Origin of the sequence: Priestia sp. J2 (genome assembly GCF_020790095.1) — a bacterium.
Lineage (GTDB): Bacteria > Bacillota > Bacilli > Bacillales > Bacillaceae_H > Priestia > Priestia zanthoxyli.
In genome coordinates this window covers 1,315,975-1,373,645 of sequence record NZ_CP086208.1, presented here as the reverse complement: position 1 = coordinate 1,373,645, position 57,671 = coordinate 1,315,975, and the positions used below count along the sequence as shown (strand labels likewise).

Annotated in this window: 64 protein-coding genes and 1 riboswitch (1 of these 65 running past the window's edge); of the genes, 18 read left to right on the top strand and 46 right to left on the bottom strand. The window is 38.6% G+C overall.

The features are described 5' to 3' along the window. Window positions 1-125: 125 nt before the first annotated feature. From LJY09_RS07010 to LJY09_RS07000, 3 genes are all read right to left on the bottom strand, one after another. A complete protein-coding gene (locus LJY09_RS07010) occupies window positions 126-314 on the bottom strand; it encodes a hypothetical protein (protein ID WP_028414062.1) in 189 nt (62 codons plus the stop codon). 104 nt (window positions 315-418) lie between these two features. Beyond that, on the bottom strand, window positions 419-622 hold the full coding sequence (locus tag LJY09_RS07005; RefSeq protein WP_013056130.1) for a cold-shock protein: 204 nt from the start codon (window positions 620-622) through the stop codon (window positions 419-421). 279 nt (window positions 623-901) lie between these two features. Then, window positions 902-1,069: a hypothetical protein gene (locus LJY09_RS07000; RefSeq protein ID WP_165573336.1), complete on the bottom strand. Its 168-nt coding sequence runs from the start codon at window positions 1,067-1,069 to the stop codon at window positions 902-904. Window positions 1,070-1,180: 111 nt separating this feature from the next. Between LJY09_RS07000 and LJY09_RS06995 the strand changes: the two genes are divergently transcribed. The 4 genes from LJY09_RS06995 to LJY09_RS06980 all read left to right on the top strand — a co-directional run bounded on the left by LJY09_RS06995 (window position 1,181) and on the right by LJY09_RS06980 (window position 4,586). Continuing rightward, a complete protein-coding gene (locus tag LJY09_RS06995) occupies window positions 1,181-1,726 on the top strand; it encodes a YhcN/YlaJ family sporulation lipoprotein (RefSeq protein WP_033578433.1) in 546 nt (181 codons plus the stop codon). A gap of 292 nt (window positions 1,727-2,018) precedes the next feature. Next, window positions 2,019-3,497 carry a sodium/proline symporter PutP gene (putP, locus tag LJY09_RS06990; RefSeq protein ID WP_028414064.1) on the top strand — a complete coding sequence of 493 codons (1,479 nt, stop codon included), beginning with the start codon at window positions 2,019-2,021 and terminating at the stop codon, window positions 3,495-3,497. Between the two features lie 100 nt (window positions 3,498-3,597). Further along, entirely contained in the window at window positions 3,598-4,257 is a 660-nt protein-coding gene (locus LJY09_RS06985; RefSeq protein ID WP_099330771.1) for an SIMPL domain-containing protein, read from the top strand. Between the two features lie 62 nt (window positions 4,258-4,319). Then, a complete protein-coding gene (locus LJY09_RS06980; RefSeq protein WP_028414066.1) occupies window positions 4,320-4,586 on the top strand; it encodes a hypothetical protein in 267 nt (88 codons plus the stop codon). Window positions 4,587-4,620: 34 nt separating this feature from the next. Here LJY09_RS06980 and LJY09_RS06975 read toward each other — a convergent pair whose 3' ends face one another. The 5 genes from LJY09_RS06975 to LJY09_RS06955 all read right to left on the bottom strand — a co-directional run bounded on the left by LJY09_RS06975 (window position 4,621) and on the right by LJY09_RS06955 (window position 10,341). Further along, window positions 4,621-5,802, bottom strand: coding sequence for a trans-sulfuration enzyme family protein (locus tag LJY09_RS06975; RefSeq protein WP_048018481.1), 1,182 nt, complete (start codon window positions 5,800-5,802; stop codon window positions 4,621-4,623). After that, the gene (locus LJY09_RS06970; RefSeq protein WP_099330770.1) at window positions 5,786-6,931 is read right to left on the bottom strand and encodes a trans-sulfuration enzyme family protein; all 1,146 of its coding nucleotides are present in this window, start codon (window positions 6,929-6,931) and stop codon (window positions 5,786-5,788) included. Before LJY09_RS06970 ends, LJY09_RS06975 begins: the two co-directional genes overlap by 17 nt. A 71-nt stretch (window positions 6,932-7,002) precedes the next feature. After that, window positions 7,003-7,120: riboswitch (SAM riboswitch) on the bottom strand. A gap of 166 nt (window positions 7,121-7,286) precedes the next feature. Beyond that, window positions 7,287-7,949, bottom strand: coding sequence for a hypothetical protein (locus LJY09_RS06965; protein ID WP_028414069.1), 663 nt, complete (start codon window positions 7,947-7,949; stop codon window positions 7,287-7,289). A gap of 69 nt (window positions 7,950-8,018) precedes the next feature. Further along, complete coding sequence (locus LJY09_RS06960) at window positions 8,019-9,110, bottom strand: hypothetical protein (protein WP_028414070.1); 1,092 nt, start codon at window positions 9,108-9,110, stop codon at window positions 8,019-8,021. A gap of 142 nt (window positions 9,111-9,252) precedes the next feature. Then, on the bottom strand, window positions 9,253-10,341 hold the full coding sequence (locus LJY09_RS06955; protein WP_028414071.1) for a CotH kinase family protein: 1,089 nt from the start codon (window positions 10,339-10,341) through the stop codon (window positions 9,253-9,255). A gap of 168 nt (window positions 10,342-10,509) precedes the next feature. On the opposite strand from LJY09_RS06955, the gene LJY09_RS06950 reads away from it, so the two are divergent. Both LJY09_RS06950 and LJY09_RS06945 read left to right on the top strand, forming a co-directional pair. After that, a complete protein-coding gene (locus LJY09_RS06950) occupies window positions 10,510-10,902 on the top strand; it encodes a CotG/ExsB N-terminal domain-containing protein (RefSeq protein WP_099330769.1) in 393 nt (130 codons plus the stop codon). Between the two features lie 146 nt (window positions 10,903-11,048). Next, entirely contained in the window at window positions 11,049-11,195 is a 147-nt protein-coding gene (locus LJY09_RS06945) for a hypothetical protein (protein WP_165573333.1), read from the top strand. A 31-nt stretch (window positions 11,196-11,226) separates the two neighbouring features. Here the strand turns inward: LJY09_RS06945 and LJY09_RS06940 are convergent, their stop codons facing one another. Next, complete coding sequence (locus LJY09_RS06940) at window positions 11,227-11,640, bottom strand: YppG family protein (protein WP_028414073.1); 414 nt, start codon at window positions 11,638-11,640, stop codon at window positions 11,227-11,229. Between the two features lie 230 nt (window positions 11,641-11,870). Between LJY09_RS06940 and LJY09_RS06935 the strand changes: the two genes are divergently transcribed. After that, entirely contained in the window at window positions 11,871-12,065 is a 195-nt protein-coding gene (locus tag LJY09_RS06935; protein ID WP_013056115.1) for a YppF family protein, read from the top strand. A gap of 125 nt (window positions 12,066-12,190) precedes the next feature. Next, on the top strand, window positions 12,191-12,361 hold the full coding sequence (locus LJY09_RS06930; RefSeq protein WP_167387310.1) for a hypothetical protein: 171 nt from the start codon (window positions 12,191-12,193) through the stop codon (window positions 12,359-12,361). 93 nt (window positions 12,362-12,454) lie between these two features. On the opposite strand, the gene LJY09_RS06925 is transcribed toward LJY09_RS06930, so the two are convergent. Beyond that, the gene (locus LJY09_RS06925) at window positions 12,455-12,805 is read right to left on the bottom strand and encodes a YppE family protein (RefSeq protein ID WP_013056113.1); all 351 of its coding nucleotides are present in this window, start codon (window positions 12,803-12,805) and stop codon (window positions 12,455-12,457) included. A gap of 45 nt (window positions 12,806-12,850) precedes the next feature. Continuing rightward, window positions 12,851-13,105 (bottom strand): hypothetical protein, encoded by a 255-nt coding sequence (locus LJY09_RS06920; protein WP_029325131.1) that lies wholly within the window; start codon window positions 13,103-13,105, stop codon window positions 12,851-12,853. Between the two features lie 227 nt (window positions 13,106-13,332). Here LJY09_RS06920 and LJY09_RS27815 point away from each other — a divergent pair, with 227 nt between their 5' ends. After that, window positions 13,333-13,434 (top strand): hypothetical protein, encoded by a 102-nt coding sequence (locus LJY09_RS27815; RefSeq protein WP_016763465.1) that lies wholly within the window; start codon window positions 13,333-13,335, stop codon window positions 13,432-13,434. An 11-nt stretch (window positions 13,435-13,445) separates the two neighbouring features. Here LJY09_RS27815 and LJY09_RS06915 read toward each other — a convergent pair whose 3' ends face one another. Then, entirely contained in the window at window positions 13,446-14,438 is a 993-nt protein-coding gene (locus LJY09_RS06915) for a DUF2515 family protein (RefSeq protein ID WP_028414075.1), read from the bottom strand. Window positions 14,439-14,511: 73 nt separating this feature from the next. On the opposite strand from LJY09_RS06915, the gene recU reads away from it, so the two are divergent. After that, window positions 14,512-15,111 carry a Holliday junction resolvase RecU gene (recU, locus tag LJY09_RS06910; RefSeq protein ID WP_028414076.1) on the top strand — a complete coding sequence of 200 codons (600 nt, stop codon included), beginning with the start codon at window positions 14,512-14,514 and terminating at the stop codon, window positions 15,109-15,111. A gap of 63 nt (window positions 15,112-15,174) precedes the next feature. Then, window positions 15,175-18,000, top strand: a complete 2,826-nt coding sequence (locus LJY09_RS06905; RefSeq protein ID WP_028414077.1) for a transglycosylase domain-containing protein — start codon at window positions 15,175-15,177, stop codon at window positions 17,998-18,000. 35 nt (window positions 18,001-18,035) lie between these two features. On the opposite strand, the gene LJY09_RS06900 is transcribed toward LJY09_RS06905, so the two are convergent. From LJY09_RS06900 to LJY09_RS06810, 19 genes are all read right to left on the bottom strand, one after another. Beyond that, on the bottom strand, window positions 18,036-18,536 hold the full coding sequence (locus LJY09_RS06900) for a YpoC family protein (protein WP_028414078.1): 501 nt from the start codon (window positions 18,534-18,536) through the stop codon (window positions 18,036-18,038). Next, the gene (gene nth, locus LJY09_RS06895; RefSeq protein ID WP_028414079.1) at window positions 18,523-19,194 is read right to left on the bottom strand and encodes an endonuclease III; all 672 of its coding nucleotides are present in this window, start codon (window positions 19,192-19,194) and stop codon (window positions 18,523-18,525) included. Before nth ends, LJY09_RS06900 begins: the two co-directional genes overlap by 14 nt. Window positions 19,195-19,334: 140 nt before the next feature. After that, the gene (locus LJY09_RS06890; RefSeq protein WP_016763459.1) at window positions 19,335-20,042 is read right to left on the bottom strand and encodes a DnaD domain-containing protein; all 708 of its coding nucleotides are present in this window, start codon (window positions 20,040-20,042) and stop codon (window positions 19,335-19,337) included. A gap of 334 nt (window positions 20,043-20,376) precedes the next feature. After that, on the bottom strand, window positions 20,377-21,669 hold the full coding sequence (gene asnS / locus LJY09_RS06885) for an asparagine--tRNA ligase (RefSeq protein ID WP_045293839.1): 1,293 nt from the start codon (window positions 21,667-21,669) through the stop codon (window positions 20,377-20,379). Between the two features lie 155 nt (window positions 21,670-21,824). Continuing rightward, entirely contained in the window at window positions 21,825-23,009 is a 1,185-nt protein-coding gene (locus tag LJY09_RS06880) for a pyridoxal phosphate-dependent aminotransferase (protein ID WP_098112891.1), read from the bottom strand. A 133-nt stretch (window positions 23,010-23,142) separates the two neighbouring features. After that, the gene (locus LJY09_RS06875; RefSeq protein ID WP_013056103.1) at window positions 23,143-23,631 is read right to left on the bottom strand and encodes a cell wall elongation regulator TseB-like domain-containing protein; all 489 of its coding nucleotides are present in this window, start codon (window positions 23,629-23,631) and stop codon (window positions 23,143-23,145) included. 11 nt (window positions 23,632-23,642) lie between these two features. Next, window positions 23,643-23,813, bottom strand: coding sequence for a YpmA family protein (locus LJY09_RS06870; RefSeq protein ID WP_013056102.1), 171 nt, complete (start codon window positions 23,811-23,813; stop codon window positions 23,643-23,645). Window positions 23,814-24,001: 188 nt separating this feature from the next. Then, window positions 24,002-24,799 carry a ComEC/Rec2 family competence protein gene (locus tag LJY09_RS06865; protein ID WP_028414082.1) on the bottom strand — a complete coding sequence of 266 codons (798 nt, stop codon included), beginning with the start codon at window positions 24,797-24,799 and terminating at the stop codon, window positions 24,002-24,004. A gap of 87 nt (window positions 24,800-24,886) precedes the next feature. Then, window positions 24,887-27,688, bottom strand: a complete 2,802-nt coding sequence (gene dinG, locus LJY09_RS06860) for an ATP-dependent DNA helicase DinG (RefSeq protein WP_228307622.1) — start codon at window positions 27,686-27,688, stop codon at window positions 24,887-24,889. A gap of 202 nt (window positions 27,689-27,890) precedes the next feature. Further along, entirely contained in the window at window positions 27,891-28,274 is a 384-nt protein-coding gene (gene panD / locus LJY09_RS06855) for an aspartate 1-decarboxylase (RefSeq protein WP_028407965.1), read from the bottom strand. Beyond that, window positions 28,275-29,132 (bottom strand): pantoate--beta-alanine ligase, encoded by an 858-nt coding sequence (gene panC / locus LJY09_RS06850; RefSeq protein WP_228307621.1) that lies wholly within the window; start codon window positions 29,130-29,132, stop codon window positions 28,275-28,277. It lies immediately after the preceding gene. A gap of 1 nt (window position 29,133) precedes the next feature. Next, entirely contained in the window at window positions 29,134-29,967 is an 834-nt protein-coding gene (panB, locus tag LJY09_RS06845; RefSeq protein ID WP_028414085.1) for a 3-methyl-2-oxobutanoate hydroxymethyltransferase, read from the bottom strand. 273 nt (window positions 29,968-30,240) lie between these two features. Then, the gene (locus LJY09_RS06840) at window positions 30,241-31,230 is read right to left on the bottom strand and encodes a bifunctional biotin--[acetyl-CoA-carboxylase] synthetase/biotin operon repressor (RefSeq protein WP_013056096.1); all 990 of its coding nucleotides are present in this window, start codon (window positions 31,228-31,230) and stop codon (window positions 30,241-30,243) included. Then, entirely contained in the window at window positions 31,215-32,408 is a 1,194-nt protein-coding gene (locus tag LJY09_RS06835; RefSeq protein ID WP_028414086.1) for a CCA tRNA nucleotidyltransferase, read from the bottom strand. Before LJY09_RS06835 ends, LJY09_RS06840 begins: the two co-directional genes overlap by 16 nt. 15 nt (window positions 32,409-32,423) lie before the next feature. Then, window positions 32,424-33,551, bottom strand: a complete 1,128-nt coding sequence (gene bshA, locus LJY09_RS06830; protein ID WP_028414087.1) for an N-acetyl-alpha-D-glucosaminyl L-malate synthase BshA — start codon at window positions 33,549-33,551, stop codon at window positions 32,424-32,426. After that, window positions 33,552-34,262 carry a bacillithiol biosynthesis deacetylase BshB1 gene (gene bshB1 / locus LJY09_RS06825; protein WP_028414088.1) on the bottom strand — a complete coding sequence of 237 codons (711 nt, stop codon included), beginning with the start codon at window positions 34,260-34,262 and terminating at the stop codon, window positions 33,552-33,554. Window positions 34,263-34,272: 10 nt separating this feature from the next. After that, window positions 34,273-34,671, bottom strand: coding sequence for a methylglyoxal synthase (gene mgsA / locus LJY09_RS06820; protein WP_228307620.1), 399 nt, complete (start codon window positions 34,669-34,671; stop codon window positions 34,273-34,275). A gap of 12 nt (window positions 34,672-34,683) precedes the next feature. After that, entirely contained in the window at window positions 34,684-35,484 is an 801-nt protein-coding gene (dapB, locus tag LJY09_RS06815) for a 4-hydroxy-tetrahydrodipicolinate reductase (RefSeq protein WP_028414089.1), read from the bottom strand. Between the two features lie 13 nt (window positions 35,485-35,497). Continuing rightward, entirely contained in the window at window positions 35,498-35,827 is a 330-nt protein-coding gene (locus LJY09_RS06810) for a nucleotide pyrophosphohydrolase (protein WP_013056090.1), read from the bottom strand. A 312-nt stretch (window positions 35,828-36,139) separates the two neighbouring features. Here LJY09_RS06810 and LJY09_RS06805 point away from each other — a divergent pair, with 312 nt between their 5' ends. Continuing rightward, window positions 36,140-37,006, top strand: a complete 867-nt coding sequence (locus LJY09_RS06805; RefSeq protein WP_028414090.1) for a YitT family protein — start codon at window positions 36,140-36,142, stop codon at window positions 37,004-37,006. A gap of 29 nt (window positions 37,007-37,035) precedes the next feature. On the opposite strand, the gene LJY09_RS06800 is transcribed toward LJY09_RS06805, so the two are convergent. From LJY09_RS06800 to LJY09_RS06785, 4 genes are all read right to left on the bottom strand, one after another. Beyond that, entirely contained in the window at window positions 37,036-37,713 is a 678-nt protein-coding gene (locus LJY09_RS06800) for a zinc metallopeptidase (protein WP_013056088.1), read from the bottom strand. 64 nt (window positions 37,714-37,777) lie between these two features. Beyond that, a complete protein-coding gene (locus LJY09_RS06795) occupies window positions 37,778-38,554 on the bottom strand; it encodes a sporulation protein YpjB (RefSeq protein WP_028414091.1) in 777 nt (258 codons plus the stop codon). 84 nt (window positions 38,555-38,638) lie between these two features. Beyond that, complete coding sequence (locus tag LJY09_RS06790) at window positions 38,639-39,655, bottom strand: CAP domain-containing protein (RefSeq protein WP_228307619.1); 1,017 nt, start codon at window positions 39,653-39,655, stop codon at window positions 38,639-38,641. A gap of 190 nt (window positions 39,656-39,845) precedes the next feature. After that, complete coding sequence (locus LJY09_RS06785) at window positions 39,846-40,265, bottom strand: CBS domain-containing protein (RefSeq protein WP_028414093.1); 420 nt, start codon at window positions 40,263-40,265, stop codon at window positions 39,846-39,848. A gap of 185 nt (window positions 40,266-40,450) precedes the next feature. Here LJY09_RS06785 and LJY09_RS06780 point away from each other — a divergent pair, with 185 nt between their 5' ends. Then, window positions 40,451-40,810, top strand: coding sequence for a YugN family protein (locus LJY09_RS06780; protein ID WP_013056084.1), 360 nt, complete (start codon window positions 40,451-40,453; stop codon window positions 40,808-40,810). A gap of 36 nt (window positions 40,811-40,846) precedes the next feature. Here the strand turns inward: LJY09_RS06780 and ctaG are convergent, their stop codons facing one another. The 6 genes from ctaG to cyoE all read right to left on the bottom strand — a co-directional run bounded on the left by ctaG (window position 40,847) and on the right by cyoE (window position 46,831). Further along, complete coding sequence (gene ctaG / locus LJY09_RS06775; protein ID WP_028414094.1) at window positions 40,847-41,785, bottom strand: cytochrome c oxidase assembly factor CtaG; 939 nt, start codon at window positions 41,783-41,785, stop codon at window positions 40,847-40,849. A gap of 57 nt (window positions 41,786-41,842) precedes the next feature. After that, window positions 41,843-42,175: a cytochrome c oxidase subunit IVB gene (ctaF, locus tag LJY09_RS06770; protein WP_014460982.1), complete on the bottom strand. Its 333-nt coding sequence runs from the start codon at window positions 42,173-42,175 to the stop codon at window positions 41,843-41,845. 4 nt (window positions 42,176-42,179) lie between these two features. Further along, window positions 42,180-42,800, bottom strand: coding sequence for a cytochrome c oxidase subunit III (gene ctaE / locus LJY09_RS06765; protein WP_013056081.1), 621 nt, complete (start codon window positions 42,798-42,800; stop codon window positions 42,180-42,182). After that, window positions 42,800-44,665 (bottom strand): cytochrome c oxidase subunit I, encoded by a 1,866-nt coding sequence (gene ctaD / locus LJY09_RS06760; protein WP_033578414.1) that lies wholly within the window; start codon window positions 44,663-44,665, stop codon window positions 42,800-42,802. Before ctaD ends, ctaE begins: the two co-directional genes overlap by 1 nt. 34 nt (window positions 44,666-44,699) lie before the next feature. Then, the gene (gene coxB / locus LJY09_RS06755; RefSeq protein ID WP_228307618.1) at window positions 44,700-45,755 is read right to left on the bottom strand and encodes a cytochrome c oxidase subunit II; all 1,056 of its coding nucleotides are present in this window, start codon (window positions 45,753-45,755) and stop codon (window positions 44,700-44,702) included. 137 nt (window positions 45,756-45,892) lie between these two features. Beyond that, on the bottom strand, window positions 45,893-46,831 hold the full coding sequence (gene cyoE / locus LJY09_RS06750) for a heme o synthase (protein ID WP_028414097.1): 939 nt from the start codon (window positions 46,829-46,831) through the stop codon (window positions 45,893-45,895). A gap of 504 nt (window positions 46,832-47,335) precedes the next feature. Between cyoE and LJY09_RS06745 the strand changes: the two genes are divergently transcribed. After that, window positions 47,336-48,238, top strand: coding sequence for a COX15/CtaA family protein (locus LJY09_RS06745; protein ID WP_028414098.1), 903 nt, complete (start codon window positions 47,336-47,338; stop codon window positions 48,236-48,238). Window positions 48,239-48,277: 39 nt separating this feature from the next. Here the strand turns inward: LJY09_RS06745 and pyc are convergent, their stop codons facing one another. The 3 genes from pyc to LJY09_RS06730 form a co-directional block, all read right to left on the bottom strand. After that, entirely contained in the window at window positions 48,278-51,727 is a 3,450-nt protein-coding gene (pyc, locus tag LJY09_RS06740; RefSeq protein WP_028414099.1) for a pyruvate carboxylase, read from the bottom strand. A 133-nt stretch (window positions 51,728-51,860) separates the two neighbouring features. Beyond that, window positions 51,861-53,051: an FtsW/RodA/SpoVE family cell cycle protein gene (locus LJY09_RS06735; RefSeq protein WP_014460986.1), complete on the bottom strand. Its 1,191-nt coding sequence runs from the start codon at window positions 53,049-53,051 to the stop codon at window positions 51,861-51,863. 143 nt (window positions 53,052-53,194) lie between these two features. Next, window positions 53,195-53,461 carry an Fpa/YlaN family protein gene (locus LJY09_RS06730; RefSeq protein ID WP_370506486.1) on the bottom strand — a complete coding sequence of 89 codons (267 nt, stop codon included), beginning with the start codon at window positions 53,459-53,461 and terminating at the stop codon, window positions 53,195-53,197. A 281-nt stretch (window positions 53,462-53,742) separates the two neighbouring features. Between LJY09_RS06730 and LJY09_RS06725 the strand changes: the two genes are divergently transcribed. Then, complete coding sequence (locus LJY09_RS06725; RefSeq protein WP_014460988.1) at window positions 53,743-54,243, top strand: hypothetical protein; 501 nt, start codon at window positions 53,743-53,745, stop codon at window positions 54,241-54,243. Between the two features lie 37 nt (window positions 54,244-54,280). Here LJY09_RS06725 and LJY09_RS06720 read toward each other — a convergent pair whose 3' ends face one another. Next, window positions 54,281-55,609, bottom strand: coding sequence for a PhoH family protein (locus LJY09_RS06720; RefSeq protein ID WP_013056072.1), 1,329 nt, complete (start codon window positions 55,607-55,609; stop codon window positions 54,281-54,283). 216 nt (window positions 55,610-55,825) lie between these two features. Between LJY09_RS06720 and LJY09_RS06715 the strand changes: the two genes are divergently transcribed. Beyond that, a complete protein-coding gene (locus tag LJY09_RS06715; RefSeq protein WP_013056071.1) occupies window positions 55,826-56,425 on the top strand; it encodes a YhcN/YlaJ family sporulation lipoprotein in 600 nt (199 codons plus the stop codon). A 26-nt stretch (window positions 56,426-56,451) separates the two neighbouring features. Here the strand turns inward: LJY09_RS06715 and LJY09_RS06710 are convergent, their stop codons facing one another. Continuing rightward, on the bottom strand, window positions 56,452-56,907 hold the full coding sequence (locus tag LJY09_RS06710; protein ID WP_028414102.1) for a pyridoxamine 5'-phosphate oxidase family protein: 456 nt from the start codon (window positions 56,905-56,907) through the stop codon (window positions 56,452-56,454). Window positions 56,908-57,092: 185 nt separating this feature from the next. On the opposite strand from LJY09_RS06710, the gene LJY09_RS06705 reads away from it, so the two are divergent. Then, window positions 57,093-57,293, top strand: a complete 201-nt coding sequence (locus LJY09_RS06705; protein WP_013056069.1) for a YlaI family protein — start codon at window positions 57,093-57,095, stop codon at window positions 57,291-57,293. Between the two features lies 1 nt (window position 57,294). After that, a protein-coding gene (locus LJY09_RS06700) for a hypothetical protein (RefSeq protein ID WP_033578411.1) crosses the window boundary here: on the top strand, window positions 57,295-57,671 show its 5' portion. The gene runs 58 nt beyond the window's last position; only the first 377 of its 435 coding nucleotides appear in the window; its start codon is at window positions 57,295-57,297; its stop codon lies off the right edge, out of view.

Here is a 57,671-nt window from a genome sequence, read left to right as displayed (position 1 = left end):
GAGGGCAAGGCTCAGCGCCCGCCCGCGGAAAGCGCAGTCTTGCACGGAAACCAACAGCTATGTAACAAGCAATTCATACTAGAGAATCCATTCCATTTGTTCGTCTTTAGATGGGATCGATTTCGTTATGTATCAATATCTTTTTGATTTCGTTTTTCCATTAGCTTTTTAACTACTTCTTTTGGTTCCCAGCATGTAAACTGATAAGCAGGACGAGTTTCATAGCCTAGTCTCTTGCATTGATACTTCATTCCCTTATCCAATTTAATGCTTTGAAAATGTTGACATGTGGCACAGCAATGAAATGAACTCACGCCTTCCCTTCTCCCCTACTTTAATCTATTTTCTTAATCATACAAATAAAACAAATTCGCACAAAAAAAGCTGCCGATCGGCAGCTTTCATATGTAGCGTTGAATTATAATTTTACAACATTCTCCGCTTGAGGTCCACGTTGGCCTTCAACGATTTCAAATTCAACTTTTTGGCCTTCTTCTAATGTTTTGAAGCCTTCAGATTGGATAGCTGAAAAATGAACAAATACATCATTTTCGCCTGGTACTTCGATAAAACCGAAGCCTTTTTCACTGTTAAACCATTTTACTGTACCTGTAGTAGCCATGTAAAAAAACCTCCAAAAAATGTAAAAATTTTAATATGTTACTCTATATTTACATTTATACCGTAAATAAAAAATTCACATATTATAAAAGAGACCTACGCGAAGTAGATCTCTTTTATAACAAGTGAATTTTCACTAAATCTAATTCGAGTATATGGTCAAAACATAGTATTAATTATATTTGGTTGCGTTTACATTATACTATACCTATATGTAGAATGCAAATATTTGGCCACCTTTAACATATGGCTCATCTGTTTTACAAGATATTTACCTTCCTTACGTCAACATGTTATCAATATGGGCGTCGATAATTTCTTTTCGTTTATTTTGCAGAGTTTCAAATAATAGCTTAGCTTCTTCTGAAGTTAACGCAAACGTTGTTGTTTCTTCATGGTTTTCTTCTTTTGTATGAAGCACAAATATGCTTTGTCGGATTTCACTCATACATATTCCTCCTTTTTCGATAGTATAGGCTTTTTTATATTTTTCATGTATGCTTCACACGTTTTTAACAAATTATAAGAAAGGTTAAAACTTATAAGGAGTGATACTATCATGAAGAAATCGTTTTTGTTTGTTGTAGGCTGCATGACGACCCTTTCTTTATTCGGCTGCAGCACAGCAGATCAAGGTAAAGATGGCGTCATTGACGATAATACAGTCCGCAACGTCACATATGAAAATGGAAACAATAAAACGAAAATGAATGACGTAAATAATACGCAAGACGTACAGCGTAATGAGAAAGAACAGTACAATCAGTCCGGCGGAATGAGAGTAGCCGATGTGGCAGCTGATCGTATCGTAGCGTTAAAAAATGTAAAAGATGCTAACGTAATCGTAACCGACCATACAGCTTATGTAGCAGCTGTATTAGACGATAACAAAGAAGGCAATCTCACAAAAGATATGGAGCATAAAATCGCACACGAAGTACGAAAAGCCGACGGCAGTGTTCATCGAGTGTTTGTATCAACAAACCCCGACTTTGTAAACCGTATGAATGGATATGTAGACAAGCTTCAAACGGGTAAACCAGTCTCTGGACTGTTTGACGAGTTTTCAGAAGTTGTTCGCCGCGTGTTTCCAAATTCACGCTAATATACATGAATGTCAAAAGAGCATTTTATAAAATGCTCTTTTTATTTTACCCATTGCATAAAATATTGCATAAAAAATGCACTTATAAGTTTCTGAATATTTTTATTTTATTTTATTTTGAAAACGTTTTCATTTCTTTATTATAGAGGGATAGGGGATTTTCGCCTCATGTATTTTACGGTTTTGTGGGTTGATAGTAAGGGAAAAGTTTGTTAGTTTTAGAAACCATAAGATGTTTGCATGGCGAGCAGTGCTCGTTTCATGCATAAAAAATGCATAAAGGGGAGATTTGGTGGATATTGGTGTTTATATTTCACTGGGCATTTATTTTGTAGGAATGCTCGGAATAGGATGGTATGCCTACACAAAAACAACTCAAGACGTATCGGGTTACATGCTAGGCGGACGCGGACTAGGTCCGGCTGTTACTGCGCTTTCAGCAGGTGCTTCAGATATGAGCGGATGGATGTTAATGGGCCTTCCTGGATCCATGTACGTGACAGGTCTTTCAAGTTTATGGCTTGCAGTAGGTTTATCTATTGGTGCTTATTTAAATTATTTAATCCTCGCTCCGCGTCTTCGCACTTATACGGAAGTAGCGAATGACTCCATTACAATTCCGGACTTTTTTGAAAATCGCTTTGGGGACCATGCCAAGGTTCTTCGAACAGTATCAGCGATTGTTATCTTTATTTTCTTCACTCTTTACACTTCAGCTGGTATGGTATCAGGCGGAAGATTGTTCGAATCGGCATTTGGTTTAAATTACCAAATAGGACTATTTGTAACGGCTGCTGTCGTTATTGCCTATACTCTGTTCGGCGGTTTCTTAGCCGTTAGTTTAACAGATTTTGTGCAAGGCGTTATTATGTTCATTGCCCTTGTTTTAGTGCCTATTGTAGCCTTTACTGACTTAGGCGGCGTTGGAACAACAATGGATATTGTAAAAAATATCGATCCAACTTACCTTGATTTATTTAAAGGTACAACCGTAGTAGGGATTATTTCTTTTTTAGCCTGGGGACTTGGCTATTTTGGTCAACCTCATATTATCGTTCGCTTTATGGCAATCTCTTCTATTAAAGAATTAAAGCCTGCCCGTCGTATCGGTATGAGCTGGATGATCCTATCAATCATTGGCGCTATGTTAACGGGTCTTGTTGGAATTGCTTATGTGGATCAAACTGGGATGAAACTTGGGGATCCTGAAACAATCTTTATTAAATTTGCTGATGTTTTATTTAATCCATTAATTACTGGATTTTTATATGCAGCTTTATTGGCAGCGATTATGAGTACTATTTCTTCTCAGCTGCTTGTAACGGCAAGCTCTGTTACAGAAGATTTTTATAAAACATTTTTCCGACGTAAAGCCTCTGACAAAGAGCTTGTAACAGTCGGAAGAGCTGCGGTTTTAGGTGTTGCAATTATTGGTATTTTGCTTTCTTTAAAGCCTAGTGATACGATTTTAGGACTTGTCGGATACGCATGGGCTGGATTTGGTTCTGCATTTGGCCCGGCCATTTTACTAAGTCTTTACTGGAAGCGTATGACTAGATGGGGAGCCCTTGCAGGAATGATTGTAGGTGCAGCTACAGTATTAATTTGGGTAAATACTCCATTGAAAGATGCCCTTTACGAAATGATTCCTGGATTTTTCTTAAGCTTGCTGGCTGTTATTGTAGTAAGTCTGTTAACAAAAAAGCCTTCAGAAGCTGTAGAAGATCAATTTAGAAACATGGAAAGCGTATTAGAACAGCATACAAAATAGTAAAAAAAGTACACAAGTTACGACTTGTGTACTTTTTGCTTTTAATGCAAGCCCTGCAGTCATATATATGTACTAAAGACGGATTAAGGAGGGTTTTTACATGCAACATTCTTATTTCCCTTATGAACCTACACAGCCACTGCGCGCAGATACACAAAATAGAGAAATTAAAGTAACTGGTGAAGGAAGTGCTTCAGCCATTCCAAATGAAATTTCCATGACGATTGGAACGCGCACGGAAAACCGAGACGTTCAAGAAGCCTTAAAAGAAAATTCAGCTGTTTCAAATACTCTGCTGCAAGAGATACAAAAACTTGGAATCAATGACCAGCAAATTGAAACAGCTTCATTCACTATAAATCCTAAATATGATTACAGCGATGGAAAATCGACTCTTACAGGATACGAAGTACAGCATTTGTTTAGAGTAAGAGTACAAGATGTAAAACAAGCTGGCGATGTTTATAACGCTACGTTTTCAAGCGGAGCCAACGTAGCGCAAGATCTTCAATTTCACGTTACAAATGATGATAAATATGAACAAGAAGCGATAAGTAAAGCTTTGCTTAACGCTAAAGAAAAGGCCTTTACCATTGCCAACACGCTGCAGCTCCCTATTAACCAAATCCCCATTTTAATCGAAGAAGGCCCCGTCTATCAGTCATCTGGCTCCTCGCCTAAGTTATTAGCAGCCTCTCCCCCTATCCAAGCTCAGTCCTTGACTGTATCCGCTTCTGTAAAAGTTACGTACACGTATTAATACTTATGATAAACTATAGATTATTATAATGAAGAAACTAATCTAAAGGAGCTCTTTGCACAATGACTTCTGAACATTTACTAGCAGCTTATCAGACCCTATGGTTGAACCGTTCTTTCGCTTCTAAACAAGCCCTGACAAGTGAAGATCAGCTTCACGAAGCCATTCTGAAAGATTTAAAAGATGAAATGACTCATCCACGCGTTCGGCAAACACCGTATGTAAAATATCATCTTGGCATAAAAAGAATTCTAAACAGCAGTCTTTCCTCTGATGAAAAAGTTGCGCTTACGTCCCTATACACAAACCTTTTAGATAGCTGTATATAACAAAAAAAGGACTTCCTTAATGGAAGTCCTTTTTTTATTTAATTAACGCTTTTTCTTCTAAGCTTTGAAAAACAGCGTTAAAGTCTTGCTTCAAATCCTCGAATTCCTCTAGCCCTACTGAAAGGCGAAGAAGTGAATCAGTAATTCCTTTTTCTTCACGTACTTCTTTTGGGATACTTGCATGAGACATTGTTGCAGGATGCGTGAGAATGGATTCAACTGCACCTAGACTAACTCCAATTGAAGCTAATTTGACTCCTTGTAAAATATGTCGTGCTACTTCTTCATCCTGCACTTGGAAAGAAATCATAGCTCCGTATCCATTTGCTTGTTCTGAAATGAGTTTGTGGTCCGGATGACTTTTTAAGCCTGGGTAGTATACACGGCTCACTAGAGATTGTTCTTCAAGCCACTTTGCAAACTGCAGCGCTGTTTTTAACTGCTGATCTAAACGAACTTTTAATGTCTTAATGCCTCGAAGCAGTAAAAAACAATCCTGTGGCCCCAAGATAGCACCAAAAGCATTTTGTACAAACTTTACTTCTTCCGCTAGCTTTTCATCGCTTACTACAACTAAACCGCCAATGACGTCACTGTGGCCGCTGATATATTTTGTAGCACTATGAATGACAATATTTACACCAAGGTCAATCGGCTGCTGTAGATAAGGTGTTAAAAACGTGTTATCCACAATTGTAAGGAGATTGTGCTCCTTCGCCAAACTTGCTACTGCTTTAATATCCGTTACCTGTAAAAATGGATTTGAAGGGCTTTCGATATAAATAGCCTTCGTATCTTTTGTGATAGCTTCTTCTACTTTCTCAACCTTCGTTGTATCAACAAAAGTTGTTTTGATACCAAACTTTGAAAATAGTCGTGTTAATACACGATATGTCCCGCCGTACGTATCGTGTGAAACTAAAATTTCATCTCCTGATTCAAAAATAGATAACACCGATGAAATAGCAGCCATACCTGATGAAAAAGCAAAACCAGCGTATCCATTTTCTAGCTGAGCAATAGTGTTTTCTAAAGCCTCACGCGTTGGGTTTCCTGAACGAGAATAGTCATAGCGGCCGTTGTTCGTCTCATCTTCTTGATTAAATGTAGATACCTGATAAATAGGTACGTTAACCGCTCCAAAATGACCGTCAATTCCTGTATTTGCATGAATTAAGTTCGTACCAAATCTATGTTTATTATTGTTGGTATGCATCAAATGCCTCCTTCAAATCTTTAATTAAATCATCTGCGTGCTCAATTCCAACTGATAATCGAAGTAAACAGTTTGTTACTCCGACACGATTTCGAATTTCCTCCGGAATATCAGCGTGTGTTTGACGAGCTGGGAATGTCATTAAACTTTCCACGCCTCCTAAGCTTTCTGCAAATGTAATAACTTTAACATTTTCTAAAAGTACTGACACGATGTTAGGGTGTGAGACAGCAAAAGAAATCATGCCTCCAAATCCAGTTGCTTGTTTCTTCATGATTTCATAGCCCGGATGTGTTTCAAGACCAGGGTAATACACTTTTTCCACGAGATCATGAGCAGTAAGCCAATTTGCAATTTTCAGTGCGTTTTCGTTATGTTTTTCCATACGAAGCGCTAGCGTCTTAATACCGCGCAATAACAGCCAGCTATCCTGTGGACCTAAGATTGCCCCAGCTGCATTTTGATAAAAACGAATTTTCTCTCCTAAGCTACTACATCGAGCGACTACAAGACCAGCAACTACATCATTATGACCCCCAATGTATTTGCTTGCACTATGTATCACAATATCTGCTCCGAGCTCTAAAGGACGCTGATAGTAAGGGGACATGAATGTATTGTCAACGATAGTAAGCAAATCATGCTGTTTAGCTAACGCAATTGCTTCTGGCAAATCAGTCACGTGCATCATTGGATTTGTAGGTGTTTCAATAAATAGAGCTTTCGTGTTGGGACGAAGCGCATCTTTTACTTGCTCGAGATGGGCTGTGTTGACGTACGAAACAGTAATTCCTTGCTCTGAAAAGATTTCATTTAGTACTCGGTACGTTCCTCCGTATAAATCCTCTGATACAATTAAATGATCTCCGTTTTTAAATAGTGCTAAAACTGCCATTACACCCGCCATTCCTGAAGCGAATGCTACTCCTACTTCGCCTTTTTCTAAAGCAGCAATTGCTTCTTCCAATGCTGTACGAGTAGGGTTTGCCGTACGTGCATAGTCAAATCCCGTACTTTGCCCTAAAGCAGGATGAGCAAATGTTGATGCTTGGTAAATGGGTGTTGTAATAGAACCTGTTGAAGGGTCACGACCTACTCCTGAACGAACTAATAAAGTTTCAATTTTCATCTATTTCTCTCCTTAACTCAAAATAAAAAACACTCTTCACAGATGGAAGAGTGTTCGTTTATACACGATTTCTCTCATCTGTTAGAACAATACTGATGTTCCACAGGAATTAGCACCGTTCAAATGAATGTTTCATTTGATGGTTGCCGGGCATCGCAGGGCCAGTCCCTCCGCCACTCTTGATAAGAGTTCTATATAATTGTTGGTGGTTAACGTTTGTTGTTACTAACTTTAATAAAGATTTTCTTTATTGTCAACATAATTTTCTAAAAAATTTAAATCATCTCATTTGTTTATTCAATATACTTGTCCTGATAAGCACATAAAAAAAGAGACGACACCAAGGTCTCTTTTTCTAAGGCAAGTGCACAGATTTTACGTGAGCTAACTTCCAGTACATACTTTCTCCATTTGCCGTAATTAGTTCAACAATATTATTAGAAACTTCTTTAAGTACGCCAATTTTTTCTGATTGATCCCCTAAATCTAATACGACCAGTTGATTTTCATATTTTTTAAGCTGCTCTTCAAAGTTTCTGACAAAAGGTGCAGAGGCAGGCCTTACTGGGAGCTCTTTGTCACTTAAAGAATAAGGGGTTAACTCATTACTATAAGGGGTAAGCCATTTCAAATGATGTAAAGAAACAAAGACATTTTTATATACTGGAGAATAAAACACAAGATAATCATTCAGCACGCTTGTAATATAGCCATGCAATGATTTTCCTCCTGTTACATAAATTTCAATAAATTTTCCTTTTGCCTGCTGTAAAATATTACGATAAGAAATCCGCTGACTTTCTTCTATTAAGTTCTCTTCTATGGTTCGTAAAGGTGTATAATCTTCTTCTGAAACCTCTCGCAAGCGATGTATGTGTAAAAGAGGAATATACAAATAATCATGTCCATTATATAAAACCATTACATCTAACCCGAGATCAACAAGTTTTCCTATAAACGTTGTTTTCCCTGATATATCGACTTCAACAATTTTATCAATATAATGATTCATACTCATTCTCATTCTCCTCCTTTTTCCTATATGATAGAAAAGGTGCTTTATAAGCACCTTTTACGTTCCAGTTCGTCATGCTTTCCAACGATAATTTTTCGTTTTAATAACTTTTTCACCTGGTGTTGAAGAGCGTGAACCCGTACGGCGTCCTCCCGAGCGATCGTCTGTGCGACCTCCTGTACGTCTTCCGGTACGTCTTCCGGTACGGTCTCCAGTACGGCCATCCGTGCGACCTCCGGTTCTATCTACTGTAGTTGACTCTTGCATAGAATCTTCTTCATTTGTATCTCCATTTTGCTCAGAATTTTCTTCATTTTGCTTGAAAGATCCTTTTGATCCTAAGGCAATGGTTTTTACGTGTCTTGGTTGTAAACGTAAAACTTGATTATTTTGTACAAGAGTAAAGTTTCCACTGCGGCTTTGAACTAATACACCTTCCACAGCCTCTGGGCCTCCACCGTTAATAGCTACCCATCTATGTGAAAACTCTTCAAACAGTTCATTAAAACTTTTCGCTTTGATATAATCAGGTGTTTCTTCAACTAATAATGGATTTTGCGGAACAACAGGTGTATTTTTGCTTACAACTTCACTTACACTCTTTATATGCTCTACATTGATATAAACGACGCCGTCATCTTCTGTTAATAATACGACATACGCAGATTCAAATGAGCCTAATACGTCAAGGATTTTACCCACTTTCTTCTCTGGACCACCTTGATTTATTTGCACCTGCTTATCTTTCATTAATAATAGAGTACCTGCAAATGTGTTAGCTCTGTGAAGTTCTACTTCACTATTAAATCCAGAAAATGTTTGTGCCGAATTAGACTTCGTATCCTCTGTAATGCTTTTAACATGGGCAAGCTGATAATAAATAAATGTATACTGCTGCTGTGGAATAAGCTGAGCCGGCTGATTATTTTGCTGGTTGTTATTTTGATTTGTTTCAAGAGCAAGTGTTAAATAATCTGATTGAACGTCAATTAAATATCCCGTTTTAGATTCAGGCCCCCCGCGATATACAGTCACTACTCTCCCTTTTAGTGGTTTAAAATGGGCAGAGTAGCCCGTGCTTTCAGCTTGTTGAACTTTGCGAGCGCGACTACGATTTGCATTTTGAGTTTGATCTTGATTTTGGTCGTAGTAATAGTTACTCATTGTTTTTCCTCCTTATTGATTATCCTTATTGGTCATTCATACTGTATATATACGTATCATGTACAGCTATTGATTTCCTGCATTTGCCTATTATTAACAAAATCCACTGTTGCCTATAAATTGCCTATAAATCTATCTCTTTTTAAAAAGTCAAAATGTTATTTTTAATATACGCTGTTCGTTCTTTTATAAAAGACAGCATAAATTCGGGTTCTTTATAAAATTGCTCCAAGTTATCTTTTACGTAAGGATCTTTTAATACATAAGGAGCAATATACTCATGCAGTTGATAAATGATTGGTTTCATGTATTCTATCGTAAATTGATTATTTAGAACATTGTTCATTTTTTGAATATATCGCTTTTTAATGCTGTTCACCGCCAGTAAGCGAGCTGTAAGCGTATTAAATCCTTGTGCGCGGACATAGTCTCCTTCCATTACTTTTCCATTTACATCTCTTCCCCAAGTTGCATCATAATCCCATGGAATCAGTTCAAAGCGCCCGCTTTCATGATTTAGATAGAAGGCATAGTTATGGACAAAACCGTCGTAATTCTGCATACAAATAATACCGACTAACCAAGATAAGTAGCGGTCGACGTTCAAGTACTTCTCAATATTCTGTTCGAATTCTGTATTTGTCCACGTATTAAGATTAAATATAAACTTTTCTAATTTTTCCGCATCCCCTTCTCTCACTGCTTTATTTTCATATCCAGATAACAAAGTTGTTTTCGGCCTTTTATCCAAATCGCTCATCAAAGAAAAATTAGCATCTCCGTCCACTGCATAAAATATGGATCCATCCGCTAAATTTCTTTTTTTCAAAAATAGTTCATCTACCGATTCGAGCTGAAGATATATTCCTTCATTTTTCCCATTAATTTTAAGAGTGACAAACTGAGAGTGAGGAGATAAAACGTCTAAAGAGGAGAAAAAATCGAGAGACAATTTGTTGCGCATAAGCGATGGATCTTTGTATTCGGCGTTTAGGTGTATTTCTTTGGCGCGCTGAAATATTTTTGGAGAATAAAATTCAATATAATATGACTTTTTCTTCATCTTCCGAATGTGGGAGCCTCTTAGCAGCAAATCAATATCGTAGCGTTTTTTGTTAAACTTCATCGTTGCCTGAACCGCTTCTTCTGACCAAATATCTTTTTGCATTTCCTTTAAATCTTTTACATTTACAAACAGAGCGTATTGAGGGATTTCTTTTTGATTCATGATTCGACCACCTTTCTTCAATTATTAAAGTATATGAAGGGTAAATTCTCCATGATACCCCGCAGCATCAACTATTTGCGCAAACTCCACTTTTGACTCATATCAAGGACAAGCATTAGCGCGTATTCTATTAATGCAAGACCTAGTCCAATTGACAAGGAGGTTTTTGTATTGCATATTACACCTGAAAAAATTAAAGAAGCTGCTGAAGCCCTAGAATGTACAGAACTGAAATCTTTTATGTTTCAAGAGCCAACTGCTGGTCCACTAACAAGAAAGCGTCGCTCTTCTCGTAGCACTGGCCGCAGTAGCCGCCGTTCTACTCGCGGTACTCGTCGCTCTTCTCGCGGCACTCGCCGTTCTACTCGTCGCTCTCGTCGTTCTACTCGTCGCTCTCGTCGTTCTACTCGCCGTTCTCGCCGTTCTACTCGCCGCTCTCGTCGTTCTACTCGCCGTTCTCGCCGTTCTACTCGCCGTTCTCGCCGTTCTACTCGCCGCTCTCGTCGTTCTACTCGCCGCTCTCGTCGTTCTACTCGCCGCTCTCGTCGTTCTCGCCGTTCTTAATTTCCCTAAACACTCATCTTTATTGAAAAAAAAACGCCGAAGAGCCATGAGTGTCTTCGGCGTTTTTTTCCACTTATAGAAGAGGAACATTTGGAAATATACTAAGATGAAGCGTTATTCATTTTACATAGAAAAGGAGAGGTTTTATGAAAAAAAACAAACATCAAATTTCAACTTCATCAACAACAGATGTCGAAGAGATCAAACGTTTAAATGCGCAGTCTGGACTAACCTACAATGAAGTATTTGCACTTCTTGGAGAAAACTATTTGAAAAATCAACAGAAAAAATAATAAGCTGGGACTAGAAAATAACTTCTAGTCCTTATACTTTGAAAATCCCGGAAAACCCTTTTACTAAGGATGTTAATTGGTTCATGGCTCCCATCATCTGTCCCGCAGTATTCATCATTTTGTTCATATCGTAATTGCCATCACTCGATTTAAACTGAGACATTAATGACTGAAATTGAGATGGCTGAGGCTTTTGCTGCTGACCTTTAGGATATGGATTAAAAGGCGCACCTGCATTGTTGTACATGGGCTGCTGGTACATTCCGTTCATATAGGGAATTTGCTGAGGGCCAAAAGGCATTTGTTGCTGAGCGTACGGATGTTGCGGCATATAAGCTTCCGTCCATGGCTGCTGGTGATACTGTGGAAATGGATGTACCTGACTTAAATCAAAACGTTCTGGTTGATGTTGCTCATAATACGGATAGTGCTTACTTGTATACATGCAAAATCAATACCTCCTTTTTAATATTACATAATATATAGTATGTATGCAGAAATAAGAGGTGACGTTCGTCTACTTGTACTTTTGGGGAACGCATTCAAAAATATGTAGGTTTCTGTCGAAAGTTTAAATTTTTCAAAAAAACGAGATTATTTAAATATATGGTACGATAAGAACAAGTGATACTACCTATACGTAGTGGCACAAATGGGGATTAGGAGGGAATTTACATGTATGTGAACGAACTTCAAGAAGCTTTTATTGCGGTGAAACAATATGAGCCGCAGTCAAGTAATGAATTACTCGATTTTGCTCAGCAGCAGTATTTAAAAGGTTTTTTAACTCCTATGAATTACAAAGCCGCTGTACGTGAACTCGAACAAATTGGAGCTACTAAGCCTGATTTTAGTGCACAAGATGATTAATTTTTTTACTACCACTGAGAAATCGGTGGTTTCTTTGTTTCCTATAAAGTGGACACATACTTCTTTTTTGACTTGTTTATACTATAAAGGCTTTAACGTAGTATTCAATAAAGGAGGTTTATTTCATGAGTCGTGGAAAACATTTTGATCATAAAAAACAAGGACAAGGTGCAGTAAATAAAACAAATAACGCCGTTGCTTCTAAACATACCGAAAAAGTTGATTATCATATCGATACAGTTGCTTCACAAGATCACCCAGCTGTTTCTATCCAATCACAAAAAGATTTTGATTAACTTTTTATTGATAATGATAAAATGCCTAAAGAGTTTTCTCTTTAGGCATACATAGAAAATCCCCACCTTATAAGTCTCAACGGAAGGCCGGGATTAATTATTCAATATCGACTCGAGCACATACTTATTTGAGTGATACATCTTTTTAAATCGCTTTTCTCGCGTCTCGGGATAAAATGACTGTAGTACAACGTTTTGTAAATTTTCTTTTAACGTCTCTACTTGATTAACATGAATATATTTTGGTCGCTCTTTCTTCAGCCATTCCGTTACGAGACTAGCCCATTCATCAAGTTCTTTGAAGAAAATATCTCCATAAGGTTTTACTTCTTCAAAAAATTTCACTTCATAATTTTCTTCCTGTTGAATAGACGCTAATCGTTCTACAGCTACTTCATTATATTGAAACATGATTTCCGTACTTTTTTTCACATCTTCATTCATCGTTATTCGTCACCTCTACGATGACTATTGTAACATAAACAATCTTTATACTGTATGAAGAACCATTTCTCTTCGGCTTCTACTCCATTCTGTTTCGGAAGGCATGCTTTCATACACAGCTACTTCAATTTCTTGCAGCGATTGGTCAATGCGATGAACTTGTTCCATATATGTTTCTTCACAATGTGTAAATGCTTCATTTATAGATGTAGACATCGTTTTATCCACTAGATCTACTTGCTCTAGTAAGCTATCTAATAAAGTCATCATTTCGCTTGTTTTAACCATACTTTGTTTCATCGCCATCCCTCCAAATTTTCCTTTGTATAACGTATTCTCTTTTTTATTCAATGTCCCTTCACACATGACAAAACTAGTTTCTATTCGTCAAAGAAAGATGTTTTCGACATTTTCATTTATGGTGAATCGAAAGAGAACATATTGAAAACACTAGTATAGACATTTCAGCTAAGGAGATACATTCTGCTGCTGAACGTTCATTACAACACGATAGGAGGTGCCTAGACATGGCCAACAAACAGCAAAAATCACAGCCTAAAAATAAGCCTGAAACAAAAACCTACGGTGATCCTAAAAAGTTAAACGGTCCTAACCAGCCTTCTACTTAAGAACAAAACGGTCACTTGTGACCGTTTTTATTTACATTAACTACTTGCGCTACTTTCATTAATATATGCAGCTGCTTTTGCTTTTGAAGATACCACTTTGTAAAATGAACTTTCTTTGGAAAATGCGGCTTTTTCATGAGCTTTTGTTCCTCTTTTTTTGTTAAAAACCACTTTTCTCTCTTTTTTTCATGATGTCTAATAACCGGATACACCTTTCGAAGTGCAGGTGTACAACTGGTTTCATCCACAAAATACTGCTCATAATCGTATCTCGACCCCGTATGCTTTGTTTTCAAAGAAAATTCATAAAACAAGGGATAATACTTTTCATGAAATAATAAAGCCGCTAATTTCTTCCCCAAACCAATCCGGTTATTTACTTTTGTAAAATCATGAACAGAACAACCGTATAGCTCCCCTTTTGTAGTAGGAAAAAGGACGGAGCTAAAGTGGAATATATCTTGAAAAAAAAACAACATACTTTTAAATACTTTATCTTGATAAAAAGGCTGTTCAATGACAGGCTTTTGAATAACGTGCTGCTCATTCACGATTAACGCATAAATAAGCTCCAGTTCACAAGGTTTCTGCATAAATTGCCTCCACTTTCCTTCGATAAAAGATGAAACATTTAAATAGGGAAGTAAATGAAGGTAAGAGACATGTTTTTTACGCGAAACAGCATACAATAGTAATTGCGGGAAGGCATCTTTGAAAATAAGCCAATTTGCTCTTTCATACGTCAAAAATAATAAATCGCGCGTTTGCTTTGATAACGCTTTTTTCATGATTTCCCCTTGCAAATCACACATATTCCACCCTGCGTTTCGGGATACCATACTTGCGAGAAATGCCCACTTTACTTCAGGATATCTATGATAAAAAGTTGCATAAGCTTGGGTTCTTGATATATTATCAATATTCAGCTTGTCTGTTGTTTTTTTAATCGCCGTCAACAGCGCTTGTTCCGAACTATTGAGTGACATCTCTTCATCTTCTTTCATCTATTTTTATTTGTAGGATTTGGTATAATAGAATTTGTTTGTTTAATAGATTTACACTAAAGGAGTGATGGTTATGATTCGCTATCCTAACGGAAAGGCCTATAAGCCATTGAATACCAGCAGTCCTTCCCCTAAAAAGCTAGAACCTAGCTATAGCAATCGTGGTATGACGCTGGAGGACGATTTAAACGAAACAAACGAATACTATGTTTCAAAAGGAATAGCCATTGTTCACAAAAAACCAACCCCTGTTCAAATTGTAAAAGTAGACTATCCGAAGAGAAGTGCCGCTGTTATCAAAGAAGCTTATTTTAAACAGGCTTCTACTACAGATTATAATGGCGTCTATAAAGGAAAACACCTTGACTTTGAAGCAAAAGAAACGAGAAATAAAACCTCATTTCCTCTGCGTAATTTTCATGAACATCAAATTGAACATATGAAGCAAATTGTGAAACAAAACGGGGTTTGTTTCGTTATATTAATGTTCTCTACTTTACAAGAAATATACTTGTTCGAAGCACAGTTCCTTTTTCCTTACTGGGATTCCATGAAAAAAGATGGACGAAAATCAATCCCTAAGGCAGATATTGAAAAAAAAGGACATTTCATCGAACTTGGTTACCATCCGAGAATCGATTACATAAAAACTATAGATAAATTATACTTTTAAGAGTATGATATATATGTTTACGGAAATCATTCTCTTACAATGCGTTGAAAGGTAGGAGTTTTTATGTCAGATAATTATCGCTCTCGTGAAGAACGACGAAGAGCTATGAATGACAACAAACCAGAAGGTAAATCTCAAGGAAAACCGAAAAAGAAGAAAAAAGGAGGCCTATTTCGTAAAATTGTTGCCGCAGTTTTACTGATAGGAATCATCGGGCTCATTGCCGGAGTGGGAACTTTTTTTGCTATGATAAGCGATGCTCCAAAAGTTGATGACTCGGTATTAAAAAACTCTTTTTCATCTAAAGTATATGCAAACGATGGAAAGACAGTTGTAAAAGAAATTGGAGCTCAAAAACGTACATATGTGCAATACGATGAAATCCCTCAAGTCGTCAAAAACGCATTTATCGCTACGGAAGACGTTCGTTTTTATAAACATCACGGCGTCGACTTTTACCGTATTGGTGGAGCATTAATGGCGAACTTTAAAGACGGCTTCGGTGCTGAGGGCGGTAGTACGATTACTCAGCAAGTGGTAAAGAATTCGTTCTTATCACCAAAGAAGACGGTTAAACGTAAAGTACAAGAAATGTGGTTAGCTTACCAGCTTGAGCGCAAATATTCGAAACAACAAATTCTTGAAATGTATTTAAACAAAATATATTTCGCATCAGGTGAAGTATACGGTATTGAACGAGCAGCTGAGAAATTTTACGGAGTTAAAAGCGTAAAAGATTTAACTCTTGATGAAGCTGCTATGTTGGCAGGCTTACCAAAAGCGCCAACTACTTATAACCCAGTTACAAACCCAGAGAATGCTACTAAACGCCGTAACACAGTATTAAACTTAATGGCTAAAAACGGCTTCATTACACAAGCCGAGGCCGACAAAGCAAAACAAGTAGATGTACAGGCTCACTTAGCTAAACAAACTGAATCAACATCTAAGTACGATGTATTTATTGATCAAGTAATCGAGGAAGTAAAAAAGAAAACAGACGCGGATCCATTTTCTGCGGGCTTAGAAATTTATACAACGCTTGACACGAATGCTCAGGACTATGTGGATGATGTGATGAATAACAAAGTAGTCAACTTCCCGAACGATAAATTCCAAGCAGGTCTTGTCGTTGTAGATAATGAAACAGGCGGTATTCAAGCAATTGGAGGCGGACGTAATCGTGTATCAGGCGGCTTAAACTTTGCAACAAATATGAGACGTCAGCCCGGCTCAACAATTAAGCCGATCTTAGATTACGGTCCAGCGATTGAGAACTTAAAGTGGTCTACTGGACAACCGCTAAAAGATGAAGAATATCATTATTCAAACGGCACGCCAATCCGAAATTTTGGACGCAACTATAAAGGTTGGGTTTCAGCGCGTGAAGCTTTAGGACGTTCACTGAACATCCCTGCTTTAAAAGCGTTCCAAGCAACCGGTGCGGACAAAGCAAAAGAGTTCGCTACAGGCCTTGGGCTAAAATTAGATGAAGAAGACGGCGAAGCTTATTCTGAATCTTATTCTATCGGAGGCTTCCGTACAGGTGTTACACCTCTACAAATGGCTGGAGCCTATAGTGCTTTTGCAAATGAAGGTATGTACAATGCACCGCATACGGTGACAAAGGTAAAATTCCCTGATGGAACAGAAATTGATTTAACGCCAAAACCAAAACGCGCAATGCAAGATTACACGGCATTTATGATGACGGACATGATGAAATCTGTTGTAAACGAATCATATGGTACAGCTCGTGCTGTTCGTACACCAGGATTAGAAATTGCGGGTAAAACGGGAACTTCGAACTTTAGTGCTGCAGAAAAGCAACGATACAATATTCCAGACGCTGGTGAAAAAGACGTTTGGTTTAATGGATTTACGCCAAACTATACGATTTCCGTATGGACAGGCTATGAAACTGCTAAAGACGGCTATATTTTAAGTCCTAATGAAACAGGCATGGCAAAAAATATCTTTAAGCATGTTATTACTCATATTTCTGAAGGCAAACCTAAAGGAAGTTTCAAGCAGCCGGACAGCGTAGTTGAACGTTCCGTGGAAAAACCAACGGGCAAAGACTTAAAACGCCCAAGCGGCTCTACTCCTTCGAGCCTAATTACGAAAGAATACTTTGTGCGCGGCACTGCACCGACAAAAGTATCTCAAACGTTTGTGAAGAAAGAAAAAGAAGAAAAGAAAGAAGATAAAAAAGAGGACAAAAAAGAGAAAAAAGACAATAAAGATGTGAAGCCCAAAATTACTGCTTCGTATAGCGGAGGAGCAATTTCAGTTAACTGGTCAGCGTCAAACGCAGCCAGTGATACGACCTTTACAGTCACAATGTCATCTCCTAACGGTTCTGAACAACTCGCATCTGGCGCAGGAGCCGGTGGAAAAACAATTTCCAATCCAGCAGCAGGCGCAACGTATAGTTTCACCGTAACAACAAATACGGGCGAAAGCGCTAGTTCTTCTGTAAAAGTCCCTGATTCATCAGATCAAGCTACCGAAGATAATTCTACTAAGCCTGAAGATGACGGAACAACGGACGATAATCAAAATGAAGACAATAGCAACACTGATCAAAACAACGGCTCTGATCAAGGTGACGATTCATCTACTAAGCCGGATGATAACCAAAACAGCAATAATGGCAGCAATAGTGACGGTAGCAATAGCGGTAATAACGGCAATACCGATAATAACAATAACGATAGCGGCAATACTAACGATGGTAATAACAACAATAATAACGGAGGCACAACTCCTCCTCCAGCAGACAACGGTGGAAGTGACTCAGGAAGTCAAACACCACAAACTCCTGCTACACCATCGACGCCGTCAACACCTGCTACACCGCAGCAAGAGCCAACAACTGAAAATTAACGTAGCAGTAAAAAGCCCCTACACGTGTAGGGGCTTTATTTCTTGTGAAGAATAAGCATTTTTGCATACTGCTTACGCAGCTCATTAAATAATTCTGTCAGCTGAATATACGCTTGATAAGAAGAAACTCGCTGCAGCAAAAACATAAGTCTCTCAGCACAGTTAATAGGCTTATAGGTTAGGTCCGCTATGTCTTCTTGCAGCCGATTTAAACGCCTAACGGGCTGTCCATTAATCCAAAACAGTAAACTAATATACATAGCAGCAGCTTGTTTCATACAAGGCGCTGCTTCTTTTGCTTTTCGCTGAGAAAAAAGCGTATGCAGTTCTTCCCTTTGAGTTTCCCACTTTTCAAAAAATGGCCGTATGTTCTTTTGAACATCCCTCCAAGGTGTTTTCGTTTCTTTATGTACATCGTATAAAATATCATAAGCAAAATAATTTCTTCCATTTTTTTTATCTACTTCAAGAACCCGATCTTCTTTTGAATAAAATGGTTCGCATATGAAATGTGACGGCACTTCAATCGGTAACATCTGTCTTCTTCTCTTTTCCTTTCATTCGTTTCTTTCCTTCTCGGCAAAGATCAAGAAGCGGGCAGACATGACATTGAGGAGACTGTGCTTTACAGTGATAGCGTCCAAAGAAGATAAGTCGATGATGCGTAACGGACCATTCATCTTTCGGAATTTTTCTCATCAGCGTTTTTTCTACTTCCAAAACGGAATCTTTCCACCTGCAAATCCCAAGGCGTTTACTTACACGTTCTACATGCGTGTCTACGGCTATTGACGGTACTCCAAAAGCTACGGATACAACAACATTAGCCGTCTTACGCCCTACTCCCGGAAGATTGGTCAGCTCATCACGATCTTTCGGAACTTCTCCTCCGTATTCATCAATGAGCATACGGCAGAGCTTTTGAATGTTTTTAGCTTTATTTCTATATAAGCCGATTGATCTAATATCTTGCTGCAGCTCTTCCAACGAAACGGCTAAATAGTCTTCAGGCGTTTGATATTTCTTGAATAAATCCGCTGTTACGCGGTTGACTAAAGCATCTGTGCACTGAGCAGATAGCGCCACAGCAATGACTAAATCAAAGGGATTCCGATGATTTAACTCACAGTGAGCGTCAGGAAACATTTCTGCCATAGCATCTAGGCACTGTCTGATTTGTTTTAACGTTAACATACTAGTTCTCCTTCTTCTTACAGGTAGTTCCCCCCTATTTTACAATAGGGTTCTTGTCAAATGCTACTTTTGTCCACATTCTTTTAAAAAAGCTGCTTCAAGATTCAATTACTTGGATCTTGAAGCAGCTTTTTATCCTGTCATTGCTCTAGCCAGTTAAAAAAAGGAATGGCTGATGTAGACTGAGAAGGGTTAACAGAAGATAGTTTTTTGGGCTGTTGATTTTGACGAAATTTTTGGCTATGCTTGCGGGCTTGATCAATGGTCTGAATGCCATTTTTCTTCCATTCGAATAAAATACGATCAATATACCGGAAGTTTAATTTTCCAGACATCACCGACTCTCTTAGTGCCGCTTTAATAATAATGGGGTCATGATGATCTTGATCAATCCACATCGCTAGCGTTTCGCATTCAAACGGAGACAATGCTCTGCCAAACTCTTTTTCAAACATTGTATATAAATTAAGCTCTTCTTGTTCTTCTTCGCTTTTTTCTACTTCTCTTGTTTCTTGCATCATATGATGAATAAGCTTTTCCCAAAGCGGTTTTAATGAATAACGTTCACAAATAAGGGCGTTTTGCTGTTGATCTTGCTCAATAGATAAAAAGCCGCGCTGAATTAATGCTCGCAGCGTATCCATACACACAGCACTTGAAATACTCATTTTTGCCGCCAATTCGTTAGGTGTCGGGAAACCTTCACCGCCTTCAATGGAAACATAAATATGCATTAACGTCATGAATTCCGTTTCGTTCATTCCCAAATCGCTATAGTGATTAAACAGCAGCTTCGGAATTGAAACTGTGCCTTGTTCAAACCATTCAATTAACGTTTCTTTTTTCATATCCGAACACCTCAGTAGTTAGTATATCATGAAGTTTATAGTCAAAGTAATAATTATTCGAAGCTAAAAAGCTTCTATGTAAAACTTTCCGCTGAAACCGTACCATTGCTCTGCACATATAAAATATATACGAACGATGACTTCCTTCCAAGAATATTACACTAACTTATTTTTTCGAGAATTGCAACTCCGTTTTAAGTTAGACTCTCTTCTATGTTTGCCGTTGTTTCCTTGTGATATAAGTAAAAACCTCGTTTTTCTTTTCTTTTTATGATTCATAAAAAAAGCTAAAAAAGTATCCTGACTACAGGAGTCAGAATACTTTTTCACTTCCTTACGGGTATAAACGGTTTAATAAGCGTGGGAATGGAATCGTTTCACGAACGTGTTCTACGCCGCTAATCCATGCTACTGTACGCTCAAGGCCTAAACCAAATCCTGAATGTGGAACTGAGCCATACTTACGAAGCTCTAAATACCACTTGTATGTTTCTGTATCTAATTTGTGCTCTTCTACACGCTGAGCTAAAAGCTCTTGATCATGAATACGTTCAGAGCCTCCAATGATTTCTCCGTAGCCTTCTGGTGCGATTAAGTCTGCACATAATACTACGTCTTCATTTGTTGGATCTGGCTGCATATAAAATGGTTTTAATGACGTTGGATAGTGTGTAATGAATACCGGCTTGTCATAGCTTTCTGCGATAGCCGTTTCATGCGGTGCTCCAAAGTCATCTCCCCACTGAATGTCTGTAAATCCTTTTTCATGTAAGAATTTAAGAGCCTCATCGTACGAAATACGAGGGAATGGCGCTTTAATTTGTTCTAACTTAGATGTATCACGGCCTAGTACATTTAACTCTAACTTACAGTTTGTTAAAACAGACTGTACGACATGAGACACATACTCTTCCTGTACTTTCAAGTTATCTTCGAATTGGTAGAAAGCCATCTCTGGTTCAATCATCCAAAACTCAATTAAATGACGGCGTGTTTTAGATTTTTCAGCGCGGAACGTTGGACCGAATGAAAATACTTTTCCAAGCGCCATTGCTGCTGCTTCCATATAAAGCTGTCCACTTTGAGAAAGATATGCATCTTCGTCAAAATATTTCGTGTGGAATAATTCTGTTGTTCCTTCAGGAGCACTTCCTGTTAGGATTGGAGGATCTACTTTTGTAAACCCGTTTTCGTTAAAGAATTCATACGTTGCACGAATGATTTCGTTACGAACCTTCATAACAGCATGTTGACGTTTAGAACGCAGCCATAAATGACGGTTATCCATTAAGAACTCTGTTCCATGTTCTTTCGGCGTAATTGGATAATCAACAGCTTCATGAATAACTTCAAGGCTTGTAACTGTTAACTCATAGCCAAACGGTGAGCGCTCATCTTCACGTACTACACCTGTTACATATAGTGATGATTCTTGCGTCATAGACTTAGCTAATTTAAAAGTTTCTTCTTCTACTTCAGCTTTTACAACTACCCCTTGCATGAATCCTGATCCATCGCGCAGCTGTAAAAAGGCAATTTTACCACTTGAACGTTTATTCGCTAACCAAGCACCAATTGTTACTTCTTTTCCTACATGCTTGCTTGCTTCTGAAATCGTAATTTTCACGATTAATATCCCTCCAAAAAACTTACATTTCGTAATTATGTATGCCATCCTATTATACATTTCGACAAACATAATAACAAGTAACAAACAAAAAGAGCCTTCTAACACGTGTGATTTGTGCTAAAAGGCTCTTTTATTTTTAAATATAATCTTTTTTATTTCATATGACGAGTCATGAATGATTGAATTCGTTCCAATGCCTTTTCTAGCAGATCTAGTGATGTAGCATAAGAAAGACGTACGTTTTCAGGTGAACCGAATCCTGATCCAGGAACTAGGGCTACCTTCTCTTCTTCTAAAATAGCTTCTACCCATGCATCAACTGTATCAAAACCAGTGAATTTTGCAGCTTCAATTGCATTAGGGAATAAGTAGAAAGCACCCTGCGGTTTTAAGCATGAGAACCCTGGAATGTTAATCAGCTTTTCATGAATCACGTTTAGACGCTCTTCAAAAGCTTGTCGCATCATTTCCACCGGCTCCTGAGTGCCGTTATAAGCAGCAATTGTTGCATATTGAGCAATAGATGTTGGATTTGACGTGCTGTGACTCGCTAGGTTTGTCATTGCTTTAATAACTGTAGCATCACCAGCTGCATATCCAATGCGCCAGCCCGTCATGGAATGTGACTTAGAAACACCGTTAATGATAATTGTTTTTTCTTTTAACGCTGGTGAAAGCTGTGCAATCGATACATGTTCATTTTGACCATACACAAGCTTTTCATAAATTTCATCTGATACGATAAAAATATCGTGCTTCAAGCAAACTTCTCCTAAAGCTTGAAGCTCTTCTCTTGTGTAAATCATACCCGTTGGGTTGCTTGGTGAATTGATAATAACAGCTTTGGTTTTAGCAGTAATAGCCGCTTCTAATTGTTCAGGTGTGATTTTAAATTCGTTATTTTCAGAACCTTCAACGAATACGGGTGTACCTTCTGCTAACTTTACTTGCTCAGGATAACTTACCCAGTAAGGAGTTGGGATAATTACTTCGTCACCTTCGTCTAACAGAACTTGAAATAACGTATACAGTGCGTGCTTAGCACCTGTACAAACAATAATTTCAGAAGGTGAATACGTCAGGCCTTGATCGCGTTTGAATTTTTCAATTACCGCTTCTTTTAATGGTGCAAGACCGCCTGCTGGCGTATATTTTGTCTGACCATCATTCATTGCCGTAACAGCCGCTTCTAAAATGTGCTGCGGCGTATTAAAATCAGGTTCCCCTGCTCCAAGTCCAATCACATCATGACCAGCCGCTTTTAATTCTTTCGCTTTTGCTGTAATCGCTAATGTTGATGATGGCGTTAATGCTGATACACGTTTTGCTAACTTCACTAAAATCTCCCCCTATGAACTAAAGCTATAATCAGCCCGCAGGCTGATTATAGCTAAAAAATTGGCTTCATTTTCATAAAGCGCTGAAATCTTATATTATGACACATATGGTATTTCATATGGTATAAACGATTTATGATTGAGATAAGCTGTATCGTTTTATAAATTCACCGCTAGAGAAATCAAGATAATAGTATGTTAAATGTTTCTTATCTTTATCCACATATGTTACTTCCCACAGCGGCTTTTTATTTTCAATGCCTAGGCGCACCGACTTAATTTCCTGCGGATTTTTATCATTTTTCACAATGGAAATGGCTTTCTCTTTTGTGATCCCGCTGCTTGCTTTCTTTAAAACAGCTGTTTGTTTTTTGCTTTTAGGCATCCAAGCAATTACCTTTTGATTGCTTCGGTTTGTACCTTCTACTACATAAAATGCATGATTGCCGAAATATGGCTGGGTGCTTGTGACAGATTTCAAATTAAATTCTTTTTTTGCTTGGGATGCTGCTTTTTCCTCAGCAGACTGAACATCCTTCACAGACGAGTGATAAATGCTAAAAGAAATGCCTCCGATAATTAAAAGCACAGCAGCGACCGCTACAATAATTAACTTTTTCATAAAATCCCTACTTATGTACGATAAATTGTAAATACAGCTTTGCTTTGATCTTCTTCATCTAACGCTAATCCGAACATCAAATCTTGCTTTTTCAACGTGCGATTCAAACTATCAACAATTTTATATAAATCCGAGGAATTTTCCACGCGGACAGTTGATAATACTTCAATCCTGCTTTCCATTGTAAACCTCCTAGCTCGTCTATCACGACGCAAAAATGACGATATCCGTATTATAACAGGTATCAAAAACCATCGTCATCTTTTTCACTCATCAATCCAGCCTGTACGTTTTACGTAAAAACCGAATAAATAAGTAAACATATATAATATTATAAGGAATTTACCTCTTTTTGCAAAAGGAAATTTGTTTATTTTGCAGAAAATTTCATCACATCATAGGATTTTAGCGCCATTTTAATAGAGTAAGCGCTCCCCTCTCTTACGTCATATAATTCAATCCATTCAGCTGTTAAATTTGAAAGCAGTCGAGGGGAATAGGAACGCCCTGGTTTCGTAAACGCAACGGCAAGCTGTATATCTAATTGCTTCAAAAATGTATTCGAAAAAAACGTTCCCTCTCCAAAATTAGGAATTTTCAATATATCTACATGAGTAAGGGGAATGCGTAAAAACTTTTCCTCTACTTCATCTGAGCCGCTCATGGCATATAGAACTCGGTGCTCTCCAATCGTGAATAATAGATCCATAGCCGCTGTTTTTTGCTTCGATGCATGCAAGACATCAACGTGTATATTATCCGTTAACTGAAATAAATCATTTTCTTTCCATTTCTCTGTTTGAAATTCCGCCTGGTACTGAGCCGGCACAATAATACGCTCTATATGATAATCCTTCACAGCTCGCTGAACATTTGAATCATAGTACTTTTGCTGTTTCGTAATTATTAATTGGTTGATTTTTTTTACTTTATATCGCTGCAGCCACTTGTTTAGCTCGGGATAGGAAGATGCACTCCCCGTATTTACTAAAATCGCCTCACCGCTTCCGTCTTGAATCAGACTTGCTTCTCCATCTGAAAGAGGCAGAAAAGTGATCACTACTTCATCAGCTTGCAAACCAAAATCTACGTTTTTAATGACGGCTGCTGAAACCGAACAGGTCATAAAACTAAAAAACAGTACAGCACTTAGCAATATTTTAATCATACACTGTCCTCATTTGCTTATCATAGTATATTACTATCGTCTCTCAAGTGAAGAAACAGTATGCATAAAAAAAGACTTAAGCTATGCTCAAGTCTTTTCATTCCACCATTCTTTGTAGTCCAGTAAGATATTTGAAAACGTTTTTTGAACAACCTGGACTTTTGGAAGCGAGTGAAGGAAATGGTATCCATATGCTGTTCGCGTAATACGATTATCAAAAATAAATATAGCTCCCCGGTCACTTTTTGAACGAATCAACCGTCCAAATCCTTGTTTAAAACGGATAACGGCTTGAGGAAGTGAATAATTCATAAAGGGACTTTTCCCTTCTTTTTTCATCTGCTCAAATTTAGCTGTCAACAGAGGTTGATTTGGAGATGAAAAAGGAAGTCTGACTATTACGAGACATGATAATAAATCTCCTGGCAAATCAATTCCTTCCCACAGACTGTTTGTACCCAAAAGAATGGAATGCTCAAATTGACTGAAGTCTTTTAACAGTCTATTACGATTTCTAGTTGTGACTCCTTGGCCGAGCAGTACAAACTCTTCAAGATCGTTTAACTCTTTTAAATAACCATACGTAGCTTTCAACATGTCATATGAAGTAAAAAGCACCAGCATACGACCATTTGTTACTTTAGCTACGTCAAGAATACTTTCTGCCATCATAGCGCTATACTCATATAATGATACTTCGTTAACAGCAGGCATATCTTGAGGAATATAGACTCTAGCTTGCTTCTCATAATCAAACTCGGAAGGGAGAATAAGTTGAGCAGGCTGAAAGTCATATAACCCTAGCTCTTGAATTAAATAATCAAATGTTCCATTCACCGTCAATGTAGCCGATGTTAAAATAACGCTTTGTTTCTTGGCGAAAAATTCATCAGCCAGCGTATCGGCAATGGAAGTAGGCTGACTATAGATATACGTAGCATTCGCTGCTCCTTTTGGTTCAATCTCAAACCACGTTACGTGATGACTCTGCTGTTTGAACAAAAGCTTTTCTATTTGCTGAGATATATGCTCAAATCCTTTAACAGCCGTTTGAAATTCATGAAGAGACGACTGTTCATTTTTTGTGACTTTGTCATATAAATCGTCAAAGGAATGTCTTGCCCCATCATTCCATATAAAAAGATCGTGAATTAAAAAACGAATACGCGACGCTGCTTCTTGAATAGCCGTCCAGTAATGCCCATGCTCTTTTTCCACTTTATATCGATAGCTGCTTCTTCCAATCTCGCCCTGCTGATTGCCGATTCTTTTTTGGACAAAAGAATGAATTAAACGAAATAAGTCATCGCACTCAGAATGAAGCTGTACAAACAGATTTTGAAGAAGTTCAGTGTTAAGATCGATGCTATATTTTACAAGCGTATGATGAACTTTTTTTAACAGCCCTTTGTCTTGAATGGTTCCGATTCGGTTTAATAGCGCATGAACCGCAAAATAATCTAAGCGCTCTCCCAGTTCTTCTCCGGCAATGTCTTCTAAGTGATGAGCCTCGTCAATAATAATTTGTTCATAATCAGGTAGCAGCTCATGATTACTCATCACATCCATCAACAGCAAGCGATGATTTGTCACTACTATATGGGCATTTTGCGCTCTGTTCTGCGCTCGTTCATAAAAAGAATAAAGCTTCCAAGGATGCTTAAAGTCACTTGGAGACGGATTGCTTTCATTTAGCTGTTCCCAAAAAAGTTTGCCCCCAGAAGGCAGGTTTATTTCATCGCTGTCGCCCGTTTCCGTTTCCGTCAGCCAAATAAGCAGCTTCGCTTTTGTGAGGATCGCATCGTAATTATTATTTCGCTCTTTTAAGAGCTGAATGAATTTTCTTATACTAATGTAATGTTCTCTTCCTTTTAAAACAGCTGCTGTGACAGGAAACGGCACAATCTTTTCTAAAATGGGCACATCTTTTTCGATGATTTGCTGCTGAAGCGTTACCGTGTTAGTTGAGATAATGACTGGGTGGTGATGAACAGAAGCATAAAACACGGCAGGAACTAAATAAGCGTAGGTTTTACCAATACCGGTCCCGGCTTCAATTAAAGCATGCTCGTTACCTGCAAAGCACTCTTGTACAAAGTTCATCATCTCCCACTGCCCTTTTCGTTCTTCAAACAATGGCAGAGCCTGATGGAACAGCTTTTGCTTTTCAGTTTCAAATATTTCGTAAGTATGAGAGTGCTGCTTTTCATTAGCTGAATGCGGCTGATATTTGTTTAGCGCAATGCCGTGTATAAATTCATAAGAATCATCCTCGGCATAACTTTTATCATCTATAACTTGTTGAATCAGTTCTCCAATTTCACTTTTAAAGTGTAAGCTTAGCGCGTATAGCTGCTTCAAGGTTGTTAAAGGGAGCTTCTTTAATTTTTCAATTAGTAAAAGTAAAATACGTGCCGTTACTTCTGCATCACTATCTGCTTGATGAGGGTTTTCATGTTCAATATGTAAATACTCAGCTAATTGACTAAGTTTGTACCCATCAACTGTAGGCAGCAGAATCCGGGCCAGTTCGACGGTATCCACGGTTGAATTATAAAGCGTCTCCATCCCGCACTGATAGAGTTCTTCTTGTAAAAAAGTTAAATCAAATGCCACATTATGTGCAACAAAATAAGCATCATCTAGCAATTCTATAATTTTAGGTGAAATTTCTTCAAATAAAGGCGCATCTTTCACCATATCATTTTGAATGTTAGTTAGTTGTGTAATAAAAGGCGGAATATCCATACCAGGATTTAAAAAACTAGAAAAACGTTCAACAATTTTGCCGTCTTCTACTATGACAGCAGCAAATTGAATCATTTTATCTCCTTGTTTTGGAGAATGTCCCGTCGTTTCAAGATCTACCACAACAAAGCGTTTATTCACGGTCAACACCTCGCAAGTCTGTCTTTTTATAGTATAAAGTGAAAGCCTGCTCTATATGCTTTAAAAGCGCAACTCCTTCTCGTGAAAAACAGAGAGGCTTTCATACATAGAAGTTTTACTTTAGTGTGTATAGAGGTTTATACCGTTCACTTACTAGCGTATGTATTCAAATAAAAATCCCCCTCATAAAGGGGGACTGTTCTTATAGAATTGTACCAGCTGGTTCTTGTTTAAGCAATTGTTGGATTTTATTCTGCTCATTCATAATCGCTACGGTTGGATGATGGTGAGCTACTTCTTCATTTGCTACGAGCGCATAAGAGATAATGATGACGATATCTCCAGGCTGCACGAGTCTTGCAGCAGCTCCATTTAAACAAACTACGCCGCTCCCTCGTTCGCCGGGAATCACGTACGTTTCCAAGCGAGCTCCGTTATTATTGTTTACAATTTGGACTTTTTCGTTTGCTGCAATTCCTACTGCGTCGATAATATCTTCATCAATGGTGATGCTGCCAACATAATTTAAGTTGGCTTCAGTTACATGAGCTCTGTGTATTTTAGCGTTCATCATCGTGCGAAACATTTAGTTATCCCCCTGTACGTCTACAATTACATTATCAATTAAACGAGCTTTAGAGAATTGAACAGCTAAAGCGATAATGATTTTTCCAGCGGCTTTCTTAATTGGTTTTAGCTCTGGATACATATAAACCTCGATATAATCCACTTTACCGCTCGTATGTTGCTCAATTTCTTTTCGAATGGTCCCTTTAATCATTTCTACTTGCTTCTCTCCGTCTTCAAGAAGCTGCAGAGCGCTTTGTAAACTCTTAAATAAAACAGGCGCCTCTTCTCTTTCTTTATCTGTTAAATATACGTTACGAGAACTTTTAGCTAATCCATCTGCTTCTCTCACCGTATCTACTGCTCTAAGCTCCACCGGGAAATTAAAATCTTCAATTAAACCATCTACTACAGCAACTTGCTGCGCATCTTTTTTACCAAAGTATGCACGATCTGGGGTTACAATGTGAAAAAGCTTTGTTAGTACCGTGGCTACTCCGTCAAAATGACCAGGGCGCTTCTGTCCACACAATACGTCTACACGATCTCTCACGGTTATAGCAACTGAACGGCTTGACTTATACATTTCCTCTACTGAAGGATAAAATAAATAGTCGACGTTAGCTTCTTTTGCCACGCGCTCATCGCGCTCAAAATCTCTTGGATACGTATCAAAATCTTCATTTGGTCCAAATTGAGTCGGGTTTACAAAAATACTTAGCGCCACTACTTCATTTTCTGTGCGAGCTGCTCCAAGCAGAGTAGCATGGCCTTCATGCAAATAGCCCATCGTCGGGACAAATCCAATTGAACGTCCAAGCTGCTTTTCTTTTTTCATCTCCTGCTGCATGTCTTTAATTGTTGTAATGACTTTCATCTTATTTCCCTCCGTACAGTGCCGTTAACTGCTCTTCTTTCATTGAAAAAGTATGTGCTTCTTTCGGAAACTCTCTTTTTTTCACTTCACTTACATACTGAGAAAGCCCTTGTGAAATAGGCTCATTTATTTTCGCAAATGACTGAACAAATTTGGGCACACGCTCTACGCCGTACGTTAATACATCGTGGTATACAAGTACTTGACCATCCGTCTCAGCTCCTGCTCCGATTCCGATTGTTGGAATGCTTAAGCGTTCAGCTACTTGTTTTGCTACTTGTTTAGGAACACACTCTAATACAACAGCAATAGCTCCCGCCTGCTCACACTTGATTGCGTCTTGGATTAGCTGTTTGGCTTCTTTCGCTTCTTTCCCTTGCACTTTATAACCGCCCAGAACACCGACAGACTGAGGTGTTAACCCGAGATGTGCAACAGCCGGAATACCAGCTTGCGTCAATTCTGAAATTGTATAGAGAACATCGTTTGCACCTTCTACTTTTAAAGCATGAGCTCCGCTTTCCTGCATAATGCGAGCAGCATTTTTCATCGTGTCTTCTTTCGACACGTGATAGGACATAAACGGCATGTCGGTGACGATAAATGTATCACTAGCCCCTCTTTTAACCGCTTTTGTATGATGAATCATATCATCTACCGTTACAGGAATCGTAGAGTCATATCCTAAAACGACCATTCCTAGAGAGTCGCCTACTAAAATCATGTCTACGCCTGCTTCTTCAGCGTACTTAGCTGACGGATAATCGTACGCAGTCAGCATCACAATTGGTTCATTGTTTTGTTTCATACGTAAAAAATCTAATTTTGTTTTCACTAACTTTCTCCTCCTTCTCAGAGGAGATGAGCGCACGTCTGCACACAAAAAAGCCCTTCTACCTATAAAAGGAAGAAGGACTTTGACAGACTTCATCTATAAAAAGCACACTTTACCTAATGTGCTTACCTACGCGTCATCCCTCTGTCCTAGTCCTTAATGGATCAAGGCAGATTTATTGTCGTATTAAAAATAAACAAACGAGTATCAAGTGAAGTTCTTTCGATACTACCTTGATACTCGTATTATAATAAAAATTTCTTTATTTTTCTACTATTTTTTAGCAGAGAGCTCAATATCTGCAGAATGAATTCGGTGTATAACACCTTCATCGTCTTCAATCAATAAAACGCCTTCATCTGTTATACCTTTTGCGAAGCCTTCAATGTTGGCTGTCATCGTCCGTGCTATAATTCGCTTTCCAATGCTGATTGCATACGTTTCCCAAAGAACTTTAATTAAACCAAAGCCATTTTTTAAGTATTCTTCATAAAGGGTTTCTAACTTTAAGAAAAACGCTTGCATCAAAGCGGCACGATTAATTTCTTCACCTTTTTCAATACGTAAAGATGTGGCAATGTGTTTGATTTGTTCATTAAAATCCGTTTCCTGCTGATTCACATTAATGCCGATTCCAATGATGACCGAATGAATCCGGTCAAAATCAGCCTGCATTTCCGTTAAAATCCCAACTAGCTTCTTCCCATTTAATAAAACATCATTCGGCCATTTAATGTCTGGAGAAAGGTTCGTCACTTCTTGAATGGCCTGTACAACAGCCACTGCTGATAGTAAAGTCAGCTGAGGAGCCTGCTGCGGAGGGATAGAAGGACGCAGTATAATGCTCATCCAGGCACCAGTATATTTTGGGGAGTACCACGCTCTATCAAGTCTTCCTCTTCCTGCCGTTTGCTCTTCAGCAACTACGACCGTTCCTTCTTTTGCTCCTTCTTGAGCAATTCGATGAGCAATTTTTTGAGTAGAATGCACGCTTTCCTCATAGTGAATATACTGGCCGATTTTTGTTGTTTGAAGCCCTAATAAAAGCTCGTTGCTGCTTACTTTGTTCGGCTTCCCAACAATGCGATAGCCTTTTTTACGAACAGCTTCAAGTTCATAGCCGTCTTTTCGCAGCTCTTCGATATGCTTCCATACAGCTGTTCTTGAACAGCCTAATAAATCGCTGATCTTTTGGCCGGACACATAGTCCCCATCTGCGTTCGTAAACATTTCAAGCAGCGTTCTTCTTATATCTGACTGCAAGACTGCACCCACTTTCTTATTGAAGATTTCGTGTTCATTAACTCATTGTATAGAACTTTCTCCTCAATTTCTTTTAATAGTTGAGACACCCATGGACCACCCTTTTTACCTGTCCATACTAAAAGATCTTGACCATTTATATCTAAATCTTTTAAAGAATGAATAGGCAGCTCGCTATAGATGTAAAGAAGCTCATGTTCATTCATATACTCATTGCTTCGAAGAAGTTGTAAAATACGATTCACGCTCACGCTGGCCTGCTCTCCAATTGTATACATGATACGTTTTGACCATCCATTTTCCAAAACGTCCCGAAGACCAATAGACTGAAGCTGAATATCTTTAATTTGCTTATTAGATAATTTCCAGCTTTTAAAAAATGCCTGCTTGTCTTGAATGTCGAGCAGATGTACAAGAAGTGTCCATGACTCCGATACTCGCTGAAGCATCATCCAATCGTGTGCACAAACAGATCGGAATTTTTGCGGATCTACATTCAATTCGGGTAAGTAGCGATACAGCTCCGTATCTGCTACAAGTGCTAATGCTAAAGACGGCCGCTTTCCGCTCAGCATTTTTTCGAATTCAACTGTAATGCGTTCAATAGAAACATGCCTCAGTAGTTCACCATATTGCTGAATGGCTCTTTTAGTTTGATCAGACAGCGAAAACGCCAGCTGACTGACAAAGCGAACGGCTCTCATCATACGAAGAGCATCTTCATGAAAGCGTTCTTTAGCATTTCCGACAGTACGAATTAACTGGTTTCGTAAATCTTCTCTTCCATTAAATGGATCAATAATTTCTCCTTTTGCATTCATAGCCATTGCATTAATTGTAAAATCGCGACGCTGCAAATCTTCTATCAGAGACGAAATAAACGTAACGGACGAGGGACGACGAAAATCATCATATTCTCCCTCAGAGCGAAAAGTGGTCACCTCATAGGTCTCGTTCTCATGGACAACGACAACCGTACCATGCTCGATTCCTACATGAATCGTCTTAGGAAAGAGTTCCATCACTTGTTCCGGCCTAGCTGACGTAGCGATATCAATATCTCCAATCGCCCGATTTAAAATGAGATCCCGGACCGCTCCTCCAACAAAATACGCTTCGTAACCGGCTGTCTCTAGTTTTTCAATAATATAAAGCGGATGAATGAACGGTTCTTTCATAACGTCCTCCATTCTTCAACCCTGTACCAATTTATAATAAAGTTTTTCATATTGACTCACAATCTCTGTTGAATGAAATTTATGATTAACTGCGCTTAGAGACGCTTCCCTCATTTGGTGATGCAGCTGTTCATTTTCAAGTAGCTGAATTGCTTTGCTCGCTGCCTCTTCGACGTCTCCAACTTCGCAAATATATCCTGTTTTTTCGTGTTCAATTACTTCGGGAATTCCGCCTATATTTGTTCCGATGCATGGAACACCACAAGCCATAGCTTCTAAAAGTACAAGCCCAAAGCTTTCTTTTTCAGATAATAACAGTTTTAAATCGCTAATCGAATATAATTCTGCTACATTTTCTTGTTTCCCAAGAAATAACACAGAATCTTGAAGATTTAGCTCTTTTACCAATTGAGACACAACCGTCATTTCAGGTCCGTCTCCTACAAGCAGCAGCTTAGACTGAAGCTTTTCATTAATAATAGCAAATGTTTTGACTATATCTGTAACTCGTTTGACTTGACGAAAGTTTGAAATATGAATAACGACTTTTTCATTTTCTAATATGCCATACTCCGCTTTTAAATACTGAACTTCTTTTTTATGATAAACTCGTTCATCAATAAAATTATACATCGTTTCAATTTCTTTATCTGGACTAATTAAATGGTGAGTTTGATCAACAAGTGACTGAGATACAGCCGTCACTGCATCTGATTTCTCAATTCCAAATTTAATTAAGTCTTTTAACGATGGATCCTCTCCTAGAACCGTAATATCTGTTCCATGAAGAGTCGTCACAATTTTCACTTCGTGCTCTACCATTTGTTTAGCTAAAATCCCGCAAACGGCATGGGGGATTGCATAGTGCGTATGAATAATATCAAGCTTTTCTCTTTTAGCCACTTCAGCCATTTTACTGGATAAAGCGAGATCATACGGAGGGTATTTAAAGACGGAGTATTGATTTACATCTACTTCGTGAAAATAAATATTTGGATATACTTTCGTCAATCTAAAAGGCATGCTAGAGGAAATAAAATGAATTTCGTGCCCCTTTTCAGCCAGCAGCTTCCCTAGCTCCGTTGCTACCACTCCTGAACCTCCAACGGAAGCATAACATGTAATACCAATTTTTAACTTCATTTATTTTCCACCTACTAAATCGTCGTACATCAAAATCGGTTTTTTAGATAAAAAACCTTCACCGTAAGCTATCCCGACTTCTTTGCCAAATAATCGCTCTCTGCTCTCTACCGTTTCAATATATCCGTTTACGAGCGGCGTATCAAACGTATCTGCTGTTTTTATAAATTGACTTTCATAAGCCTCTAGACTAGCTACTTTCTTTTGAAACGTGCTTGATACATCTACGATAAAATCTGGCTTATGAAATCCATTTATCATATAGAAATATAGAGACTCCGCACGATGAGCTTTTTGCTTCTTATCATCTATATAATTTTTAACGCCAGCGGAAAACATGGCCTCTTCTACAAGCTTTGCACAATTTCCATGATCAGGATGACGATCTTCAAAATAAGGAGCAAATATAATCCTTGGTTGATACGTGCGAATGACTGATGCAATTTCAGCTATATATTCTGGCTTTAAAAACAAACCTCTGTCTGGCAAATGCAGATGAATTCGCTCATGAACACCTAAGACTTCAGCTGCTTTAGACGCTTCTTGTTTTCGAATTTCAACCGTTCCATTTGAAGAAAGTTCAGCTTGCGTCAAATCGCAAATAACTACCTTCAAACCTTGTTCACTCATTCTTGCAATGGTTCCACCCATGCCGATTTCTACATCATCGGCATGAGCACCAAAGGCAAGGATATCTATTGTTTCTTTCATTATCTTCACCCTATTTTTTTATAATTGAACGCCAATTCAAATCGCCTCGTTCAAGTCCATGAATTAAAATCTCTGCTGTTCCCATATTCGTTGCAAGAGGAACCGCATAGACGTCACATAGACGCATCAGAGCTGAAATATCAGGTTCATGAGGCTGAGCTGTTAACGGATCGCGGAAAAAAATAACCATATCCATTTCATTTTGAGCAATTAAAGCTCCTATCTCCTGATCTCCTCCAAGCGGTCCTGATTGAAAGCGGTGAACCTTCAAACCTGTTGCTTCTGAAATACGCGTTCCTGTTGTTCCTGTTGCGAACAGCGAATGTTCCTGTAAAATCGCTTGATAGGCTGTTGTGAATTGTACCATATCATTTTTCTTTTTATCATGTGCAATTAAGGCGATTTTCATTTTTCTCGCTCCTTAGTCAATAATATTTTCTAACCCATATACAAGTGTGTCTACGTTCATAACTGTATCAACAGCTAGCTTCACACCTGACATAAAAGAAGCGCGGTTGTATGAATCATGACGAATTTTTAATGTTTGTCCAAATCCTCCGAACATCACTTCTTGGTGAGCAATCAGTCCTGGCAAACGTACGCTATGTAGGCGGATTCCTTCATAATCTGCACCTCGCGCGCCCTCTAGCAGTTCTTTTTCATCAGGATGACCCTGTTTTTTTGCTTCACGAACTTCACTGATCAGCTCCGCTGTTTTTAAGCCTGTTCCTGATGGTGCATCTAACTTTTGATCATGATGCATTTCAATGATTTCTACATCATCAAAGTATTTAGCTGCCATTTGTGAAAACTTCATCATTAAAATAGCGCCAATCGCAAAATTAGGTGCAATGATACAGCCAAGTTCCTTCTCTTCAGCAAGCTGCTTTAATTCTTTTAAATCTTCTTCTGAAAAGCCAGTTGTTCCTACAACAGGTCGTACTCCATATGTTAAAGCTGTTTTAGTATGAACGCGCCCAATTTCAGGTGTTGTCAAATCAACTAAAACATCTGCCTTAACGTCTTGGAAACATTTTTCAATATCCGTGTAGATCGGCGCTTGTACATTTGGCATTCCTTCAATATCACTTATGTATTTTCCTTCATTGATACGATCCACCGCTGCTACTAATTCAAAATGCTCTGTTTCTTCTATTAATAATACAGCTTCTTTTCCCATACGACCTCTTGGTCCTGCAAGTACAATTCGAATTTTGTCCATTCTTTTTCTCTCCTTAGTCTTCTTTTTTCGTCCAGCGATCTTTGTCACGCGTATTAAATTTATTCATAACGCGATCATGCGCTTCTTGTAAATCAATATTTAATGAATTTGCAAAGCAAATTAATACAAATAAAATGTCGCCCATTTCTTCTTCGACCGTACGTTCTGCTTCAGTCGTTTTCTTCGGCTTTTCACCATAATAGTGGTTAATTTCGCGCGATAATTCGCCCACTTCTTCCGACATTCTCGCAAGCATAGCAAGAGGACTAAAATATCCTTCTTTAAATTGGCTAATATATGCATCAACTTCTTGCTGCATTTGCTCCATCGTTTTTTTTGACATCTTTTTATTTCACCTCTTTTAGAAGTACACTCAGCTTACTATTATAACATCTTTACTTCAAATTATTTAGTGTAATTACTTCTTCTTACCACGCCTTTGTCAGATGCTCTTTCACAATATTCCTCACGTTTCCCTTAATTCTCAAAAATTTGTCTATATTTTACGAATTGAGGATACTACTAATACATAGCACTAGAAGAAACATCATCACTTTTTACTATTTTCAAAAATCTTTTCGATAGTTATTTACGAAATGAAATATATTCCTTTATGATAAGGTAGTGCAAAAACGGTCATAGGAGGTTTGTAAGTATGAAAGGTCTCAGATTAAAAAATATTATTTTTATACTGCTTGGTTCTGCTATATTTGCGTTTGGACTTGTTAATTTTAACATGCAAAACAATTTAGCTGAAGGTGGATTCACAGGCATTACCCTGCTTTTATTTTTCTTATTTAACATTGATCCCTCTTATTCTAACTTAGTGTTAAATATTCCTTTGTTTTTTGTAGGGTGGAAACTATTAGGGAGAACAGCATTTATTTATACCATGCTCGGAGTTGTTAGCTTATCGCTATTTTTATGGATATTCCAGCGCTTTCCGGTGAATATGCCCCTGCGCCATGATATGACTCTAGCAGCTCTTTTTGCCGGTGTTTTTATTGGAGTGGGTCTTGGCATTATTTTCAGGTTTGGAGGAACAACAGGAGGAGTCGATATCATTGCCCGTGTTGTTCAAAAATATATCGGGTGGAATATGGGGAAAACGATGTTTCTTTTTGACTTTATTGTAATTAGTGCGTCTCTCATTTATTTATCCTACCGAGAAGCTATGTACACACTTGTTGCAGTCTTTGTCGCTGCACGGGTTATTGACTTTATGCAAGACGGTGCGTATGCGGCCAAAGGCGCAACCATCATTTCGAATCATAACGAAGCCATATCGGATAAAATTATGAAAGAAATGGATCGAGGCGTGACGATTTTAAAAGGACAGGGTTCTTTTTCTAAGCAAGATACCAACGTGCTATACTGCGTTGTTAGTAAAAATGAAATTTTCCGTTTAAAGCAAGTTATTACTTCTGTAGATCCACACGCCTTCGTTGCAGTTACGGATGTTCATGATGTCTTAGGTGAAGGATTTACCCTTGATGAAAATAAAAAACCGCTTGAAAGATAAAAAAATACCGCTAATGCGGTATTTTTTTATTAGTCGTCGTTATTCATTCCTGTATAAATCATGATTAAACGAACCAACTCAAGAACTGCTACTGCTGCGGCTGCTACGTATGTTAAAGCCGCTGCGTTAAGCACTTTGCGCGTCTCGCGCTCTTCGTCATTTCGAATCGCTCCGACTGAGACGATTTGCGTCATCGCTCGGCTTGAAGCGTTAAATTCAACAGGCAGTGTTACAACTTGGAATACGACCGCTGCTGCCATGAAGATAATACCTAACAATAGCAACGGCTTAATCGACGCGATAATTCCAATCATAATTAAAATCCAAGAAGCGTTTGATCCAAGGCTTGCCACCGGCACAAGCGAGTGGCGAAGGCGTAAAAACGAATAGTTTTCTTTGTCTTGAATCGCGTGTCCCACTTCGTGAGCCGCAACGGCAGCGCCTGCGACAGACGTTCCGTAATAGTTGTCTTCTGACAAACGAATGACTTTTGAGCGAGGATCGTAGTGATCGGATAAAAATCCGCCTACAGGCTCTACGTGAACGTTGTACAATCCGTTTTCATCCAAAATTTTCCTTGCTACTTCTGCCCCTGTCATTCCTGATGAGTTGCTTACTTGTGAATATTTTTTGTAAGCACTTCTCACCTTAAACTGTGCCCAAATTGGCACAAGGATAATAATGAGAAAATAAATCAAAAAGCTCATTTACCCACACCTTTCATTATGTGTTTGACTACTCTTTTATTTTAGACAATTCTGCGCTTTTACGTCAATCATTACGCCCTCTGGCTGACTTTCTTTTCTGGTCAGCGAAATATTTTCGCGCTCCTACATAAAAAAGTGTAGCAATAATAATACTTCCGGTGGTAATTGTAACCCAAATAAAAGACGGGTCCGTACGATTTTCTTTTACTTGTTCAAAAAAATCTTTTAAATTTTGTTCCATTTGGTTGAACTGGTCATCGTTAATCTCACTTAGCGTTCCTTCACTTTGTAAAAAGTGAACGTCTGCGCTCACACGCTGTACGTAGGGAGACGACACGTCTACCTGCGCGCTCGGTAAGATCATATCATATTCCTTTAAAAATTGCTTAAGCTGCGCTTCATAAGCCGCCTGTTGTCCTTTTACTGCTTCATTTCGCATCTCTTTAAATGTTGCTAGCATACTGCCCTCGAGTTCAGTCCACATAGGCTGATGCTTGCTGTGCAGCGCATCGACTAATAATCGAAATTGAGTAGCTTTTTGAAGACGTTCTTCATCACTGGAATCAGAAGATAAAAGAGACCTTTCTACCTGTTCATAACAAAGAGTTAAAATACGTATATCTTCGGCCGATACGCCCAAAGAAGCTGTATTGAGACTGGTAAATTCATTCGAAAAATTTCTGAACAAATGTTGGGCTGCTTTATACTCCTTTTGCTCTACAAGCGATAGCGTTTGATCAGATAAGTTATCAAGCTTTTCCCACTGCCCTTCAGCTGCATGTACAGTAGTCGTATATGCAAAGAAAAGTACGAGCAATATTCCTACTATTCTTCCTTTCATTCTCGTCCCTCCTCTAACCTCTACTAAAACTTATGAGAAAGAGGACAAGAGTAGACCTATTTTCAAAAGGAAGTTTTAATCTTACTATTCATTCATCGGAGTGATAAAGTTTTGCGTATAATACTTCTCATATACACCTACACCAAGACGCGTAAACTCTTTATTGAGTAAAGCCTTACGATGTCCCTCACTATTAAGCCACCCTTCAACCGCAGCGATTCCATCCTGATAATTCGAGGCAATATTTTCGCCCGCGATACGGTATACTACATCACCTTTTTGCAGACGGTTGCCTAAATCACCTTGTGCTGGTGAAACGTGAGAGAAATAGTTTAAGTCACTCATTTCTTTGCTGTGTAAATAAGCTACTCCGGCAGTGGCTTCGTCCCAAGCTAAAGGTGACAGCTGAAAACGGTCTCGAATTACATTTGTAATATCGATAATTTGCTGCTCTTCTCCTTCTTGGACACTTTTCCACTCCTCTGCTGTCAATGACGGAGCTGTTGGAAGCTCGCCGCGATAAACAATTTCGTACGGACGCTGTTTTAATAGCGTGTCCATATCCATAATTCGAATACTTGAGATTGTATTAAGGAACTGATCAAAATATAGTTGGACGTATACATCTCCATATTTAATAATTGGACGCATTTTCATATCCTCTTCACTCAGACGAAATCGGTATTCATTTCCGTCTTTTTGAAGCGTGAGTTCGGATGAAAGTGAAACTCTTTTTTCCACTTCTTCTCGCTTCTCACCAATCTCAAAAGGATCTGTATTTGTTTTTGAACCAATGACATATACGGATACGACTTGATTATTTTCTACTCCTACCTGCGCATACGTTTGACGATTCTTTTTGTAAATCCACCAGTCATAGCCATATGCAGAAGAATCAATACGATTCGGCTCTCCAAGCATTCCAATTAACTGTTCTGAATGATCTCCAATGAGCCTCATCATATTTTCACTTTGTTTTTCATAAGAAGCCACTTCTTGGGTGGGCTGACTTTTGGAATCCGTTTGGTTTTGCTCAATATTTTGACCCGTTAGATATTTTTCTAGCTGAGGTAAATAATCCTCCGCGTATACAAATGCCACTATTAATACGAGAATAAAAATAACTTTTTTCAGCTTTTCTTCCTCTCCTTACACCTGTTTTCTTTACCTGTTTAACTTATTTTTATCTCTATTATACATGCATTCAAAAAAAAATAGCTATCGGTATGAAGGAAACAAAAGAAAAAGCCAACTATTTACGAATATCCTGCAAACAGTTGGCTTTCGCTTTTTAATGCGTATGTTCTGAAATGTCTGAGAGCGCTTCTCCTGCACGTTCATTTGCATAGCGAAACGTTGATAAATCACCTAGCGAAACAATCCCGACTAGCTTTTGATTTTCCACAACAGGAAGACGACGGATTTGATGTTGAGCCATAAGCTTAGAAGCTTCTTCTACAGAGGCTTCCGCTGTAATAGTTATAAGCTCTTCACTCATAACATCCGTTACTTTACTTGAATTTGGCTTCTTTTCTGCAATGCCTTTTATAACTAAGTCTCGATCTGTAATCATTCCTACTAACTGATCTCTATCGACAATTGGAATTGCGCCTACATTCCATTCCTTCATTTTCACTGCCACTTCATATACGTTATCGAGCGTGGTGCATGTTTCCGTATCAGCTGTCATTACCTCTTGTACAGTTTTCATTGTTTTATCCTCCTTTACATAGTGTGTTCGCTTTATAGTGTGACCAACTTTTTAGTAAACTTTCGCATTTAAAACGTTTAAATAAAAATAGATAACGTTTACATTTTTCCTTATTAGATATTGCAAGTTTTATCCATTCAGCTTATGATTTAGTTGGGGTATATCTGTTTTGGGAGGGAGTTCATATGAAATTTGAATATGCAAAGTTTGATTCATTAAAGGTAGATTTAGATTTATTAGATGAGATTATGCATCAATTTGGCCTGGTCCGCGCCGGACAATGGGATTATGAACGCGTCACGTACGATCGAAAATTCGAGTTTCAGCGAGATACCTTCTATTTGCGAGTCCAAGGACATGCTATTTCAGGCGATGTAGGGGGCAGGCATGCTGTTATTCACCTTATGACACCTCTATTAGGCAAACATTATTATCCTCACGGTGTAGAATATGGAGACGGAGAATATTTCCCGCCATCCCTTGTAGAACAGTGTGAAAAGATATTAACACAAATCAAATCACAGCTTGAAACCGTTCAGCTATAGAATTAGAAAAAGCGCAGTAATCAGACTGCGCTTTTTTTAATTCAAAGGAGGAGTAGACGGAAATTCCTTTGGTTTTATATCTTGAGGTTCAGTAAAATCAGGCATGTACGTATCTTTCTCTCGTTCTTTTCGAGCCCACTGAAAAAAAATAAAGCCTAAAACCGTTCCATACACAATTTCTTGAATGATCTTCATAATAACGCCGCCTAGCTGCTGGTCTTCCACGGGAGGCAGCGTATTAAACATCTCAGGAGCAAGCTGCCCTAAACTTGCAATCATAGAAGGCGGTACACAAAGGGAAAGAGCTTGTACCCAAGCGCTTGAGTCTGTATACGTCGCATACAAAGAATGGTTTGCAAAAATAATCAGCGCGCACGCTGGAGTAAGAAGTACGCCATCTGCAAAAATGTATCCAAGCTTTTTTAAAGAACTTAGCGTTTGTTCTTCTTCTAGCTGATTAATGAGTGGCCACCACATACAAAATGCAGCGATAAATAATACAACACTCACGATTCCGTGAAGCGTCATATCCGTTTTAATAACATCAAAAAGCAGCGGAATATGATACAAAGAAAATAACCCATTGAATAATAGTAAAGCAATTAAGGGCTTTGTAAAAAATTTAAAAACAGGTTTAACCCCTCTTACATAAATAACAGAACGAGCTAACCACGGTGGAATTCCTAAAATAAAAAGCGGGGGAATCACCAAGTAAACAATTGCCATTTGCGTCATATGAGCACTAAACATAAAGTGCCCTAGTAAATCTACAGGTCCTCCTTTACATATATACAAAAGAACCATGCTGATAACAAAATACGCTTTTGTTTTTCTGTCTACGGCCGCCGCTCCTATAAAATTCCCTCTCCATCTACCAACGATGAAAAAATATAAGACGGTCACCAGACAAATGGTTAAAAAATAGTAAGGACTCCAAAGTGCTTCAAAACCAAACATCTGCAAATTGTTAATCAACGTCTATTCCTCCTTCTACAGATGATGAAAAGGACTGGCGCATGCCAGCCCTTTTCTTTACCACCAAATAATGGTTACAAAAGCTAAAATGGTTAAAAGAGCTACCAATACGCCTGAATACAAGAAAAATGCTGGTATGGTATGTCCTTTGTGGTTCATATGCATGAAATAATAAAGTTGAAAGATGACTTGAACAACCGCCAAGAGCACAATCACCGGCATAATGTACCATCCGCTAAACTCTTGATAAACCGCAAAAAAAGCAATTAGTGTTAAAAACAACATCATTGCAAAAGAGATAACTTGCATCTTCATATCTTCTGCGTTTCTTTTTTTACGATATTCTAAATTGAGCCTTGGGTTATCTGAGTTTGATTGATTTGTCGTCATCAGCTTATCCCACCATTCCCATTAAATATACAACCGTGAAAATAAAGACCCACACAACATCGATAAAGTGCCAGTATAAACTTGCGACATAATATTTAGGAGCGTTATATAAGTTTAGCCCCCGCTTCGCATTTCGAATCATCAAAGAACCAATCCAAAGCAGTCCGAACGTTACGTGAGCTCCGTGTGTCCCAACCAGCGCGTAGAAAGAAGAACCAAATGCGCTGCTTGTAAACGTATGCCCTTCATGAACATAATGCCTGAACTCATAGATTTCTAGCCCTAAAAACGCTAAACCTAAAAGCCACGTAACGCCTAACCATAGCTGCATCTTTTTAAACTCAAAATTTTTCATATGATACATAGCATATACGCTTGTTAGTGAACTTGTTAATAAAATCATGGTTGCTGCAAAAACAAGCTTAATATCAAACAATTCTTCCGGCTTAGGTCCTGACATCGTTGAATTGCGCAAAGCTAAATAAGTAGCAAAAAGTGAAGCAAACAAAACCGTCTCCCCGCCTAAAAAGAGCCAAAAGCCGGTGAATTTATTTTTCCCTTCAAGCGTTGCTTTTTCAGGCGAAGCAGGGAAAGTTTCAGCGGTTAGCTTTTGTTCAGTCTCCATTACATCTTCGCCTCCTTGTCATCATCAACTAAGTCTTCTTTGTGAATATGAAAGCCGTGATCATCAATCCATGAACGGAAGAACATCGATAAAAACATGACGATCATTCCGATAATCCCTACAACATCTCCCCACGCATGATCATTTCGATACAAAAAGCCAATCCCTGCAATAAACATCCCAAGCGATATCATAAATGGAATAAACGATGAGTTTGGCATATGAATATCACCAAGAGGTTCGGCTGGCGTCATTTCTTTATTTCCTGCCATTTTTTCAATCCAATATGCATCTAACCCGCGTACAAGCGGCGTTTGTTTAAAGTTATACTCTGGTGGCGGAGATGAAATAGCCCATTCTAATGTACGTCCGTCTCCCCAAGGATCTCCTCCTACCTTTTGTCCTTTGGCAGTGGTTTTTATAATGTTAACAAGTAAAATGAGCGTAGCAACCGCCATGAAAGCAGCTCCTGATGAACTGATTGCATTCCCAAGGTCGAGACCTTGATTAGGCAAGAACGTCCATACGCGGCGAGGCATCCCCATTAGACCTAAGAAATGCTGAATAAAGAACGTTAAGTGGAAACCAATCAAAAAGAGCCAGAACGTTGCTTTGCTTAACTTTTCATCTAACATCTTGCCAAACATTTTTGGCCACCAGTATGTGACACCTGCTAATATAGCGTATACGACACCGCCTACGATAACGTAATGGAAGTGAGCAACGATAAAATAAGAATCTTGAAATTGATAATCTGCAGGTGCTACAGCTGCCATAACTCCTGTTACTCCCCCGATAACAAATGACGGAATAAAGGCGACAGCGTAAAGCATTGGAGACGTAAACTCAATACTTCCTCCCCAAAGCGTAAACAGCCAATTGAAAATTTTAATTCCAGTTGGAACGGCGATGGCCATCGTAGCGACAGCAAAAATGGCATTTGCAATCGGACCAAGTCCGGTTGTAAACATGTGGTGAGCCCACACCATGAACCCTAAAAATCCGATTAATACGGTAGCAAAAACCATCGACGAGTATCCGAATAATCTCTTTCTTGAAAAAGTAGGTAAAATTTCCGAGAAAACACCAAACGCTGGAAGAATTAAAATATATACTTCCGGATGACCGAATATCCAGAAAAGATGTTCCCAGATAATCGTATTTCCACCCATTGTGGCGTCAAAAAAGTTTCCACCGAACAAGCGGTCAAAAATCATTAAAAACAACCCAACCGTCAGTGCTGGAAACGCAAACAAAATAAGAGCTGATGCAACAAACGTCGTCCACGTAAACAGCGGCATACGCATATAAGTCATACCTGGCGCCCTCATGTTAATGATTGTTACGAGAAAGTTGATACCTGAAATCAATGTCCCGGCTCCGGAAATCTGCAAACCTATCGCATAAAAATCAATTCCGTGACCAGGCGATGCAATAGACAGCGAAGCATATGATGTCCAACCTGCATCAGGTGCTCCTCCTAAAAACCAGCTTAGATTTAAAAAGAGTCCCCCAAAGGCAAACAACCAAAAACCTAACAAATTTAAAAATGGAAATGCTACATCTCGAGCTCCGATTTGCAGCGGAACAACTGCATTCATCATAGCAAAAAGAAGCGGCATGGCAGCTAAGAAAATCATCGTTGTTCCATGCATTGTTAAAATTTCATTATACGTTCCTGCACTAACAAAGTCATTGCTTGGTATAGCCAGCTGAATACGTATAAATAGCGCTTCCACTCCTCCGACTAGAAAAAAGATACCGCCGGCAATTAAATAAAGAATGGCGATTTTTTTATGATCAACGGTTGTCATAAAGTCCCAAATTGTTCCACCTACACCCTTCTTTTGACTGAGTGTACTCATCGCTAAACCTCCCCTTTTAAAAACGACTGGACGTTTATTTTTCTTTTAAACTCATTAAATAGTCTGCTAGCTCATTTACTTGTTCATCAGTTAAGTCAGGATATGTACCACTCATCTTATTACCCGGCTTAACTTTCTCAGGGTTTTTTAACCATTTTTTGATATTTTCCTTGTTGTGAGGAAGCACTCCAGCTACACGCTCACGTTCAGAAAAACCGGCTAAGTTTGGTGCTTGACGAGCTTGCTCTGGACGATTGTCTTTGACATCAACAGCATGGCATCCGATACAGCTTTCATTAAAGACCTCTTGACCCGCTTTTGCGGATGCTGTTTCTACATCAGGCTTTGCCTTTTTCAAATCTTTTGCCCACGTATCAAATTCATTGCTTGATACAGCCCGTACTTTAAAGTCCATAAGAGAATGAGATGGACCGCAAAGCTCAGCACATTTTCCGTAGAAAACCCCGTTAGCTTCCTTCGATTTTTTAGAATCAAACACTAGCCAGAATTTATTATCATTTTCTGTGTTAGCATCGAGCTTTCCTCCAACTGAAGGAATCCAGAATGAGTGCTTGACGTCAGAAGCTTTAATATTAAAGTAGACTTTTTTATCCGTTGGAACAACTAGATCTTGGGATGTAATAATTTTTTGATTAGGATACTCAAATTCCCACCAGTACAAGTTAGCACGCACATTTACTACGACAGCATCTTTGTCCTTCATTCCTTTTACGTCCGCTAGCTTAAATGTTGAGATGACCGTTGGAACAGTCAAAATAATGAGCAGCAAGATAGGAATCACTGTCCATATAATTTCTAACTTTCTGCTTCCTTCCACTTGCTTTGGAATCACGTTTTCTTCGCCTTTACGACGGCGAAAGCGCAGAATAACAAATATAAAGATAATGGTGACCACAATAATAACTAAAACCATGATGGCTGTACTAAGAAGCATAAGCGAATATTGTTCTTCAGCTACCTCACCTGCAGGCTTAAGTGTTGACAAAAACGGTTTTCCACAGGCCGATAACATGAATGCAAGCAGCGTAAATAACGACAAAACACGAAAGTTCAATCGCCATTTTTTCATACCATTCCCCAACCTCTCTTTCATTGACGTGATTTCATCTATGCCCTCTTGAGCATAAAACTTATTCCTTCTATAATGAATTCTACATGTAGAAGAAATCCCCCTTGTGCAGCGTCGCATTCAGTGAAAGATTTTATCTAGGCAAAAAGCGTTGCGACAATCATTGAGACAAATAAAATAGTTAAATAGTTTAGTGAGTAGACAAACATCATGCTAGCCCACTTTGTGTCTTCTTGTTTATTGTATTGAGCAAATCCTAAAAATAGCCATCCTATGTTTAAAACAGTGGCCAAAATTAGAAATGGAATGCCTAATTCGTATAAATAAAGAGGTAATGGCAACAAACAAGCAATCCAAATGAGAATCTGTCGTTTTGTAAGCTCAAAACCATGTACAACAGGCAACATAGGGATTCCCGCTGCTCGATATTCTTCACATCTTCGCATAGCAAGAGCTAGAAAATGAGGCGGCTGCCAAATAAACATGATTAAAAATAATACCCAAGCCACTACGTGTAAATTGGGATCGATAGCGGCCCATCCAATTAATGGCGGGACAGCGCCTGATATACTTCCGATTACTGTATTAATTGTGTATAGTCTTTTGGACCACATGGTGTAAAGAACTACATATGTAAGTATTCCTGCTAATCCGATGAGAGCGGCTACGGAAGAAACAACTAGTAGCATAAGCAAGCCGGTTAACGTCAAACCGATTCCAATCCCAAGGACCGTCAAAGGTGTAAAACTTCCTGTCACTGTAGGTCGTCCCTTTGTTCGTTCCATTAGAGGGTCAATGTCACGATCTATGTAATTGTTCAAACTGCATGAACCGGCGATGATAAGTGAAGAACCTATTAAAGTAAAAAATGCTTTATCCAGGTTTTCTAAGAAGTGTTGTTCGTTGAAGAAAAGAGCTAGCCAAAAACCAGTAAAGGTGGTGATGAAATTTGAGTTGACTATTCCGATTTTAATCGTAGCTAAAAAATCTGACCAAATGGAACTATTTTCGCTTACATGAGCTGTGTTAGGCGATGCAGAAAGCGTTGAATCTTCCACCATTTTTGAATCTTCCATGGCGCTTCCTCCTTTACTCATCCACAGACTTTTATCTAGTAAATAAAGAGTCTATAAATGAAGGCGTTTTCAACATATTTTTACAAAAATCTCCTCTTTGTTCACAAAGAAGTCATATTCCTCTCACCGAAACTACTTAAAAGCTTCACATGTAAACGATAAAATAGTAGAGAATTATCTATTTCTCATGTTTATTAAACCATATTTTGCCGTTACTTTGTGAAGAATTCATGAAAAAAATATGGATTTTTTTTGTCATGAGCTAAATGCATGTCCCTGTCACTTGTTAAAAGATATTTCTGCAAGTAAAATAGTCTTCTGTACGGTACCTTTTACATATCTGCAGAGTCAAACTCATGAACAACCCTTACACTTTCTACCATTATAACAAATTCAATCAAGTTTATGGAGAATAAATGAAATTTATGTTTAATATACAAAAAGATTAGGATAAAATGTTTAGCTCGTTATATTACTTACTTTGCTTTTAGGATGGTGATTATTGTGCGACTTGGATTAAAGTTTTTATCCGTTGTGACGAGCATAGCCATGTTACTTATTCTACTTGGCGGTGCTCTTGTTACGAAAACTGGTTCAGCAGACGGGTGCGGAGATTCTTGGCCTCTGTGTAACGGACAGCTCATTCCCGACCCTTTAACATTTGAAACCGTTGTTGAATTAAGCCACCGCTTAGTTTCTGGCGTGTCGGGCTTTCTTGTACTCGCTTTATGCGTATGGGCGTGGATTTCACTAGGACATATAAAAGAAGTTAGACCTTTAGCGTTTATCTCTTTTTTCTTCCTAGTACTGCAAGCATTAATTGGGGCCGCTGCCGTTATGTGGGGGCAATCAGATGCGGTGCTTGCTCTTCATTTTGGTATTTCCCTTATTTCGTTTGCTTCTGTACTGCTGTTAACACTTATCATCTTTGAAGTGGATCAAAAGCTCGACACAGCTAATATGCAGCTAGGCTCTAAAATGAAAAAACATATTTACGGGGTTATCTTATACACATATGCCGTTGTGTACACGGGCGCGCTTGTTCGCCATAAAGAAGCTAGCTTAGCCTGTCCAGACGTTCCATTTTGTTCAAACGGAAACGGTTGGCTACCCGTTGATTTGAATCAGTGGATTCAAATGGGACATCGATCCGCTGCTGTTTTAACGTTTGTATGGATTTTAGCTGCCTTTATTCATGCAGTTAAATATTATCGTCATCAAAAAAATATTTTTTACGGATGGTTAGCTGCTCTCATTCTAGTTATTTTTCAGGCGGTTTCCGGTATGCTTGTTGTTGTCACACGTCTGCAGCTAGAGCTCGCGCTTGCTCATTCTTTAATTATCTCTTTCCTATTCGGTGTATTAAGCTACTTGACCTTACTTGCAACGCGTCATACACATAATTAATCAAAAAAGGTACGAGCTCTGAGCTCGTACCTTTTTTGATTAGCTTTCTAATTCAATTAATAAATCTCCCGGCTGGATGCCATCTCCATTCGATACGTGTACTTGTTTAATCACGCCGTCAAATGGTGCTTGCACGGTTGTTTCCATTTTCATTGCTTCTGTGATCATTAAGTGATCACCTTTTGAGACTTTATCGCCTTTTTCTACTACTACTCGAATAACGGTTCCAGGCATTGAAGCGCCAATGTGGGACGGATTTCCTTGGTCGGCTTTTTGTTTTGCCGTAACGGTTGTTTTGACACTTTCGTCTTTAATCACGACTTCACGAGGCTGACCGTTTAATTCAAAGTATACTGTTCGCGTACCGTCTGCCTGCGGTTCTCCAATGGATACAAGGCGAACGATTAAGGTTTTTCCTTTTTCAATCTCAATTTCAGCCTCTTCTCCTAAACGCATGCCGTATAGGAAAGTCGGTGTATCAAGAACAGAGATGTCTCCGTATTGTTCGACTGCTTTGTGATAATCCATAAACACTTTTGGATATAGCGCATAAGCAATGGCGTCAAAACTCGTCACTTGACGATTTAAGTCTTTAAATAGCTTTTCTTTCACTGCATCAAAGTCCACATCTTCTAACAGTTCTCCAGGACGAACTGTAATAGGTTTTCTGCCTTTTAGAATGATGCGCTGAAGCTCTTTAGGGAATCCCCCGTGAGGCTGTCCTAAATACCCTTCAAACAATTCGATAACGGAATCCGGGAAGTCAAGCGTTTCACCGCGCTCAAACAGCGTTTCTTCTGTCAAATTGTTTTGAACCATAAACAATGCCATGTCTCCAACTACTTTTGATGATGGCGTAACTTTTACAATATCACCAAATAACAAATTCACGCGTGAATACATATCTTTTACTTCATCCCAGCGGTTTCCTAAACCAACTGCTTTTGCTTGTTGCTGTAAGTTGCTATATTGACCGCCTGGCATTTCATGCTCGTACACTTCCGTATGAGGAGCATTCATCCCGCTTTCGAAGTCTTGGTAATATTTTCGCACGTCTTCCCAATAGTAAGAAAGCTCTTCTAGATTTTTAATATCCAGATTTGGTCTGCGGTCCGCACCTTCTAATGCGTAATAAAGAGAGTTAGCGCTCGGCTGAGACGTTAAGCCTGCCATTGAGCTTACGGCTACGTCTACAATGTCTACACCTGCTTCAATTGCTTTTGCGTACGTGTATACACCGTTTCCGCTTGTATCATGCGTATGAAGGTGAATTGGAATATCAACCGTTTCTTTTAGAGCCGATACTAAATCATAAGCTGCCTGTGGTTTTAAAAGACCCGCCATATCTTTAATGCCCAGGATATGTGCTCCAGACTGCTCAAGCTCTTTTGCTAAGTTCTTGTAGTAATCCAAATCATACTTACGGCGCGTCGGATCTAAAATATCACCTGTATAACACATCGCTGCTTCTGCAATCTTCCCTGTTTGACGAACAGAGTCAATTGCAAGAGTCATTCCTTGCACCCAGTTTAAGCTATCAAAGATACGGAAAACATCAATACCTGCATAAGCTGATTTTTCAACAAATTCCTTGATTACATTATCAGGATAGTTTTTATATCCAACCGCATTTGACGCGCGAAGAAGCATTTGGAAAAGAACGTTTGGCGCTTGTTGACGTAAAGTAAGCAAGCGATCCCACGGATCTTCTTTTAAGAATCGATAAGCGACATCAAACGTTGCTCCTCCCCACATTTCCATAGAAAATAAATCCGGAAGCAAGCGTGCAGTTGGGTTAGCTACTTGTTTTAAGTCGTTTGTACGAATACGCGTTGCTAAAAGAGACTGATGGCCATCACGGAAGGTTGTATCCGTTAATAGCACTTCCTTGCGTTCTTTCACCCAATTTACTAGCCCTTCAGCGCCTTTTTCATCTAAAATCTGCTTTGTTCCGTTTGGAATTGGTTGTTTTATATCGACATTAGGAACACGCGGTTTCGTAAAGATCGGCTTTTTCTTTTCCGATACACCCGGGAATCCGTTTACCGTAACATTCCCAATGTATGTAAGCATTTTAGTTCCTCGGTCTTTTCGCTTAGGGAAGACAAAAAGTTCAGGCGTTGTATCAATAAAGGATGTATCATAAGCGCCTGTTAAGAACTTATCATGCTTTACTACATTTTCAAGAAACGGAATATTGGTTTTAATTCCACGAATACGAAACTCTTTTAAGTTCCGGACCATTTTTGATGCGGCTTGATCGAATGTTAAAGCCCACGTTGTTACTTTTACTAACAGTGAATCATAATACGGCGTAATCACAGCACCTTGGAAGCTGTTTCCCGTATCTAAACGTACGCCAAAACCGCCACCAGAACGATAAGCCATAATCTTACCCGTATCCGGCATAAAGTTATTTAACGGGTCTTCTGTCGTTACACGAGATTGAATTGCATATCCATGTACGTGAATTTGATCTTGTGCAGGAATAGACACTTCCTTGCTGTGAAGTGCGTAACCGTCTGCAATTAAAATTTGCGATTGAACGATATCAATACCTGTAATCATTTCAGTAATTGTGTGCTCTACTTGAACACGTGGATTTACTTCAATAAAATAAAAATCGTTTCCTGATACTAAAAATTCTACTGTACCAGCATTTATGTACTGCACTTTTTCCATCAGCTGCACAGCTGCTTCACAAATGCGGAGACGTAAGTCTTCATCTATAGAAACACTTGGTGCTACTTCTACTACTTTTTGGTGACGACGCTGCACTGAACAGTCGCGTTCGTAAAGGTGCACAACATTTCCTTGTTCATCACCTAAAATTTGCACTTCAATATGTTTTGGATTTTCAACTAGTTTCTCGACGTACACTTCATCATTACCAAAAGCCGCTTTTGCTTCTGATTTGGCACGATCATAAGATTCATTCAGGCTGTCTGCATCGCGAACGATACGCATGCCTCGACCGCCTCCGCCCAAAGCTGCTTTGATCATTAGAGGATATCCATGCTGATTAGCAAATTCTTTTGCTTCGTCAATTGAATCAATAGGACCATCCGTACCAGGAATAACGGGAATATCTGCTTGAATAGCCTGATGACGTGCTTTTACTTTATCGCCAAACATATCAAGATGCTTGGATTTTGGGCCAATGAAAATAATGCCTTCTTCTTCGCAACGTTTTGCAAATTGGATATTTTCTGACAAAAAACCATAGCCAGGGTGAATAGCATCTACATCATGAGACTTAGCAATGTCGATGATGCCTTCTATATCTAAATAAGCATCAATCGGCTTTTTCTCCGCTCCTACTAAATAGGCTTCATCCGCTTTGTAACGGTGATAAGAACCTGCGTCTTCCTTCGAATAAATTGCAACAGTCCGAATATTCAGTTCAGTACATGCTCGAAATACACGAATCGCAATTTCTCCTCGGTTTGCTACTAATACTTTTTTGATTTTTTTAGTTACAAAACTCATGTTGCTAATCTCCTCTCAATTTCGTATAAACTTCAATATATAGCAAAATTGTATAAAAGAAAAGCAAAAATCAATGGAAAATAATAAAATTCCAATAAATTTTTGCTTTTTTTACACAATTTTTTTACGAAAATCAATCGCTTGTTGTTGATGTATTGTTCGGATGTAGCACAATATTTTCCGTATTTTTCTGTTTTTTATTTTGATAATTTACGAAAAACGAAATATTTACAATAATTCCCATAGATACCATCAGCGTTAGTAGCGAAGACCCTCCGTAACTGATAAACGGAAGCGTGACGCCGGTAATCGGAATGAGTCCCGTAAGCCCTCCAAGGTTAATGCCTGTTTGAATACCTATCATACTCGCTACTCCAATACAAATCATGCTAGCAAACGGATCCTGAGATTTTTTAGCCAGCATTAAAATCCTGAAAATTAAGAAGCCTAAAAGGCCCAGCACGAGCATAACTCCAAAGAATCCTAATTCTTCTGCAATAATAGCCATAATAAAATCGGTATGGGGCTCGGGAAGATAACCATACTTTTGTACACTTTCTCCTAAACCAAGGCCTTTTAAGCCTCCTGTACCTATTGCTAAATATGAATTAACCAACTGATAACCGGTTCCTTGAGCATTAGCAAACGGATCTGACGCACCGGTAAAACGGCCAATTCGATTGGCAGTAAACTGACCTGTAAAAAAACCAATGGTAATAATGACCGTCAGCAAAATGATACCTAGCGCTAGCATGCGGAAGAAGGTTTTTTTAGAGATTCCCGAACATAGCATAATGGTAACGGCAATAGCAAAAATAATTGATCCCGTTCCAAGGTCAGGCTGAATCGCTACAAAGCCTAATATTAGAAATACAAGACCCATAGGTCCAAAAAAAGCTTTTTTGATGTTGTCAATATACTCTTGCCTTTTAGATAAAACATACGATAAGTATAGAATGACAACAAGCTTGGCATACTCAGCCGGCTGCATGTTTGCTCCGCCAAGCTGCAGCCAACTCTGCGCATTGTTACTCGTATGCCCCATTACAAACACAAGCAAAAGCAGTACAAAAATGCCCAGAATCGCATAAGGCAGTATTTTAGGATACAGCTTGTAAGGTGTTAGCATTGTTAAAATGAACAATACAAGCGTAAAAGCAAGCCACATTTTTTGTCTGTTGTAAAAGAAATCACTTGACGTATGATATCTTGTAATACTTACAATCATACTTGAACTGTAAACCATAACTAGTCCAACCGCACAAAGAAGCAGCACTGGAATTACAATTGAATAGTCAAAATGCCTAAATATTTTTTTTACCATAACCCTCTTCCTTTAAAAATGACGTGTTTCTGTTTCGTTTCATCTTTTATGTACAAATTTGAGTAAATTAGGAAATTTCAACCACCTGTAATAAAAAACTCAAACTACGTTTGTATATAGTTTGAGTTTCGATCGCGTGATTTTTATTTTTTTGTAAACGCTTCATGCAGTGCAGAAAGTTCACGCTCGAGGCGGTCTAGCAATGTTTTTCCAACACGTTCATCAATTAAACCAAGACGAACTGCAAAATCAATTTCTCTTGATAAACCAAACATTTGTGTATCTAAAACCTCTTCATAAAGAGGACATTGTGGCATTGTTAAGTTATCCATTTGAACTTGAATTAATTGCAAAATCTTATCTGCATCAGCTTTTAACAACGCATACGCTTTTTCACGATGATCTATCATTGTCTCAGGCGTCAAACTCAATCCCTCCGTTCGCGAGCGATTACCTAATCTATCTCTCAATTTTAAAGGCTATGCTCCAAAAAAGCAAGGATAAACATGTCCGTGAGGCTGGCCGTCTTTTTTATACTGTTACTTTCTCAAAATCGTTACCATAGATGTAGGAAATTTCGCACTTTCGTTGACTCTTACATTATAGCATACGAGAATCACTCTCAACTAAATTTTTTCATCAAAGTGACAAATAAGTAGAAAGCGCTTATACTTTTAGCAAGGGGGCATTTATGATGAATTCAATTATTATGTTAAAAGGAAAAGTAAAATATACGCTGACACTCGACCCAAGCGTGTGGATTTTCGATGACCGCAAGCTCGATATGGACGTTTTCTTTGAACATCCACCGGAGCAAAAAGACGAGACAGAAGCGTACACAAAGGCTGTTTCGAAGCATTGGGACCGTGAAATTCAAGAAGGAGCCGTCTTTCCTCCTACGTTAAAAACCGAAAAGAAATTCAAAAAACAGGAGCTAGTAAATGGAACATTTGGCATTTTATTTGCACCTTTTCTAGCAAACGCTTCACCTACTGAAGACGCTACCAACGTTTCATTTAAAACAAAAGACGCGCTGATTTCTTTTTCATTAGAAGAAGCGCAAAAACTAATCTTTGGTTTCAGCCAAGATGGAAAGCCTCTTAGAGAAGACGGGCCTATCTATGTCTATTTACCTGACGGATCTAACCGAAATAACCCTATTAAATATGTGGAAGAAATCATCGTTACATAATAAAAAAAGTGGGGTTCCAAAAGGAACCCCACTTTTTTTAAAGAATATCAGCTGCTAATTGTGCTAGCCCGGAGCGCTCTCCTTTGATTAACCGAACGTGGCCCGATACTTTTTGCTCTTTAAACTTTTCAACTACGTACGTTAATCCGTTGTTATACTCATCTAAATAAGGATGATCAATTTGAGCCGGATCTCCCATAAGGACAATTTTACTCTTTTCCCCTACCCTTGTTAAAATTGTTTTAATTTCATGCTTCGTTAAATTTTGCGCTTCATCAATAATAATGAACTGCTCGGGAATGCTTCGGCCTCTTATATACGTCAAGGCTTCCACTTCTATTGAACTGAGCCCCGCTAGAATCGCATCCAGTTCTCCAGGTTTTTTAGTGTTGAATAAGTACTCTAGATTATCATAAATTGGCTGCATCCATGGACGAAGCTTCTCCTGCTTTTCTCCTGGTAAGAATCCAATATCTTTCCCTAAAGGAACAATTGGACGAGCTACAAGTAGCTTTTTAAAACACCCTAGATCTTCCGTCTGCATAAGTCCTGAAGCTAAAGCAAGCAGCGTTTTACCCGTACCTGCCTTTCCAATTAACGTGACCAGTTGAACGTCGTCTCTAAGAAGAAGTTCTAAAGCCATAATTTGCTGAACATTTCGAGGTTTAATTCCCCAGATATGATCATATTCAAATAAAAGCTTTTTTACTTTCGTTGTTGTTTGATCGACAATGCCGATGGCTGATCCGGATCCCCCAAATGCATCTTTCATCACTAAGAATTGATTTGCAAAAAAGGAGTGGTTCGCGATTTGAGACGTTAGCAGCTCTCCTTTTTCGTAAAATTGACTCAGCAGTTCTTTTGCAATATAGACTTCTGAAAAGCCTGTATAAATACTATTGAATTCCACTACTCGATCACTTAAAAAATCTTCTGCTCTTAAGCCGATTGCGTCGGCCTTCACACGTACCAACACATCTTTACTCACTAGTATCACTTCACGTCCATCTTCTTTTGTTTCCTCTTCAAGAGATAGATTTTTAGCAACAGCTAAAATTCGATTATCATTTGTTTTTTCCACAAAGATTTCTTGAAGCTGTTGAAAAGAGCGATGATTGAGTTCAATTCGCAAATGGCCCCCATTTTCTAAAGGGATTTTCTCATATAACTTTCCATGTTGTCTCAAGTTATCAATGAGTTTGGATACCTGCCTTGCATTTCGTCCGACTTCATCCATATTTCTTTTTTTCGAGTCAACTTCTTCTAGCACAACGGCCGGAATCACCACTTCGTTATCATCAAATGAAAAAATTGAATGCGGATCTTGTAATAAAACATTCGTATCTAATACATAAATTTTTCCCAATAATTCAGCCTCCTACTCCGATTGTTTTTCCTGTAAGGAGTGAAACAAGGCACCCATCCATTTATATACTATGTAACGCACATGTGTGAAGTGACCTTAAATGGACGGACCATTTTCTTTAAATATATGAACACGTGTATAAAGATAGAAGAACTATTAGAAACTAAATACAAATTACTACAAAAAATGAGTCATTCATAAGGAGGAGTCTCCCACATGAACAAATTTTTTCTATCCATTAGCTTATGTTTTATTACACTAACCGGCTGCAACAATAACCAAGCAGACGTTGAAGAGGGGCAAAAAACAGATCGAATTGTACAGGTCAAAAATTCATCTCCTGAACGCTCTCACAAGCGTACTGCTAATGAAATATCAGCGCATTTAGTTGAACTGGCTTCAAGCGTTCCGAATGTAAATGATGCTACTGCCATTGTGCTCGGCAAGTATGCAATCGTAGGGATTGACGTCGGCAAAGATATTGATCGTTCAGAAGTAAGTTCAATCAAATACACAGTTGCCGAAGGTCTGAAAGCTGATCCATACGGTGCTAATTCTGTTGTTATTGCAGATCCTGATACGGTCGCTCGGCTAAAACAAATTGGAAATGAAATTCGCAAAGGTCGGCCGGTTACAGGATTTTTAGATGAATTAGCAGCCATTGTAAACCGAGTGATGCCTGAATTTGCAGAAGAAATCCGTCGAAACCCTAGTTCAACAGATACTAACAATCAAAAATTAAATAATAAACAAGAGCAAAACTTAAAGAATGAGCAGGAAAAACAATCTAATAATCATCTTCAAAAAAATGAATAAGAAAGTCGCTTAGCGGCAGGCTGCTGCTAAGCTTTTTTTATCGCTTCAATTACTTGCTTATCGAGTTTAGCAGCTGCTACTGGATCATAGGTCTTTTCATATGAAGGATTTACTGAAATCTTAGAGCCATAAAACATGACATCTCTTACTTCATTAATATCTAGTTCAATTAGTGTCAACTTTAAAGCTACTCCTTCTAACTTTTCCTGCACTACCTCAGCTATTCCGCTGATTGAGTAGCATGATTCATTAGCAAGAATATTTACCACTGCTTTATTCGTATGTTTAATGTTTTCTACAATCCTCGATTTGACATCTACGGCAAATCGAATTTTTTGTTTAGTCGGAGCTACTAACCACGAAATGGCACTAACATTTGGAGCGTTTGTTTCAAAATCAATAGTTGAAATGGTTGCAAATCTCTCTGTCTGTAGCTCATCGTATAATGCATCTACTAATTGAGTCTCGACTTCGTTGGCCATTTTCATCCCTCCTACTGTTTATGTACTTACTAGTTACTATCTTCGAGCTAACAAGCAAAATTACCTGCTTCTTTAGGAATGTTTTCCTATCGTTCCTTTTCTCCTGAGAGATAGCACCGCAAAAAAACTTTATAAAACAAGAATTTTCGGCTAGAATGATGTATAGAGAAGTTGAGGTGATAGAAATGAGAGTACAATGTGTCATGTGCGATAAAATTGAAACAATTGAGGATGAAACGCTCGTGGCAAAACGACTGCGCAACCGTCCTATCCATACATATATGTGCAATGAATGTTCTGAACGGATTGAAAAACGAACAAAAGAACGCATAGCTACTGGTAACTTTAAACTATATGAGTCGAAAAAGACAGAGGAGGATTGGTAAGGTGCTCCGTTTAGGAATAAGTATTGGCATGTTCAGCGGGATTATCCTTGGGTTATGTTTGAAATGGATAGAATGGCTAACCGGCAAACAAGTTTATACCCTTTTATTAAATGTTGATTTTATTCCTATCATTGGCCCTATTCAATGGCCTGAATGGGTGGAGTTTGTTTTTCATTTATTCATTGCCGTTGCAATTGGGATCGTTTTTGTTTACATAGTAGGTAAATTAAACAATATGTCTATTCGAAAAATCGTATTGTGTTCTTTTTTATTAACACTTCCAACCATTCCTTTGTATTTTCCGTTGACGCTGCTTGCGCTTAAGCCTACGCCTGCGGTGGATGATGCAGTAGCAATTTTTTATTGGACAGCTGGCCA

Bases quoted from the DNA above. Each gene is read 5' to 3' on its own strand.
- LJY09_RS07005 (WP_013056130.1), bottom strand. From the start codon at position 622: ATGGCTACTACAGGTACAGTAAAATGGTTTAACAGTGAAAAAGGCTTC.
- LJY09_RS07000 (WP_165573336.1), bottom strand. From the start codon at position 1,069: ATGAGTGAAATCCGACAAAGCATATTTGTGCTTCATACAAAAGAAGAA.
- LJY09_RS06995 (WP_033578433.1), top strand. From the start codon at position 1,181: ATGAAGAAATCGTTTTTGTTTGTTGTAGGCTGCATGACGACCCTTTCT.
- LJY09_RS06985 (WP_099330771.1), top strand. From the start codon at position 3,598: ATGCAACATTCTTATTTCCCTTATGAACCTACACAGCCACTGCGCGCA.
- LJY09_RS06980 (WP_028414066.1), top strand. From the start codon at position 4,320: ATGACTTCTGAACATTTACTAGCAGCTTATCAGACCCTATGGTTGAAC.
- LJY09_RS06975 (WP_048018481.1), bottom strand. From the start codon at position 5,802: ATGCATACCAACAATAATAAACATAGATTTGGTACGAACTTAATTCAT.
- LJY09_RS06970 (WP_099330770.1), bottom strand. From the start codon at position 6,931: ATGAAAATTGAAACTTTATTAGTTCGTTCAGGAGTAGGTCGTGACCCT.
- LJY09_RS06965 (WP_028414069.1), bottom strand. From the start codon at position 7,949: ATGAGTATGAATCATTATATTGATAAAATTGTTGAAGTCGATATATCA.
- LJY09_RS06960 (WP_028414070.1), bottom strand. From the start codon at position 9,110: ATGAGTAACTATTACTACGACCAAAATCAAGATCAAACTCAAAATGCA.
- LJY09_RS06945 (WP_165573333.1), top strand. From the start codon at position 11,049: ATGAAAAAAAACAAACATCAAATTTCAACTTCATCAACAACAGATGTC.
- LJY09_RS06940 (WP_028414073.1), bottom strand. From the start codon at position 11,640: ATGTATACAAGTAAGCACTATCCGTATTATGAGCAACATCAACCAGAA.
- LJY09_RS06935 (WP_013056115.1), top strand. From the start codon at position 11,871: ATGTATGTGAACGAACTTCAAGAAGCTTTTATTGCGGTGAAACAATAT.
- LJY09_RS06930 (WP_167387310.1), top strand. From the start codon at position 12,191: ATGAGTCGTGGAAAACATTTTGATCATAAAAAACAAGGACAAGGTGCA.
- LJY09_RS06925 (WP_013056113.1), bottom strand. From the start codon at position 12,805: ATGAATGAAGATGTGAAAAAAAGTACGGAAATCATGTTTCAATATAAT.
- LJY09_RS06920 (WP_029325131.1), bottom strand. From the start codon at position 13,105: ATGAAACAAAGTATGGTTAAAACAAGCGAAATGATGACTTTATTAGAT.
- LJY09_RS27815 (WP_016763465.1), top strand. From the start codon at position 13,333: ATGGCCAACAAACAGCAAAAATCACAGCCTAAAAATAAGCCTGAAACA.
- LJY09_RS06915 (WP_028414075.1), bottom strand. From the start codon at position 14,438: ATGAAAGAAGATGAAGAGATGTCACTCAATAGTTCGGAACAAGCGCTG.
- recU (WP_028414076.1), top strand. From the start codon at position 14,512: ATGATTCGCTATCCTAACGGAAAGGCCTATAAGCCATTGAATACCAGC.
- LJY09_RS06905 (WP_028414077.1), top strand. From the start codon at position 15,175: ATGTCAGATAATTATCGCTCTCGTGAAGAACGACGAAGAGCTATGAAT.
- LJY09_RS06900 (WP_028414078.1), bottom strand. From the start codon at position 18,536: ATGTTACCGATTGAAGTGCCGTCACATTTCATATGCGAACCATTTTAT.
- nth (WP_028414079.1), bottom strand. From the start codon at position 19,194: ATGTTAACGTTAAAACAAATCAGACAGTGCCTAGATGCTATGGCAGAA.
- LJY09_RS06890 (WP_016763459.1), bottom strand. From the start codon at position 20,042: ATGAAAAAAGAAACGTTAATTGAATGGTTTGAACAAGGCACAGTTTCA.
- LJY09_RS06875 (WP_013056103.1), bottom strand. From the start codon at position 23,631: ATGAAAAAGTTAATTATTGTAGCGGTCGCTGCTGTGCTTTTAATTATC.
- LJY09_RS06870 (WP_013056102.1), bottom strand. From the start codon at position 23,813: ATGGAAAGCAGGATTGAAGTATTATCAACTGTCCGCGTGGAAAATTCC.
- LJY09_RS06865 (WP_028414082.1), bottom strand. From the start codon at position 24,799: ATGATTAAAATATTGCTAAGTGCTGTACTGTTTTTTAGTTTTATGACC.
- panD (WP_028407965.1), bottom strand. From the start codon at position 28,274: ATGTTTCGCACGATGATGAACGCTAAAATACACAGAGCTCATGTAACT.
- panC (WP_228307621.1), bottom strand. From the start codon at position 29,132: ATGAAAGTCATTACAACAATTAAAGACATGCAGCAGGAGATGAAAAAA.
- LJY09_RS06835 (WP_028414086.1), bottom strand. From the start codon at position 32,408: ATGAAAGAACCGTTCATTCATCCGCTTTATATTATTGAAAAACTAGAG.
- bshA (WP_028414087.1), bottom strand. From the start codon at position 33,551: ATGAAGTTAAAAATTGGTATTACATGTTATGCTTCCGTTGGAGGTTCA.
- bshB1 (WP_028414088.1), bottom strand. From the start codon at position 34,262: ATGAAAGAAACAATAGATATCCTTGCCTTTGGTGCTCATGCCGATGAT.
- mgsA (WP_228307620.1), bottom strand. From the start codon at position 34,671: ATGAAAATCGCCTTAATTGCACATGATAAAAAGAAAAATGATATGGTA.
- dapB (WP_028414089.1), bottom strand. From the start codon at position 35,484: ATGGACAAAATTCGAATTGTACTTGCAGGACCAAGAGGTCGTATGGGA.
- LJY09_RS06810 (WP_013056090.1), bottom strand. From the start codon at position 35,827: ATGTCAAAAAAAACGATGGAGCAAATGCAGCAAGAAGTTGATGCATAT.
- LJY09_RS06805 (WP_028414090.1), top strand. From the start codon at position 36,140: ATGAAAGGTCTCAGATTAAAAAATATTATTTTTATACTGCTTGGTTCT.
- LJY09_RS06800 (WP_013056088.1), bottom strand. From the start codon at position 37,713: ATGAGCTTTTTGATTTATTTTCTCATTATTATCCTTGTGCCAATTTGG.
- LJY09_RS06795 (WP_028414091.1), bottom strand. From the start codon at position 38,554: ATGAAAGGAAGAATAGTAGGAATATTGCTCGTACTTTTCTTTGCATAT.
- LJY09_RS06785 (WP_028414093.1), bottom strand. From the start codon at position 40,265: ATGAAAACTGTACAAGAGGTAATGACAGCTGATACGGAAACATGCACC.
- LJY09_RS06780 (WP_013056084.1), top strand. From the start codon at position 40,451: ATGAAATTTGAATATGCAAAGTTTGATTCATTAAAGGTAGATTTAGAT.
- ctaF (WP_014460982.1), bottom strand. From the start codon at position 42,175: ATGACGACAAATCAATCAAACTCAGATAACCCAAGGCTCAATTTAGAA.
- ctaE (WP_013056081.1), bottom strand. From the start codon at position 42,800: ATGGAGACTGAACAAAAGCTAACCGCTGAAACTTTCCCTGCTTCGCCT.
- ctaD (WP_033578414.1), bottom strand. From the start codon at position 44,665: ATGAGTACACTCAGTCAAAAGAAGGGTGTAGGTGGAACAATTTGGGAC.
- coxB (WP_228307618.1), bottom strand. From the start codon at position 45,755: ATGAAAAAATGGCGATTGAACTTTCGTGTTTTGTCGTTATTTACGCTG.
- cyoE (WP_028414097.1), bottom strand. From the start codon at position 46,831: ATGGAAGATTCAAAAATGGTGGAAGATTCAACGCTTTCTGCATCGCCT.
- pyc (WP_028414099.1), bottom strand. From the start codon at position 51,727: ATGAGTTTTGTAACTAAAAAAATCAAAAAAGTATTAGTAGCAAACCGA.
- LJY09_RS06735 (WP_014460986.1), bottom strand. From the start codon at position 53,051: ATGGTAAAAAAAATATTTAGGCATTTTGACTATTCAATTGTAATTCCA.
- LJY09_RS06730 (WP_370506486.1), bottom strand. From the start codon at position 53,461: ATGATAGATCATCGTGAAAAAGCGTATGCGTTGTTAAAAGCTGATGCA.
- LJY09_RS06725 (WP_014460988.1), top strand. From the start codon at position 53,743: ATGATGAATTCAATTATTATGTTAAAAGGAAAAGTAAAATATACGCTG.
- LJY09_RS06715 (WP_013056071.1), top strand. From the start codon at position 55,826: ATGAACAAATTTTTTCTATCCATTAGCTTATGTTTTATTACACTAACC.
- LJY09_RS06710 (WP_028414102.1), bottom strand. From the start codon at position 56,907: ATGGCCAACGAAGTCGAGACTCAATTAGTAGATGCATTATACGATGAG.
- LJY09_RS06705 (WP_013056069.1), top strand. From the start codon at position 57,093: ATGAGAGTACAATGTGTCATGTGCGATAAAATTGAAACAATTGAGGAT.